The organism is Stenotrophomonas maltophilia (assembly GCF_001676385.1).
Taxonomy (GTDB): Bacteria; Pseudomonadota; Gammaproteobacteria; order Xanthomonadales; family Xanthomonadaceae; genus Stenotrophomonas; species Stenotrophomonas maltophilia_J.
Genome location: NZ_LYVJ01000018.1, coordinates 1 through 42500 on the forward strand (window position 1 = coordinate 1; position 42500 = coordinate 42500).

Annotated in this window: 38 protein-coding genes and 6 rRNA genes (1 of these 44 running past the window's edge); 17 read left to right on the forward strand and 27 right to left on the reverse strand. The window is 66.3% G+C overall.

Annotation, left to right across the window (positions count from 1 at the left end):
• The first annotated feature begins 134 nt into the window (after positions 1-134).
• From A9K58_RS18270 to A9K58_RS18285, 4 genes are all read left to right on the forward strand, one after another.
• The gene (locus tag A9K58_RS18270; protein WP_065200692.1) at positions 135-983 is read left to right on the forward strand and encodes a MurR/RpiR family transcriptional regulator; all 849 of its coding nucleotides are present in this window, start codon (positions 135-137) and stop codon (positions 981-983) included.
• 15 nt (positions 984-998) lie between these two features.
• Positions 999-1760, forward strand: a complete 762-nt coding sequence (locus tag A9K58_RS18275; RefSeq protein ID WP_065200693.1) for a L,D-transpeptidase family protein — start codon at positions 999-1001, stop codon at positions 1758-1760.
• The gene (locus A9K58_RS18280) at positions 1757-3058 is read left to right on the forward strand and encodes an APC family permease (protein ID WP_065200694.1); all 1302 of its coding nucleotides are present in this window, start codon (positions 1757-1759) and stop codon (positions 3056-3058) included. The genes A9K58_RS18275 and A9K58_RS18280 overlap by 4 nt, the downstream gene beginning before the upstream one ends.
• 111 nt (positions 3059-3169) lie before the next feature.
• Complete coding sequence (locus tag A9K58_RS18285; protein ID WP_065200695.1) at positions 3170-3511, forward strand: hypothetical protein; 342 nt, start codon at positions 3170-3172, stop codon at positions 3509-3511.
• A 55-nt stretch (positions 3512-3566) separates the two neighbouring features.
• On the opposite strand, the gene yiaA is transcribed toward A9K58_RS18285, so the two are convergent.
• Complete coding sequence (gene yiaA, locus A9K58_RS18290) at positions 3567-4019, reverse strand: inner membrane protein YiaA (protein ID WP_065200696.1); 453 nt, start codon at positions 4017-4019, stop codon at positions 3567-3569.
• A gap of 168 nt (positions 4020-4187) precedes the next feature.
• On the opposite strand from yiaA, the gene A9K58_RS18295 reads away from it, so the two are divergent.
• Entirely contained in the window at positions 4188-5354 is a 1167-nt protein-coding gene (locus A9K58_RS18295; RefSeq protein WP_065200697.1) for a PQQ-dependent sugar dehydrogenase, read from the forward strand.
• 45 nt (positions 5355-5399) lie between these two features.
• On the opposite strand, the gene A9K58_RS18300 is transcribed toward A9K58_RS18295, so the two are convergent.
• The 4 genes from A9K58_RS18300 to folB all read right to left on the reverse strand — a co-directional run bounded on the left by A9K58_RS18300 (position 5400) and on the right by folB (position 10081).
• Positions 5400-5957, reverse strand: a complete 558-nt coding sequence (locus A9K58_RS18300) for a hypothetical protein (protein WP_065200698.1) — start codon at positions 5955-5957, stop codon at positions 5400-5402.
• Between the two features lie 129 nt (positions 5958-6086).
• The gene (locus tag A9K58_RS18305) at positions 6087-8261 is read right to left on the reverse strand and encodes a glycoside hydrolase family 3 N-terminal domain-containing protein (RefSeq protein ID WP_065200699.1); all 2175 of its coding nucleotides are present in this window, start codon (positions 8259-8261) and stop codon (positions 6087-6089) included.
• Positions 8262-8389: 128 nt separating this feature from the next.
• Complete coding sequence (locus A9K58_RS18310; protein ID WP_065200700.1) at positions 8390-9661, reverse strand: mechanosensitive ion channel family protein; 1272 nt, start codon at positions 9659-9661, stop codon at positions 8390-8392.
• 66 nt (positions 9662-9727) lie between these two features.
• On the reverse strand, positions 9728-10081 hold the full coding sequence (folB, locus tag A9K58_RS18315) for a dihydroneopterin aldolase (protein WP_065200701.1): 354 nt from the start codon (positions 10079-10081) through the stop codon (positions 9728-9730).
• A gap of 791 nt (positions 10082-10872) precedes the next feature.
• On the opposite strand from folB, the gene A9K58_RS20140 reads away from it, so the two are divergent.
• A complete protein-coding gene (locus A9K58_RS20140) occupies positions 10873-11091 on the forward strand; it encodes a hypothetical protein (protein ID WP_331250486.1) in 219 nt (72 codons plus the stop codon).
• A 33-nt stretch (positions 11092-11124) separates the two neighbouring features.
• On the opposite strand, the gene tsaD is transcribed toward A9K58_RS20140, so the two are convergent.
• Positions 11125-12150, reverse strand: coding sequence for a tRNA (adenosine(37)-N6)-threonylcarbamoyltransferase complex transferase subunit TsaD (gene tsaD, locus A9K58_RS18325; protein WP_065200702.1), 1026 nt, complete (start codon positions 12148-12150; stop codon positions 11125-11127).
• A gap of 166 nt (positions 12151-12316) precedes the next feature.
• Here tsaD and rpsU point away from each other — a divergent pair, with 166 nt between their 5' ends.
• From rpsU to A9K58_RS18355, 6 genes are all read left to right on the forward strand, one after another.
• Positions 12317-12532, forward strand: coding sequence for a 30S ribosomal protein S21 (rpsU, locus tag A9K58_RS18330; RefSeq protein ID WP_002808376.1), 216 nt, complete (start codon positions 12317-12319; stop codon positions 12530-12532).
• Positions 12533-12665: 133 nt separating this feature from the next.
• The gene (locus A9K58_RS18335; RefSeq protein WP_065200703.1) at positions 12666-13109 is read left to right on the forward strand and encodes a GatB/YqeY domain-containing protein; all 444 of its coding nucleotides are present in this window, start codon (positions 12666-12668) and stop codon (positions 13107-13109) included.
• A 104-nt stretch (positions 13110-13213) separates the two neighbouring features.
• On the forward strand, positions 13214-14134 hold the full coding sequence (locus A9K58_RS18340; protein ID WP_065200704.1) for a YihY/virulence factor BrkB family protein: 921 nt from the start codon (positions 13214-13216) through the stop codon (positions 14132-14134).
• A gap of 60 nt (positions 14135-14194) precedes the next feature.
• Complete coding sequence (dnaG, locus tag A9K58_RS18345; RefSeq protein ID WP_065200705.1) at positions 14195-15934, forward strand: DNA primase; 1740 nt, start codon at positions 14195-14197, stop codon at positions 15932-15934.
• 28 nt (positions 15935-15962) lie between these two features.
• A complete protein-coding gene (locus tag A9K58_RS18350; protein ID WP_065200706.1) occupies positions 15963-16457 on the forward strand; it encodes a protein tyrosine phosphatase family protein in 495 nt (164 codons plus the stop codon).
• 25 nt (positions 16458-16482) lie between these two features.
• Positions 16483-17454, forward strand: a complete 972-nt coding sequence (locus tag A9K58_RS18355; RefSeq protein WP_065200707.1) for a bile acid:sodium symporter family protein — start codon at positions 16483-16485, stop codon at positions 17452-17454.
• Positions 17455-17537: 83 nt separating this feature from the next.
• Here the strand turns inward: A9K58_RS18355 and A9K58_RS18360 are convergent, their stop codons facing one another.
• From A9K58_RS18360 to A9K58_RS18380, 5 genes are all read right to left on the reverse strand, one after another.
• Complete coding sequence (locus A9K58_RS18360) at positions 17538-18359, reverse strand: TraB/GumN family protein (RefSeq protein ID WP_065200708.1); 822 nt, start codon at positions 18357-18359, stop codon at positions 17538-17540.
• Positions 18360-18514: 155 nt separating this feature from the next.
• Positions 18515-19408 carry a heme o synthase gene (gene cyoE, locus A9K58_RS18365; protein ID WP_065200709.1) on the reverse strand — a complete coding sequence of 298 codons (894 nt, stop codon included), beginning with the start codon at positions 19406-19408 and terminating at the stop codon, positions 18515-18517.
• Positions 19409-19412: 4 nt separating this feature from the next.
• Positions 19413-20576, reverse strand: a complete 1164-nt coding sequence (locus A9K58_RS18370) for a COX15/CtaA family protein (RefSeq protein ID WP_065200710.1) — start codon at positions 20574-20576, stop codon at positions 19413-19415.
• A gap of 10 nt (positions 20577-20586) precedes the next feature.
• The gene (locus A9K58_RS18375) at positions 20587-21156 is read right to left on the reverse strand and encodes a hypothetical protein (protein ID WP_065200711.1); all 570 of its coding nucleotides are present in this window, start codon (positions 21154-21156) and stop codon (positions 20587-20589) included.
• A gap of 108 nt (positions 21157-21264) precedes the next feature.
• Complete coding sequence (locus A9K58_RS18380; protein ID WP_065200712.1) at positions 21265-21972, reverse strand: SURF1 family protein; 708 nt, start codon at positions 21970-21972, stop codon at positions 21265-21267.
• Between the two features lie 57 nt (positions 21973-22029).
• Here A9K58_RS18380 and A9K58_RS18385 point away from each other — a divergent pair, with 57 nt between their 5' ends.
• Complete coding sequence (locus A9K58_RS18385; protein WP_049416782.1) at positions 22030-22248, forward strand: twin transmembrane helix small protein; 219 nt, start codon at positions 22030-22032, stop codon at positions 22246-22248.
• Between the two features lie 20 nt (positions 22249-22268).
• On the opposite strand, the gene A9K58_RS18390 is transcribed toward A9K58_RS18385, so the two are convergent.
• The 6 genes from A9K58_RS18390 to A9K58_RS18415 are packed head-to-tail and all read right to left on the reverse strand — an operon-like array spanning position 22269 to position 27079.
• The gene (locus tag A9K58_RS18390) at positions 22269-23144 is read right to left on the reverse strand and encodes a cytochrome c oxidase subunit 3 (protein ID WP_065200713.1); all 876 of its coding nucleotides are present in this window, start codon (positions 23142-23144) and stop codon (positions 22269-22271) included.
• A 13-nt stretch (positions 23145-23157) separates the two neighbouring features.
• A complete protein-coding gene (locus tag A9K58_RS18395; RefSeq protein ID WP_065200714.1) occupies positions 23158-23748 on the reverse strand; it encodes a cytochrome c oxidase assembly protein in 591 nt (196 codons plus the stop codon).
• Entirely contained in the window at positions 23745-23963 is a 219-nt protein-coding gene (locus A9K58_RS18400) for a hypothetical protein (protein WP_065200715.1), read from the reverse strand. The genes A9K58_RS18395 and A9K58_RS18400 overlap by 4 nt, the downstream gene beginning before the upstream one ends.
• Positions 23964-23971: 8 nt before the next feature.
• Positions 23972-25579: a cytochrome c oxidase subunit I gene (gene ctaD, locus A9K58_RS18405; protein ID WP_065200716.1), complete on the reverse strand. Its 1608-nt coding sequence runs from the start codon at positions 25577-25579 to the stop codon at positions 23972-23974.
• Between the two features lie 58 nt (positions 25580-25637).
• Positions 25638-26591, reverse strand: a complete 954-nt coding sequence (gene coxB / locus A9K58_RS18410) for a cytochrome c oxidase subunit II (protein WP_065200717.1) — start codon at positions 26589-26591, stop codon at positions 25638-25640.
• 11 nt (positions 26592-26602) lie between these two features.
• A complete protein-coding gene (locus A9K58_RS18415) occupies positions 26603-27079 on the reverse strand; it encodes a DUF2244 domain-containing protein (protein WP_065200718.1) in 477 nt (158 codons plus the stop codon).
• A 274-nt stretch (positions 27080-27353) separates the two neighbouring features.
• Here A9K58_RS18415 and putA point away from each other — a divergent pair, with 274 nt between their 5' ends.
• Positions 27354-30572 (forward strand): bifunctional proline dehydrogenase/L-glutamate gamma-semialdehyde dehydrogenase PutA, encoded by a 3219-nt coding sequence (putA, locus tag A9K58_RS18420; RefSeq protein ID WP_065200719.1) that lies wholly within the window; start codon positions 27354-27356, stop codon positions 30570-30572.
• An 88-nt stretch (positions 30573-30660) separates the two neighbouring features.
• On the opposite strand, the gene pnuC is transcribed toward putA, so the two are convergent.
• Complete coding sequence (gene pnuC / locus A9K58_RS18425) at positions 30661-31260, reverse strand: nicotinamide riboside transporter PnuC (protein ID WP_065200720.1); 600 nt, start codon at positions 31258-31260, stop codon at positions 30661-30663.
• A gap of 142 nt (positions 31261-31402) precedes the next feature.
• Positions 31403-32830 carry an outer membrane protein transport protein gene (locus A9K58_RS18430; protein WP_065200721.1) on the reverse strand — a complete coding sequence of 476 codons (1428 nt, stop codon included), beginning with the start codon at positions 32828-32830 and terminating at the stop codon, positions 31403-31405.
• Positions 32831-33058: 228 nt separating this feature from the next.
• Between A9K58_RS18430 and A9K58_RS18435 the strand changes: the two genes are divergently transcribed.
• Complete coding sequence (locus tag A9K58_RS18435; protein WP_065200722.1) at positions 33059-33751, forward strand: rhomboid family intramembrane serine protease; 693 nt, start codon at positions 33059-33061, stop codon at positions 33749-33751.
• A 74-nt stretch (positions 33752-33825) separates the two neighbouring features.
• Here the strand turns inward: A9K58_RS18435 and A9K58_RS18440 are convergent, their stop codons facing one another.
• Both A9K58_RS18440 and A9K58_RS18445 read right to left on the reverse strand, forming a co-directional pair.
• On the reverse strand, positions 33826-35295 hold the full coding sequence (locus tag A9K58_RS18440; RefSeq protein WP_065200723.1) for a S41 family peptidase: 1470 nt from the start codon (positions 35293-35295) through the stop codon (positions 33826-33828).
• A 108-nt stretch (positions 35296-35403) separates the two neighbouring features.
• Positions 35404-36702 (reverse strand): murein hydrolase activator EnvC family protein, encoded by a 1299-nt coding sequence (locus A9K58_RS18445; RefSeq protein WP_065200724.1) that lies wholly within the window; start codon positions 36700-36702, stop codon positions 35404-35406.
• Positions 36703-36797: 95 nt separating this feature from the next.
• On the opposite strand from A9K58_RS18445, the gene A9K58_RS18450 reads away from it, so the two are divergent.
• Both A9K58_RS18450 and A9K58_RS18455 read left to right on the forward strand, forming a co-directional pair.
• Positions 36798-37460: a DUF4097 family beta strand repeat-containing protein gene (locus A9K58_RS18450; protein WP_065200725.1), complete on the forward strand. Its 663-nt coding sequence runs from the start codon at positions 36798-36800 to the stop codon at positions 37458-37460.
• A gap of 87 nt (positions 37461-37547) precedes the next feature.
• Positions 37548-39257, forward strand: a complete 1710-nt coding sequence (locus A9K58_RS18455) for a M28 family metallopeptidase (protein ID WP_065200726.1) — start codon at positions 37548-37550, stop codon at positions 39255-39257.
• A 249-nt stretch (positions 39258-39506) separates the two neighbouring features.
• Here the strand turns inward: A9K58_RS18455 and rrf (A9K58_RS18460) are convergent.
• From rrf (A9K58_RS18460) to A9K58_RS18485, 6 genes are all read right to left on the reverse strand, one after another.
• Positions 39507-39621, reverse strand: a 5S ribosomal RNA gene (gene rrf, locus A9K58_RS18460).
• Positions 39622-39753: 132 nt separating this feature from the next.
• A 5S ribosomal RNA gene (rrf, locus tag A9K58_RS18465) occupies positions 39754-39868 on the reverse strand.
• 132 nt (positions 39869-40000) lie between these two features.
• A 5S ribosomal RNA gene (gene rrf, locus A9K58_RS18470) occupies positions 40001-40115 on the reverse strand.
• Positions 40116-40247: 132 nt separating this feature from the next.
• A 5S ribosomal RNA gene (rrf, locus tag A9K58_RS18475) occupies positions 40248-40362 on the reverse strand.
• A 132-nt stretch (positions 40363-40494) separates the two neighbouring features.
• Positions 40495-40609 (reverse strand): 5S ribosomal RNA (gene rrf, locus A9K58_RS18480).
• Between the two features lie 126 nt (positions 40610-40735).
• Positions 40736-42500, reverse strand: a 23S ribosomal RNA gene (locus A9K58_RS18485) (it continues 1113 nt past the right edge of the window).

The following is a 42500-nucleotide window of genomic DNA, read 5'->3' on the forward strand; positions in this document are numbered from 1 at the left end:
CCGCATGGATGCGGCGGCCAAGCCTACACGGACGTACTTGCGGCGCCCCCCGCAAACCCCACCCGCCCGACCTATTCCATGACAGGCTCTACGCGACCAACCGCAACGCTTTTGATAACCCCCGGACGCCCCGCATGCCGCCCCTGCTGAAGATCCGCGCCGAGCGTGGGCAGATGTCGGCCATCGAACGCCGCATCGCCGACTTCATCCTCGACAATGCCCACCTGCTGCGCGACTACTCGTCCCAGCAGCTGGCCAGCGCACTGGGCATCAGCCAGTCCAGCGTGGTGAAATTCAGCCAGAAGCTCGGTTTCAAGGGCTACCCGGACCTGAAGTACTCCATCGGCCAGGATGTCGCCCGCGCCGGCGCGGTCCCGCAGCAGTCACCCAGCCAGCCCGACAGCGACGACGGCTACCTGCAGCTGGGCGAGGCCCTGCGCCGCAGCAAGGCACAGGCCGAGGAAGAAACCCGCCTGGCCAACCCACGCGAAGAGATCGAACGCATCGTGCAGTTGCTCGACCGTGCACCGAAGCTGTTCGTGCATGGCCTGGGCGATGACGGCCTGTACGCCCGCGAGTTCGCCATGCGGCTGTCGCTGCTCGGCCTGCTGGTGGTCCCGCATACCGACCCGATCCTGATGCTGGCCAACCTGTCGGCGGCGCGCCCCGGCGATGCGCTGCTGGTGTTCTCCGAGTTCGGCAACCTGCCCCAGCTTTCGCAGTTGTCGCGGCAGTTCCAGGACATGGGCGGCAAGGTGGTCTCCATCACCCGCCACACCGCCAACCCGCTGCGTGCGCATGCCGATGCGGCCCTGGTGGTCTGCGCGCATGACCGCACGCCGCAGGTCGCGCAGCTGCTGTACCGTAGTGCCATGCACGCCCTGCTCGATTTCCTGTTCGTGCTGCTCTGCCACGCCAATCCGGACCGCCAGCAACACCTGGCGGTGAACCTGGAGCGGATCGACCACCTGCTGGATTCCTGACCGGAGCACCTGTTGATGAAATCGCTGGTCCGTCTCGCTACCGCTGCGCTGCTGCTTGTCGCGGCGGTGTCCGTCCACGCCGCGCCGCTGGAGGGTGCGCGCCAGCTGATCGTGGTCACCAGCGATGGCTGGGACAGCACCCAAGGCCAGCTGCAGGCCTTTGTGCGCGACGGCAAGGGCTGGCACGCGCATGGACAGGCGTTCCCGGTGGCACTGGGCCGCACCGGCAGCGCCTGGGGCCTGGGCCTGCACCCGGCGCAGGCCGATGGTCCGCAGAAGCAGGAAGGCGATGGCCGCAGCCCGGCGGGCGTGTTCGCGCTCGGCAGCGCGTTCGGCTATGCCGTCACACGGCCAGGCACGGCCATGGCCTACCAGCCGATGCTCGAAAGCAGCTATTGCATGGATGTGCCGGCGTCGCCGTTCTACAACCGCATCGTCGACGCGAAGAAGGTCGGCAGGGCAGCCGTGGAAGGCTCCACCGAGCCGATGCGGCTGGACCTGCACAACAAGGGCGACATGCGTTACCAGGAAGGGTTCGTGATCGCGCACAACCCGGACAACCAGCCCGGCAAGGGCAGCTGCATCTTCGCCCATCTGTGGCGCCAGCCCGGCGAGGCCACCGCCGGCTGCACCGCCATGCCGCAGGCACGCATGCAGGCATTGCTGGACTGGCTGCGGCCGCAGGATACGCCGCGCTTCGTGCTGCTGCCACGTGCCGAATACAAGCGACTGCAGGCGCAATGGCAGCTGCCTGCACTGAATGGAGACGGCCGTTGAGCACGCAGGACGAACCGCAGCTGCAGCGCGCGGTCAGCCGCTGGCAGATCGTCGGGCTGTCGATCAACGATGTGATCGGCAGCGGCATTTACCTGCTGCCGGCCGCCACCGTTGCCCTGCTCGGCCCCTTCAGCCTGTGGGGCGTGGTCGTGGCGGGCATCGTGGTTGCCCTGCTGGTGCTGTGCTACGCGCAGGCCGCCAGCTACTTCGACGAGCCCGGTGGCAGCTACCTCTATGCGCGCGAGGCCTTTGGCCGCTTCGCCGGGTTCGAGATCGGCTGGATGATCTGGCTGACCCGCATCAGTTCGGCGGCTGCACTCAGCAATGCACTGGCCGATGCGGTCGCGCGCTTCTGGCCGTGGGCCGGTGCCGGCCTGGGCCGCATCGCGGTGATCGTCGTGTCACTGGGTTTTCTTACCGGCGTCAACATCATCGGCGTGCGCTCGGCCGCCCGCACCGGCGTGGTGCTGGTGATCGGCAAGATGCTGCCACTGCTGCTGTTCGTGGCCATCGGCGCGTTCTATATCGACCCGCAGCTGGCCTTCTCCGGCCAGCGCCCGGATCCGCACGACCTGCAGCGCATGGGCGAGGCCGCGTTGCTGCTGCTGTATGCCTATGCCGGCTTCGAGAACATCCCGGCCGCTGCGGGCGAGTACCGCAACCCGCGCCGCGATATCCCGTTCGCGCTGATCACCATGATCATTACGGTGACCGTCATCTACGGGGCGGTGCAGGTGGTGGCACAGGGCACGCTGGCCGGCCTGGCCAGTTCGGCCACGCCGCTGGCCGATGCCGCTGCCGGCTTCGGCGGCGAAGCCCTGGCGCTGATCCTGACCATCGGCGCCACCATTTCCATCCTCGGCACCAACAGCAACACGATGATGATGGGCCCGCGCTTCCTGTTCGCGCTGGCGCGCGATGGCTACGGGCCGAAAATCCTGGCGCAGGTGCATCCGCGTTTCCACACCCCGTCCGCGTCGATCCTGTGCCAGGGGCTGATCGCGCTCGGACTGGCGTTGTCCGGTTCGTTCGTGCAACTGGCGTTGCTGTCGATGACCACGCGCCTGTTCGCCTACATGGGTACCGCCGCGGCGGTACTGGTCCTGGCCAAGCGCTACGCCGGCCGGCCGGGCGCGTTGACACTGCCCGGCGGCCCACTGATTCCGGTGCTGGCGCTGCTGCTGTGCCTGGCCCTGTTCGCCAGCGCCAGCTGGCAGAACATCGCCGCAGCGCTGGTGGCATTCGCCATTGGGGCTGTGATCTACCTGCTGCCACGCAAGGATGCCGACGCCGGGTGACGGTCAGCGCCGGGCCGTGCCCGGCGCATTGATCCGGCGATCACGCTGCCGGACCGGGCGGTTAACCGGCAGGCAGGCACCATCAGGCTTCGCCCATCACGGAGCCCTTCGATGACCGACTACCAGATCCCCGGCCGTGTGCCGGATGACGGCATGCCGCGTGATGCGATCTCCGACTACTGGCGCGAGCGTTATACCGCCGAGCCATACTACGACGACCGGTTGTTCTTCGAGGACTATGAGCCGGCCTATCGCATCGGCCACGCGGCCCGCGTGCAGGACATGATCCGCGCGTATGAAGAGATCGAGGGCGAACTGCAATCACGCTGGACCCGCGAGCGTGGCCGCAGCCGCCTGGAATGGGCGCAGGCGCGCGACGCCGTGCGCCGCGGCTGGGAAGAAGCGGTCAACCTCGACCAACGGCTGGACAAGGGCGTGCCGCGCGGCACCTGACCGAACTGGATTCCCCTGCAGAGCCGAGCGTGGGCTCGGCTCTACGCCGGGTCGATCATTCCTGTTCCGGCAGCGGCGGCACACCTGCGCTGCGCTTGCTCTCGCCACCGCCGGCAGCGATCAGGTCCCGGGTGTTCTTCTGCACCGCTACCGCGCCGAACAGCGACAACGCATAGGCCATGCCATAGAACCCCTTTTCACTCGGTGCCAGCGTGGCGTTCCACAACCCGACCAGCAGCAGCATCAACGCCGACAGCAGCGCGAACCAGCACAGTGCGTAGTACAGGCCGCTGACCGGGATGGCCTCGACGCGGTCGCGCACGCTCTTCTGCAACGAAACGGCCGCGAACAGGCCGAACAGCAGCAGGGTCAGGTAGTAGCCCTTCTCGTTGAGCTCCATCGTGGCGTTGAACAGGCCGATCAGGTAAGCGGCCGCACCCAGCAACAGCGCCACCCACGAGGCAGCAATGAAGGCGGCAGACGGCTTGGGGGGCGTGGCAGTGGTCATTGCAGATCCTTGGCAGGCAGGCGGGCACGCTTTGCCCGGGCGTGTCCACCCTAGACGATCCCGCAGCCGCCGCACAGGGGGTGCCGGACTTTCGGCCCACGACGATCACAGTCCCGGTGGTATACAAGGTACAGCCCGGCCATCCGCATCCCCGCCCTGGAGATACCCATGACCCGCATGCCCCTGCTGCTCGCTCTCGGCCTGCTGCCGATCCTCGCCACCACGTCCGCGTGCAATGCCGCCGATCCGGCCGCCGGCGGCGTCCAGGCTGCGGCACCGGCCACGACCGCCGGCCAGCGCCCATTCACCACCACCGAGGTCAGCCGCTTCGACCAGCCATGGGCAATGACGTTCCTGCCGGACGGGAACCTGCTGGTGACCGAGAAGCGGGGCAGGCTGCAGCACCTGGACCTGGCCAGCGGCCAGAAGCACGAGATCGCTGGTGTTCCCAGGGTCGCCTACGGCGGCCAGGGCGGATTCGGCGATGTGATCCTGCATCCGCAGTTCGCCCGCAACCACGCGATCTACCTCAGCTATGCCGAGGAAGGCACGCTCGATACCCGCGGTGCCGCCGTGGCCCGTGCCACGCTGGCGCTCGATGCCAATGGTGGTGGCCAGCTGAAGGATCTGAAGGTGATCTGGCGGCAGACGCCGAAAGTGGCCGGTGAAGGCCACTACGGTCACCGCCTCGCCTTCGGCCCGGACGGCAAGCTGTGGATCAGCTCCAGCGAGCGCCAGAAGTTCGATCCGGCGCAGGGCATGGGCGGCAACCTCGGCAAGATCATCCGCCTCAACGACGACGGCAGCCTGCCTGCCGACAATCCGTTCGCCTCGCAGGGCGGCGTGGCCGCGCAGGTATGGTCGCTGGGCCACCGCAACATCCTCGGCATGGCGTTCGATGCCAACGGCCGGCTGTGGGCCCACGAGATGGGGCCCGCCGGTGGCGATGAGCTGAACCTGATCCAGCGCGGTGCCAACTACGGCTACCCGATCGTCTCCAATGGCGACCACTACGATGGCCGCCCGATTCCCGACCACGACACCCGCCCGGAATTTGCCGCACCGAAGGTCACCTGGACCCCGGTGATCTCGCCCGCCGGCTTCGTGATCTACAGCGGCGCCCTGTTCCCGCAGTGGAAAGGCAGCGGCTTCATCGGTGGCCTGTCTTCGACCTCGCTGGTGCGCGTGGCGTTCGAAGGCGACAGCGCGCGCGAAGCCGAGCGCTTCAACATGGGTGAGCGCATCCGCGAAGTGGAACAGGGCCCGGATGGCGCGCTGTGGCTGCTGGAAGACGGCAGCAAGGCGCGCCTGCTGAAGCTCACGCCGAAGACCTGAGGCAGGTGCCGGCCGCAACGGCCCCGCGCGCGGGGCCGTTCGCGTTCACTGGATGGTGATGACCTTCACTTCGGTCTGCGTGCAGGCCTTGTCCAGGCACTGCCCGTTCAACCAGACCTGGCCACTGCCGATCATCACGCCCTGCTGGTTGACGAAGGCCTTGCCGAAGTCCTGTTCGGACACCGCCTTGACCACCTCCGGAGTGATGATCTTTTCGTAGTTGCGCTGGAATTCGCTTGGACCGGTGATCTTCCTGCCAGCGCCGACGTTCAAGGGGAAGCGCACTTCCTCGACCACTGCGGCGCGATCACCAGCGACCACGGCTGCCTTGAAGGCGTTGAACACCTTTTCGAACTGCGCGGCGTCGCCCAGCAGGGACTCGATGCGCGCACGCGCATCTTCCACGGGCGCTGCTTCCTCCTCCCCGGGTGCCTCCGCTGCAGGCGTGGCCGGCGCGGCGGCGGGGCCAGCGGCAGGCGTTGCCGCAGGTGCCGCCGCAGCCTCCATAGGCGGCGGCGCATCGGCCGCAGGTTCGGCCGGCGGTGCCGGCTGCGAACAGGCCGCCAGCAGCAGGGCGGGAATCAGGTGGGCCATCCGGCGCATGCGCGCACTCCATCGAAACAGGAAGCCCGATGGTAGCGCCGCCGCAGTGAGGACAACAAAAAGGGGACGGAGGGGATTAAGTCGTTAGTGGCACAAACGACTTAATCCCCTCCGTCCCCTTTTTCTCGATCAGGCCTTCAGCAGCTCGAACTGCACCGCTTCGCCGGCCGCCGAGGACGCGCACACCCACAGGTCGAACAGGCCCGGCTCGGCGCGCAGCACACCGTCGCGGCCGGTAAAGGCCAGCTGCTCGCGGCCCAGGGTGAACACCACTTCGGTCGACTCGCCCGGCTGCAGCGCCACCTTGCGGAAGTCCTTCAGCTCGCGCACCGGCCGCACCCGGCTGGCCACGCGGTCGTGGATGTACAGCTGCACGACTTCCTCGCCAGCAACGCTGCCGGTGTTGGTCAGCGTGGTGGTGATGGTCAGGGTGTCGTCCCAGCCGAGCTGGGCAGCGCTCAGCTGCGGCACGCCGTAGGCGAACGTGGTGTAGCCGATGCCGTGTCCGAACGGGTACAGCGGCTCGTTCGGAATCTCGCGCCAGCGGGCCTTGAACTCCGACATGGTCGGCAGTTCCGGGCGGCCGGTGCGTGGGTGGTTGTAGAAGTACGGCTGCTGGCCGGACACCTGCGGGAAGCTGACCGGCAGGCGGCCGGACGGGCTGTAGTCGCCGAACAGCACATCGGCCACGGCATGGCCGGTCTGCGTGCCCAGGTACCAGGTCACTGCCACGGCGTGCGCATTGCGCACTGCGCCCTGCAGTGCCAGCGCGCGGCCATTGCGCAGCAGTACCACCAGCGGCTTGCCGGTCATTGCTACCGCCTCGGCCAGCGCCTGCTGTGCCGGCGGCAGGGTGATTTCCACCCGCGACTGCGCCTCGCCGCTGTAGCGTTGCGGCTCGCCCAGCGCCAGCACCACCACGTCGGCGCGCAGCGCGGCCGCCACGGCCGCTTCGGTGCCACCCGCAATCGCGGTTTCCAGTTCGCAGCCCGGCACGATCTCCAGCAGCGACGCATCGCCGATGGCGGCACGCACGCCGGTTTCCAGATCCACGTAACGCTGCTTGTCACCGAACAGGGTCCAGCAGCCTTCGATGTTCTCGCGGTCCTGCACGAACGGGCCGATCAGCGCGATCTTCTGCCCGGTCTTCTGCAGCGGCAGCACGTTGTCGCGGTTGTTCAGCAGCACGATCGAACGGCGCGCGGCGTCGCGCGACAGTTCATCATGCGCGGCGATGTGCGACGTATCGGCTTCGCGTGCCGGGTCCAGCGAACGGTACGGGTCGTCGAACAGGCCGATGGTTTCCTTCAGCCACAGGATGCGGCGCACGCCCTCATCCAGCACTGCCATCGGCACCTCGCCGCTCTCGACCAGGCCCGGCAGGTGCTCGGCATAGAAGCCGCTCTGCATGCTCAGGTCCAGGCCGGCGGTGAACGCCTTGGCGGTGGCATCGCGGTCGTCGGCGGCATAGCCGTGCGCGACCAGCTCCATGTCGGCGGTGTAGTCGGAGATCACCACGCCCGGGAACTTCCATTCGCCGCGCAGGATATCGGTCAGCAGTTCGGCATTGGCGCTGGCCGGTACGCCGTTGATGTCGTTGAACGAGGACATCACGGTGATCGCGCCAGCGTCGAAGGCGGCCTTGAACGGCGGCAGGTGCACGTCGCGCAGGGTCTGCGGCGAGATGTCCACCATGTTGTATTCCATGCCGGCCATCACCGCGCCATAGGCGGCGAAGTGCTTCGGCGTGGCCAGCAGCGAATCGGCGGCGCGCAGGTCGCTGCCCTGGAAGCCGCGCACGCGGGCGGCGGCGAACGCACAGCCCAGCACCACGTCCTCACCGGCACCTTCGGCGCCACGGCCCCAGCGCTGGTCGCGGGCGATATCCACGGCCGGGGCGTAGGTCCAGTGCAGGCCAGCGGCCGTGGCCTCGATCGCGGTGGCGCGCGCGGTGCGCTCGGCCAGCTCCGGCTCGAAGCTGGCGGCCTCGCCCAGCGGAATCGGGAACACGGTGCGCATGCCGTGGATGACGTCGGCGGCCAGGATCACCGGGATGCCCAGGCGGCTCTCCTCGGTGGCGACCTGCTGGATACGACGGCCCAGCTCGGCGCCCACGCCATTGAACAGCGAGCCGACCTTGCCCTCGCGCACCTGCTGCAGCACCTGGTCGGCATTGCGCACGTTGGCTTCCGGGTTCACGTCCGGGGCGAACGGGCGGACCATGTCCGCGAAGACACCCAGCTGGCCGACCTTTTCCTCGACGGTCATCTGGGCAATGAGGGATTCGATGCGTTCGGAGGCCACCGGCAGTCCTTGATGAAAACGTTTACAAGCTCGGCATTCTAGCGATCCCGAGCCATTTGGCGAGAGGTTTCTTCATTCAGTTTCAGCCACCAGCGGGGTCCGTATGGCCCCGCCGGAGGCTTCGCAGCTTACTCCGACCCGGCCAACTGGCGCTGCCCGGCCATCAACATGGCATCGCTGGAGGCCTGGAACACGCGCAGGCCGAAGGCCGGCAGGATCGCCAGCAGGTGGTCGAAGATGTCCGATTGCACGGCCTCGTATTCGGCCCACGCCGTGCTGCGGGTGAAGCAGTACAGCTCCAGGGGCAGGCCCTCGGTGGTCGGCTGCAGCTGCCGCACCAGCAGGGTCATGTCGGTATGGATGCCTGGGTGGCTGCGCAGGTAGCGCTCCACATAGGCGCGGAAAGTGCCCAGGTTGGTTACCCGGCGGCTGTTCACCTCGGCCACGCCCTGCTCCCGCAGGCGCCCGTTCCACTGCCCCAGCTCCTGTTCCTTGTCGCGCAGGTAGTCGCGCAGCAGCGCGAACTGGCCGAGGAAGGCCAGGTCGCCCTCGTCCAGGAAGCCGACGCTGTGCTGGTCCAGATACAGCGCGCGCTTGATCCGGCGGCCACCGGCCTCCTGCATGCCGCGCCAGTTCTTGAACGACTCGGTCACCAGCTTCTTGGTCGGGATGGTAGTGATCGTCTTGTCGAAGTTCTGCACGGTGACGGTGTGCAGCGCGATGTCGATCACATCGCCGTCGGCATTCTGGCTGGGCATCTCGATCCAGTCGCCGATGCGCACGCGGCCATCACCGCTGATCTGCACGCTGGCCACCAGCGACAGGATGGTGTCCTGGAAGATCAGCATCAGCACTGCCGTGGCCGCGCCCAGACCGGTGACCAGCGGCCCCAGCTTGACCCCCAGCAGGGTGGCGACGATGGATAGGCCGGCGGCCACGAACACCACGATCTTGACCACCTGCAGGTAGCCCTTGATCGGCTTGTTGCGCGCATCCGGCTTGCGCTCGTACAGGGTGTTGGCCGCGTCCAGCGCGTGCGAGACGGCCAGCGCCAGGGTCAGCACCGCCCATGCGGTACACAGGCCGACGATCATCCCGACCAGGCGCTCGGGCAGGTCCGGCACCAGCACGATGCCCGAGGCGATCACCTGGCTGGGTACCACGTTCGACAGCCGCGAGATCACCCGCATCAGATGGCTGCCGCGACCGGTGTCGGCGCCCGGCAGGCGGCTGAGCAGGCGTCGCAGGCCGCGCAGCAGGATGCGCTTGGTCACCCAATTGGCCAGCCCCGCGGCGATCAGCAGGGCCGAGATCATCAACGCCAGGTAGGCGCCGGGATAGGGTTCCAGTGTGTTCTGCAGCCGTTCCAGCCACTGTACCGCCACCACCGCGTCCACCATCCGTTGTCTCCTGTCTGTTCCAGTGCATTTTCCGGTCGCCGGCGCCCGGCCGGCATCACCCGCGGGTCAGTCCCGCGTGCGTTCGATGATCACGCCCACCGCGCGCGCGCCGCGTACCGCGCCCGGCTTGCTCAGCTTCAGGCGCAGCCATTTCACCTCAAATTCGTCCAGCACGATCTGCGCGCAGCGCTCGGCCAGGGTTTCCACCAGTCCGAAGTCCGATTCGCGCACGAACTGCTCCAGGCGCTTGCTCACCGCCTTGTAGTTCAGGGTATGGGCAATGTCGTCGGTAGCCGCGGGGCGACGATTGTCGAAGCCCATTTCCAGGTCGAACACCAGGTCCTGGCGGATCCGTCGTTCCCAATCGTAGATGCCGATCAGGGCGTCGATCGTCAGCCCCTCGATGAAAACCTTGTCCATTGCGCTTACCAGCACGAATACAGGCGACCATGGTAACGGTACGGCGGTGAGCCTGCCCGGAACGGTCGGTGGACCGCCGGCATGGGGCGGCCCGGAAAAGACAAAGGGCCCTGCTAGCGGGGCCCTTTGGTACCTCTCAACGTCCCCGGGGGGAGCTGGAATCCAGCCGCGAGTCCCGGAGCACACGATGCAGACCATGACGTTCATTCCCTCCACGGTCCAGAGTCAATCGCGACAAGCTGGAGGAAGCCTTAGGCGGCACAGGAATTCTGCTGCCTGACGCGGCGGCGTTGCCCGATATCACGCCAGCGGCAGCCAGCACAGGCTGATGATCCGCCATGTGGTTCCGTATTTGATGAGAGAGCAACGAATCCTGCAGGCAGCGCTGTCACGCCCACGGTGGGCGACGTACAAACGTATCGCGGACCGGCACTCTTTGGATGCCGCCTCGCTTTACGTATGGAACATGCAGATGTGCGGCGCGCTGTTATCCCCCCTGCACGTCTGCGAAATCGTAATCCGCAACGCGGTGGCCGCGGCGCTGGCGCATGCCTTTGGGCCGCGCTGGCCCTGGCATCCTGCACTGCTGCAGCGGATGCCAGCAGATGGCGCGTTGTCGACCTTGCAGCAAATCCATGGACAGGCAGATCGTCGGATGGACCCTCCGGAGATCATCGCCAGCCTTCGCTTCGCGTTCTGGCAGCAGCTTTTCACCCGGCGCTTCGAGGGAGCCATCTGGACGCGGGGCTTGAAGATTGCGTTACCGCACGCGCCACAGACTGCTTCTCAGCGTGGTCCGCGCGAACATCCACGCAGACCTCGACCGCATCCGCCGCCTGCGCAACCACATCGCCCATCACGAGCCCATCCTCGAGCGCGACATCGGCGCCGACCTGGCCGCGATCGGGCGGCTGATCCATGCCCGTTGCCCACACACGCTGGGCTGGCTGCAGCGCCATGAGCGGGCGACGACCGTGCTGGCGGCGTCGCCGTTGGTACCGCGTCCGTAATGCGTCCGCCGGGCATGGCCCGGCGCTACTGGCTCACACCGCCGGCAGCGTCGCCATGTCCCAGCGCGGGGTCACGTCCACCTTCGGCGGACTGTGCTGGCCGGCCTGCAGGCGCAGCGCGCCGGCGAAAGCGATCATTGCGCCGTTGTCGGTGCACAGTGCCGGCCGTGGGAAGCAGGCACGGCCGCCGAGCCGCTCGGCCATCTGCTGCAGGCGTGCACGCAGGCGCTTGTTGGCGCCGACGCCGCCGGCCACCACGATCACGTTGGTGCCGGCGGCTTCCAGCGCGCGCTCGCACTTGATCGACAGGGTCTCGACCACGGCGTCTTCAAAGCCCCGGGCGATGTCGGCACGGGTCTGTTCGCTCTGGTCGCTGTCGCGCCAGGCCATCAGGACCTGGGTCTTCAGGCCGGAGAAGCTGAAATCCAGCCCGGGGCGGTCGGTCATCGGCCGCGCGAAACGGTAGGCACCCGGCGTCCCCTGCTCAGCCAGCCTGGCCAACTGGGGGCCGCCCGGGTACGGCAGGCCCATCAGCTTGGCGGTCTTGTCGAAGGCTTCGCCGGCCGCATCGTCCAGGGTCTCGCCGAGCAGGCGGTACTTGCCGATGGCGTCCACCGCCACCAGCTGGGTGTGGCCGCCTGATACCAGCAGCGCCACGAACGGGGCCTGCGGCGGGTCGTCTTCCATCAACGGGGCCAGCAGGTGGCCTTCCATATGGTGTACGCCCACCGCTGGAACCTCCAACGCCCAGGCCAGCGAGCGGGCCACGCCCGCACCGACCAGCAACGCGCCGACCAGGCCGGGGCCGGCCGTGTAGGCCACGCCGTCGATGTCGCCCACGCCCAGGCCCGCTTCGGCCAGGGTCTGGCGCACCAGCGGCAGCAGCTTGCGGACGTGATCGCGGCTGGCCAGCTCGGGCACCACGCCGCCATATTCGGCATGCAGGGCGATCTGGCTGTAGACCGCATGGGCGCGCAGGGCCGCGCTGCCGGCCACGCCGGTGTCATACACCGCCACGCCGGTCTCATCACAGGAAGATTCGATGCCGAGAACTCGCATGCCTGCTATTATGACGCCCCTGCCGTCCCCTCGGGGAACGCGCAGGTCTTGCCGCTTTCAAAGGCCGAACCCGCATTCAGGGTTGGTCGCTTGCAGTTTGTCCATTCGCCGCTATAATGTGCGGCTCGCCGGGCGTGACCCGGTTCTACTGTGTCCCGGAGATTCCATGCCCAGCGTCAAAGTCCGCGAGAACGAGCCCTTCGAGTTTGCTCTTCGCCGCTTCAAGCGCACTTGCGAAAAGGCCGGTGTGCTGGCCGAAACCCGCAAGCGCGAGTTCTACGAAAAGCCGACCCAGGAGCGCAAGCGCAAGGCCGCCGCTGCTGTGAAGCGCCAGCTGCGCCGCTCGTCGCGCGACGTCACCAAGCGTCAGCGCCTGTACTGATCGGACGCATCTTCATTGCGGCGGGCTCGTCCTGACGCGGTGAAGCCGGAGCCGGCACGCGCGAGCGTCGCCGGCTTTTTGCGTTTCCGGGTCCGGGCATCCGCCCCGCCCCACCACCACCACGAGGTTCCTCATGAGCATGAAGCAGCAGCTCACCGATGACATGAAGGCCGCCATGAAGGCGGGCGAGAAGGACAAGCTCGGCGTGATCCGCCTGATCAACGCCGCAATCAAGCAGAAGGAAGTGGACGAGCGCATCGAGCTCGACGATACCGCCGTGATCGCCGTACTCGACAAGATGGTCAAGCAGCGCAGGGATTCGGTCAGCCAGTACGAAGCTGCCAACCGCGAAGACCTGGCCGCGATCGAGCGCGCTGAAATCGCGGTGATCGAAGCCTACCTGCCGGCCAAGCTGGGCGAAGCCGAGATTGTGGCCGCCATCCAGGCCGCCATCGCCGAAACGGGCGCCTCCGGCCCGGCCGACATGGGCAAGCTGATGGGCGCACTGAAGCCCAGGCTCGCCGGCCAGGCCGACATGGGCCTGGTGTCTAAGCTGGTCAAGCAGCAGCTGGCGTAAGCCCGCATCCGGGGTCGGATCCCTTCCGCAGCGCGGAAGGGCTCTGGCCCCAGGCGTCGCGCGCTTCACCGCACCTTCGTTGGCCGCCTGCTACAACCACACCCATGGTTGAACCCGAGCCCAACGTTCCCGTGTCCCTGCACAAGTACCTCGAGCGCCTGCAGGACAGTTTTCCGATGGCAGTGGCCAAGCGCTTCATTGACGTCGACGTGCTGACCCAGGCCGCCTCCGTCTCCTTCTACGCGCTGCTGTCGATGGCTCCGCTGCTGGTACTGCTGTTGTGGCTGACCGCGTCGCTGTACCCGCCCGCCCAGCAGGCGCTGGTCGACCAGGTCAGTTCGGTGGCGGGCAGCAGTGCGGCCACCGTGGCCGAAACCGTGCTGAAGAATGCCGACAACCAGCCCGACGTCGGGTCGCTGGCGGGCCTGTGGAGCACGCTGCTGCTGTTCATCGGTGCCACCGCCGTGTTCGCCCAGCTGCAGAACGCACTGAACCGGATCTTCCACACCAGCGGCCAACGGCTGGAGGGGATCAGGGCCTGGCTGCGCAAGCGCGTGTTCTCGTTCGGCGTGGTGCTGGCCCTGGGTTTCCTGCTGATCCTGTCGATGACCGCAACCACAGTGCTGCAGGTCGCCTTCGCGCAGCTGCCGTCGATCCTGCCGGCCATCGGCTACCTCACCAGCCTGCTGCTGTACGCAATGGGTTTTGCATTCATGTACCACTACCTGCCTGATCGCCGCGTGGCCTGGCGCCAGGCTTTCATCGGCGGTGCCATCACCTCGGCGCTGTTTGCGCTGGGTCGCTATGGCATTGGCGTCTATATCGCCACCGTCGCGCCCGGCAGTGCGTATGGCTCGATGGGTGCACTGGTGATCTCGCTGGTCTGGATCTACTACGCCACCGTGGTGTTCTTCGTGGGTGCATTGATGACGGCGGTCATCGACGAACGCCTGCGCGCCCGCCACCAGCTGGCCGCAGCGGGCATCGACCCGGCCCGCCCCAGCCAGGTGCCCGGCAGGGGGTAAACTAGGGGGACTGTCCCGCTTACCCGCACGCAGCCTCGTGCTGCGTCCTTCCCGTTGCCCATGGCCCGTATCCCCGACGCCTTCATTGACGACCTGCTGGCCCGCACCGACATCGTCGAGGTGGTGGGCAGCCGCGTGCCGTTGAAACGCCAGGGCAAGGAATACGCAGCGCGCTGCCCGTTCCACGACGAGCGCTCGGCGTCGTTCACGGTTTCGCCGACCAAGCAGTTCTATCACTGCTTCGGCTGCGGTGCGCATGGCACCGCGATCAGCTTCCTGATGAACTACGACCGCCTCGAGTTCCTCGACGCGGTGGACGAGCTGGCCAAGCGCGCCGGCATGGAGGTACCGCGCAACGAGAACCCGCGCAGCCCCCAGCAGCAGGATGACAGCCGCGAGCTGTACTCGGCGCTGGAGGCCGCCACTCGCTTCTTCCAGAAGAACCTGGAAGGCAGCGACAAGGCACGCGCGTATCTCGAGAGCCGTGGGGTGGACGAAGAAAACCGCACGCGCTTCCAGATTGGCTATGCGCCCGACGGCTACAGCGGCCTGCGCGATGCGCTGGGCAAGGACGAGCGGCGCATGAAGCTGCTCGATCGTGCCGGCCTGTTCTCCAAGAACGATCGCGGCCATGTCTACGACAAGTTCCGCGACCGCGTCATGTTCCCGATCTTCGACCGCCGTGGCCGGGTGATCGCCTTCGGCGGCCGCGTGTTCGAGAAGGACGACGGCCCCAAGTACCTCAATTCGCCCGAGACCGCCCTCTTCCACAAGGGCCGCGAACTGTACGGCCTGTGGCAGGTGCGCCAGGCCAACCAGAAGATCGAGCGGTTGATCGTGGTCGAGGGCTACATGGACGTGGTCTCGCTGTTCCAGTTCGGCGTCACCCAGGCGGTGGCCACGCTGGGTACCGCCACCACGCCGGACCATGCCGAGCTGCTGTTCCGCAACGCGCCGGACGTGTTCTTCTGCTTCGACGGCGACGCCGCCGGCCGCCGCGCCGGCTGGAAGGCGCTGGAGTCGGTGCTGCCGCGCATGAAGGATGGCCGCCAGGCCTTCTTCCTGTTCCTGCCCGATGGCGAGGACCCGGACACCATCGTGCGCAAGGAAGGTGCCGAGGCATTCAATGAGCGGCTGAAGCAGGCCACGCCGCTGTCACAGTTCTTCTTCGACGAGCTCACCCGCGAAATCAACCTGGCCACGCTGGACGGCAAGGCGCGCCTGGCCGAGCGTGCCAGGCCGATGCTGGCACAGATCCCCGACGGTGCCTTCGGCGACCTGATGAAGCAGCAGCTGGCGCAGCTGACCGGCCTCGGCGGCAGCGCCCCGGCTTCACGTGCGCCGCTGCCGCAGCGGCAGCCGCAACGGACGATCCAGCCCGTCGCCAGGCGCAGCCTGGTGCGCGGCGCGATCGCCGTGCTGCTGCAGCAACCGTCGCTGGCCCTGACCCTGGGTGGCCAGCACCATTTCCAGGGCCTGCGCCTGCCGGGCGTGGAACTGCTGCTGGAACTGCTGGCGCTGGTCGAACAGCGTCCGGACATCAGCACCGGCGCCCTGCTGCAGCACTTCGACGGCCGTGAGGAACAGGCCTCGCTGCACGCACTGGCCGCGCAGACGCTGCCCGGCACCGAAGCGACCTGGACCCAGGAACTGCACGATGCGGTGGCCCAGCTGGAAAAACAGCTGTTGCAGCAACGGCTGGAGGAGTTGTTGGCAAAGCAGCGGCAGCAGGGCCTGGACGATACTGACAAGTACGAACTGCGCGAGTTGCTCAAGGCCCGCGCCGGACTGCGCCTGTAGTGGCAGAACGCTTTTCATGGAGAAGACCATGCTGCTGCGCCTGACCTGCCTGCTGTTGTTGCTGCCCCTCACCCTGCCCGCCTCCGCCGGAACTCCGCTTCCCGAAGTCCGTCCCGGCCTGCATGCCGGTGGCCAGCCCAGTGCTGGGCAGCTGCAGGCGTTGGCCGCGCAGGGGGTGCGCACGGTGATCGATCTGCGCCAGCCCGGCGAGGACCGCGGTTTCGACGAAACCGGCGTGGCCGAGTCGCTGGGCCTGCGCTACGTACGCATTCCGATAGCCGGTGCCGAGGGCCTGGACGCGGCCAACGTGCGCGCCGTGCACCGCGCATTGCAGCAGAGCGAGGGGCCGGTGCTGCTGCACTGTGCCACCGGCAACCGCGCCGGTGCGGTACTTGGCCTGGTCAACGCGCGCTATGAACATGCCAGCCCTGAGCACGCACTGCAGCTGGGCCAGCGCGCCGGCCTGAAGTCACTGGAATCGGCGACCCGGCAGCGCCTGGCCGCGCCGGTCACCTCACCCTGATTCGCTTCCCAGGAACCTGCCCACGATGACCCGCTGGTGGTCGCGCCTGCGACCGGACAACTTCACCCTTGCCCTGCTGTGCACGGTCGGCCTGGCCTCGCTGCTGCCCATGAAGGGTGCCGCGGCCATCGTCCTCGACGATGTCACCACCGTCGCCATCGCCGCGCTGTTCTTCCTGCATGGCGCGCGGCTGCCGCGCGAGTCGATCATCGGCGGCATGCTGCACTGGCGCCTGCACCTGACCATCCTGGCCTGCACTTTCCTCCTGTTCCCACTGCTGGGACTGCTGTGCAGGCCGCTGTCGGGCTGGCTGCTGACCCCGGAGCTGTATCTGGGCGTGCTGTTCCTGTGCACCCTGCCCTCCACCGTGCAGTCGTCCATCGCGTTCACCTCGATGGCGCATGGCAACGTGCCCGCGGCGGTATGCAGCGCATCGCTGTCGAGCATCCTCGGCGTGTTCCTGACCCCACTGCTGCTGACCGCGCTGGCCGGCACCTCCGGCGGCGTGCATGACCCACTGCACGCGATCGGCGGCATCATGCTGCAGCTGCTGGTGCCGTTCGTGGCCGGCCACCTGCTGCGGCCGTGGATTGCCGGCTGGGTGGAGAAGCAGCGCGCGCTGCTGCGCTACACCGACCAGGGCACGATCCTGCTGGTGGTGTATTCGGCGTTCGGCGAAGCGGTGACCGAAGGGTTGTGGAGCAAGACACCGCTGCTCTCGTTGCTGGCCGTGGCCGTGGTGGCTGCCGTGCTGCTCGGCATCGCCATGCCGCTGATCACTTTCATCGCCCGCCGGCTGCGCTTCAACCGTGAGGACGAGATCGCCATCGTGTTCTGTGGGTCGAAGAAGAGCCTGGCCACCGGCGTGCCGATCGCCAAGGTGTTGTTCGCTGGAGGCAGCCTCGGTGCCATCGTGCTGCCGGTAATGATCTATCACCAGATCCAGCTGATCGTCTGCGGCGTGATCGCGCAACGGTACGCGCGACGCAAGCCCTGACCTGACCGGAAGATCCTCCACGCGTGGCGTGGATCTACTGTAGAGCCGAGCCCATGCTCGGCTGGTCGTTGAACAGCGGATGCTCACCAGACCGAATCGCGGTCCAGCAAACGCGCCACGCTGAAGCGTGGCAACCATACCCACAGGTCGTAGCTGCGGTCGGCATCGGTATCCACTCTGGGCGATGCCCCCGCATGACCGCGCAGCGGTCGCGCTCCGCAGTGCTCAACCGCCGTACATCCCCAGCCCTCTCCACCGCGCGCTTCGATGCGGACGTTGTAAACGTCCAGATCCTTCAGCAGCGACGTCATCGGCGGGTACGCAATCATCTTCGGTTGCGTACGCATGCCATGCACGTTGCCGGTCAGCACCAGTAGCCGCCCGTTGTTCGGTAGCGCCTGCGCGCGCGCCCGTACTTCTTCGGCCATTACCCGGTCGCGTGCTCCACTGCCTGCGGTTTCGGCAGGCAACACGCGATCGAAACCGAATACCTGCACGTCGCGCCCTCGGGTACGCAGCACGCGCGCCGCTTCGATCAGGTCGAGCATGTCCTCGCTGCGACGGCCGTCATGCATGCGGCTGCGGACGTTCCAATACGTCGTGCCACGCAATGCAGCGCGCGCCTTGGCCGTGCCGGCAGAGGCCAGATAGGTCGCCAGCGCTTCGTTCTCGCCGGTCGGCAGCTCCAATGCCAACCGCACCGGTGCGCCATCGGCCGCGTAGGCCTCCATCATTTCGCGCACCAGCACCGGGACTTCACGGGTGCCATGCAGCTCTCCCAGCACGATGAGGCGATGGTCACCGGCATGCTGGCGGATCTGCGCGGCGGTGTCGTCGGCATGCGCACTGAGGGCCATGCCCAGCGCCAACAGCAGCGCGGCGGTCCAGCGGAAGATCGAATGCATCCCTGCTCCTTCCTTTTCCTGAGGTCAGGAACAGCAATGGCGACGCCGCTGGAAGAGATCAAGTGCAGAGCCGAGCCCACGCTCGGCTGCTCTTCCAATCCACCCTCAGCCGAGCACGGGCTCGGCTCTACATTGGACTGGCGCCTCGGATGAGGTCACAACCACGGCAGGATCCAGTGGTCGACCAGCAGGAAGGCAAACAGCGCCATCAGGTAGACGATGGAGTAATAGAACATCTTCATCGAGAAAAGCTCGTCCGGCGGGTCGAGCATGCGCCAGGCGTACCAGAGGAACACGGCGTTGAGCACGATCGCTCCGCCCAGGTAGAACGCACCGCTCATGCCCACCAGGTACGGCAGCAGGCAGACCAGCGCCAGCACTACCGAGTACACCAGGATCTGCTTGCGGGTGTGCACCACGCCGTGGGTGACCGGCAGCATGGGGATTTCCGCCTTGGCGTAGTCCTCGCGGCGGAAGATCGCCAGTGCCCAGAAGTGCGGCGGCGTCCAGATGAAAATGATCAGCACGAGCAGCGACGAATACGCCCAGTCCGACGGCCCCTGCATGCCGGTCACTGCAGCCCAGCCCAGCATCGGCGGCATCGCACCGGCCAAGCCGCCGATGACGATGTTCTGCGATGTCGCGCGCTTGAGGTACACGGTGTAGATCACCGCGTACCCGATCAGCGAGGCAAACGTCAGCACCGCAGTGATCAGATTCACCCACAGCACCAGGATCGCCATCGACAGCCCGATCAGCACGCCGGCGAACACCAGCACCTGCCACGGCTTGACCTTGCCCACCACCAGCGGGCGCCACGAGGTACGCGCCATCTGCGCATCGATATGCGCATCCAGCAGCTGGTTGATCGCTGCCGCGGCCGAGGCCGCCAACCAGATGCCGAGGAAGCCGAGCAGGCCGGACCGCACCTGCTCCCAGCTCGGTACGCCGGGAATGGCCAGGACCATGCCGACCAGGGCGGTGAACACGATCAGGGCGACGACCTTGGGCTTGGTCAGGTCCCAGTACTGGCGGTAGTTGGAAAACATCGAATCAGTCCGGGGCACGCAGGCGGGCCAGCAGGCTGACCAGCACGAACAACAGGGCAACGGCCACGCCGTTATGCGCCACCGCCACTCCCAGCGGCAGTGCCAGCTTCACGTTGAGGATGCCGAGGGTAACCTGCAGCACCAGCAGCGCGATCAATGCGCTGGCCCAGCCACGCATGCTCGGCAGGCGGAACAGTCGCAGGCCCAGCCACAGCAGGTAGGCGGCCACCACCACCGCGAACATGCGGTGCGCCATCTGGATGGCGATGCGCGAAGCGCCATCGAGCACGCCCCCCTCGTAGTCCACGCCGATGCCGCGCCACAGGGTGAAACCTTCGATGAAGTTGTGCTGCGGCCACCACTGGTTGGCGCAGCGCGGGAAATTGTCCAGCGAGGCGCTGCCGCCGCCGCAGGCCAGCGCGGCATAGTTGGCGCTGACCCAACCGCCCAGTGCAATCTGGGTGACCAGCACGGCCACACCGACGCGCAGCAGCCACTTCAGCTTCGGCGCCTCGGCCAGGGTGATCGGCAGGTGCGTGGCGCGCCAGGCCATCCAGGCCAGCAGCGCGAACATCAGCATGCCGCCCAGCAGGTGGCCCATCACCACGATGGGCTTGAGCAGCAGCGTTACCGTCCACATGCCCAGCAGCGCCTGGAAGATCACTACCGCTAGGGTAAGCAATGCAGCGCGCGCCAGGTCGATGTTGCTCCAGCGCAATGCGGCAATCAGCAATATCGCCTCGCCGATCAACGCCAGGGTACTGGCGATCCCATGCCAGCCCATCATGTACAGCGGTATGCCAGCCGCCACCAGCACGCAGGCGGTCACCACCGCCGTGGTGCCGAAGCGCCGCCTGCGCGTGGCCAACAGGGCCAGGGTCAGGATCTCGATGCCCAGCGCGCCGGCCAGGAAGCGGTGCACCTGCTCGCGCCAGGCCTTGTGAGTCTCCAGCGGACGGATCTCCGCAGCCGGATGGCCGACGGTCTCCTCGATATGCTGCGGCCAGGTGGCGCGACCGTAGCAGGTCGGCCAATCCGGGCAGCTCAGGCCGGCATCGGACAGGCGGACGAAGGCGCCGAACATGATCGTGCTTGCGGTCATGATCATGGCGAACCACGCCAGGCGGTGGAAATTGCGGGGCAGCGCCGGACGCACGGAAAGGCTCATCAAACGGGACTCACTTCAGTTTCAGCAACGTGGCCATGTCCTTGCGCAGGCCGCCGAGGTCGGAGCCCGGGGCATGGCGCATGATCACGAAGCCGTTCGGATCGATCACGTAGACCGGCAGTCCCGCCGGGTCATCGACGCCCGGCAGGGCCGCGCGTAGAACGGGCGACGGAGCCAGCGGCCGCAACGCGGGCAGCGAGGCAATCGACGCCGGTGGCGTACCCAGCCACAGGATCTCCACATTATCGGCGTTATGGCCGAACAGCTGCCACACCTTGCCCAGTCCCTGCGACAAAGTGACGCACTGCGCGTCACAGGCGCCGGCCGGGGCGACCAGCAGGCGCCAGGTCCGTGCCTCGGGATTCCACGGGTAGGGCTCGCCGCTGGCCAACGTCGGCGCCTGCTGGCGCAGATCCACCGGGGGTTCCAGCAGTTGGCCCGCATTGCGGTGCGCGGCCGGCTGCCATCCGGAGAAGCGCAGCACGGCAGCCAGCGCCATCGCCCCGAAGAACACGGCAAACAGCAGCACCAGGGTGCGGCGGCCGGAGCCGCGCGCCTGCGGGGACATGGCAGTGTTCATGCGGGACATTTTCTCATGGTTGGGTAACGGATGCCGGGGCGCTCTGGTAGCCCCCGATCTTGGCCGGGGGAAACGGTGCCGACCCAGGCCGGCACCCACCGGACCGGATCAACGACGCCTCCTGCGCCACTCCAGCAGCAACGCCACCACCAGCACGGTCAGCGCCAGCCCGAACCACTGCACGGCGTAGCCCAGATGGCGCTGCGGCGGCAGCGTGTTCGGCAGCAGGTCCAGATCGCGTTCGTCGCCGAACGGCAGCGCCGGGTCCAGCCGCAGCACGCGTTCAGGCAATGCCGGCAAGCCAAGCGCTTTGGCCAGGCCCTCGGCGGGCAACCGGCTGGCCAGCCAGCGCCCAGCCTCACCGGTGGCAGAAAACGCCGGCCCCAGCGCCAGACCCGCCGACGGCGGCGGCGCCAGCAAACCGCGCACTGCCACCGGCGACGGTGGCGCAGGCACGTCCGGCAGGGTGCGGTCCGGCGGCAGCGCTCGCCAACCAAGGTCGACCAGCAGCACGCTGCCTTCGTCACTGCGGAATGGGCGGTAGATCTTCACCCCGGCGCGCCCGTGCCGGGTCTGGTTGTCCAGCAGCACCACGCCGGGCAGGAAACGGCCGTGGTCGGCCACGCCGTGCAACGCGCCCGGTGCCGCCAGGGCCTGAACCAGCGGTAGTGCCTGGGCCACAGCGGGGCCCTGCGCATCCAACATTGCCTGTTTGGCATGCATGCGCTGCAGCTGCCACATCCCCAATGCGCTGAAAGCGGCCATCGCCAGCAGTGCCAGCACCCATCCGAGCAGGCGCGTGTGCTGGCGCATCATGACAAGTCCGCGCAAACGCGATCAGATAGGCACATCCATCCTGCCCTCGAGCCGCGCATGAGTGATTCGCTGAAGACCCTGCTGGTAATCGCGTTTCTGATCGTCATCGTCTGGAATCTGGGCGCCGGCCTGTACTACCTGCTGGTCGACCGCGGCCAGACCAAGCGCACGGTCAACGCCCTGACCCGCCGCATCGCGGTGTCGGTGGCGTTGATCGTACTGGTGATCGTGAGCATCTACATGGGCTGGATCAAGCCGCACGGCGTCGGCGGCTGAGGCCGCCGGCGCATGCGTGATCAAAGCACGTAGACGAACAGGAACAGCATCAGCCACACCACGTCGACGAAGTGCCAGTACCACGCGGCGGCTTCGAAACCGAAATGGTTGTCGCGGGTGAAGTGCCCCTTGGCCGAACGCAGCCACATCACGATCAGCATGATCGTGCCCAGCAGCACGTGCGCGCCATGGAAACCGGTCAGCATGAAGAACGTCGAACCGTAGATACCCGAGCCCAGCGTCAGGTTCAGCTCCTTGTAGGCGTGGATGTACTCCTCCGCCTGCAGGGTCAGGAAGCCGAGGCCGAGCAGCACGGTCAGGCCCAGCCAGATGAGCAGCTGGCGGCGGTTGCCGGCCTTCAGTGCATGGTGGGCGATCGTCAGGGTCACGCCGGAGGTCAGCAGGATCAGGGTGTTGACCAGCGGCAGCCCCCAGGCCGGGATGGTCTGGAACGCGCCACCGATCGCCGCCGGGCCATTGGTCGGCCATCCGGCCGAATAGCCCTGCCAGAGCAGCTCGTTGGTCATTACGCCGCGGCCTTCACCGCTGAGCCACGACAGGCCCAGGTTGCGGGTGTAGAACAGCGCGCCGAAGAAGGCCCCGAAGAACATCACTTCGGAAAAGATGAACCAGACCATGCCCATCCGGAACGAACCATCGACCTGACGGTTGTAGTGGCCCGCCTGCGACTCGCGCACCACATCGCTGAACCACCAGAACAGGGTCAGCACCAGCATCGCGATGCCGAGGTAGAACGTCCAGCGTCCCCAGCTGGCGTCGTTGAGCCAGCTGGCGACGCCGACCATGGTCACCATCATCGCGATGGAGCCCACGAACGGCCATTTGCTCTGGGCCGGAACAAAGTACACGTTGGCGTCGGTCGGCGTCTGGGCCATGTCGGTATCCGGGTCAGGGTGCGGCGTGCGCGCCTTCCGAGGCAGCGGCCGGGGCCAGCCGATCGGACAACGCGTCGTTGCGGTAGAAGGTGTAGGACAGGGTGATCGTCTTGATTTCCGGTGGCAGGTCCGGATCGACGATGAAGCGCACCGGCATGTCGCGCTTCTCGCCAGCCTGCAGCGTCTGCGCGGTGAAACAGAAGCACTCGGTCTTGCTGAAGAAGCCCGATGCACGCGCCGGCGCCACCGAAGGCACCGCGCTGCCGACAATGGCCTGCTGGCTGTCGTTGCGGGCGAAGTACAGCGCCTCGTTGAGTTCGCCCGGCACCACGTCCATGGTCAACTGCTCGGGATGGAACGACCACGGCAGGCGCGAATTGACGCCACCGTCGAACTCCACCCGCACGGTGCGCTTGCCGGCCGCAGCACCCGCGCTGGCTTCGTCCCCGGGGCCGCGCTCCAGGCGCACGCCGAACACCTTCTCGCAGGCGATGCGGTACAGCGGTACCAGCGAAAACGTCAGCAGGAACACCGCCACCGCCACGCCGATCAGGCGCGGCAGCCCTGAACTGGGTGACGGCGTGCTGGCCGGCACCTTGCTCATCGGCCGATCACCCCACTGAGGATGAAACCGACGTAGACCAGTACGGCGATGGCGCCGACCCACATCGCCGTGCGCTTCGCACGCTGGCGCTGCTGCTCGATGCCGTTTTCCGGGGCGTCGCCCGGGCTGTTGTAGAGCCGAGCCATGCTCGGCTGCTCCACGCCAGCCGAGCATGGCTCGGCTCTACAGGTCTGCAGCGGGCTCTCGTTATGCATGCCCCACCTCAATGCGTGATGTCGTCATGGGCCAGATCCCCCGGACGGATGGTCGGCGGCGTGGTGAAAGTATGTGCCGGCGCCGGCGACGGCAGGGTCCATTCCAGGCCGCGCGCGCCCTCCCAGCTGCGCGCTTCGGCCTTCTCGCCATTGCGCAGCGAGGACAGCAGGATCGCAGCCATCATGAACGGAGTAACGAACATGCCGAACGCACCGATCGAGCTGATCAGGTTCCAGTCGGCGAAGGCCACGCTGTAATCGGGAATGCGGCGCGGCATGCCGGCCAGACCGAGGAAGTGCTGCGGGAAGAACAGCAGGTTGACGAACACGATCGACCACCAGAAGTGCACCTTGGCCCACTTCTCGCTGTACATGCGCCCGGTCCACTTCGGCCACCAGTAGTACACCGCGGCGATCAGCGCGAACACCGCGCCGGTCACCAGCACGTAGTGGAAGTGAGCGACCACGAAGTAGGTGTCGTGGTACTGGAAGTCGGCAACCACGATGGCCAGCATCAGGCCGGAGAAGCCACCGATGGTGAACAGGATGACGAAGGCCACCGACCACAGCATGGGTGCCTCGAACGTCAGCGAGCCGCGCCACATGGTGCTGACCCAGTTGAACACCTTCACGCCGGTCGGGATCGAGATCAGCATGGTGGCGAACATGAAGTAGATCTCGCCGCCCAGCGGCATGCCCACGGTGAACATGTGGTGGGCCCAGACGATGAACGACAGGAACGCGATCGCTGCGGTGGCGTACACCATCGCCTGGTAGCCGAACAGCGGCTTGCGGCTGAAGGTCGGGATGATCTCGCTGACCACGCCGAAGGCGGGCAGGATCATGATGTAGACCTCGGGGTGCCCAAAGAACCAGAAGATGTGCTGGTACATCACCGGGTCACCGCCACCGGCGGCGTTGAAGAAGCTGGTGCCGAAGAACTTGTCGGTCAGCAGCATGGTCACCGCACCGGCCAGCACCGGCATCACAGCGATCAGCAGGAAGGCGGTGATCAGCCAGGCCCAGCAGAAGATCGGCATCTTCAGCAGGTCGATACCCGGCGCGCGCATGTTGAGCACGGTGGCGATGATGTTGATCGCGCCCATGATCGAACTGATGCCGGCCACGTGGATGGCGAACACGCTGAAGGCGACGTTGTAGCCACCCTGCAGCGACAGCGGCGGATACAGCGTCCAGCCACCGGCCGGTGCGCCACCGGGCAGGAACAGGGTCAGCAGCAGCAGGCTGAAGGCCACCGGCAGCAGCCAGAACGACCAGTTGTTCATGCGCGGCAGCGCCATGTCCGGCGCGCCGATCTGCAGCGGGATCATCCAGTTGGCCAGGCCGACGAAGGCCGGCATCACGCCACCGAAGATCATCACCAGCGCATGCACGGTGGTCATCTGGTTGAAGAACTCGGGCTTGACGAACTGCAGGCCGGGCTGTGCCAGCTCGGCGCGGATCACCACGCTCATCGCCGCGCCGATGATGAACATGATGAAGCTGAAACCCAGGTACAGCGTGCCGATGTCCTTGTGGTTGGTCGAGAAGAACCAACGTTCGAAGAAACTCTGGTGGTGATGGTGATCGTCGTGCCCAACTGCCGAGTGCGCCATTGCAAAACACCTCTCAGAATCGGTTGTCACACGGCCGCGAACGGCCGCGGGCTTTACATCACGCGCCGCTGGCCGCGGTGGCAGGCGCGCTTCCGGCGTCGGCGGCAGCCGGTGCCGCCGGTGCCTCGCCCGTCGGTGCCGCCGGCTCGGCAGGTGCCGCCGGAGCTGCCGGCTCGGCCGGCGGTGCCGGCTTGCGCTGCGCCAGCCACTGCTTGAATTCCTCCTTGGACACCGCCTCGACCACGATCGGCATGAAGCCGTGGTCCTTGCCGCACAGCTCGGCACACTGGCCGCGGTAGACACCGGGCTGCTCGATGCGCGTCCAGGCCTCGTTGATGAAGCCGGGAATGGCGTCCTGCTTCCAGCCCAGCGCCGGCACCCACCAGGCGTGGATCACGTCGTCGGAGGTGATGACGAAGCGCACCTTGGTATCGACCGGCAGCACCAGCCGGTTGTCCACGTCCAGCAGGTAGTGCGGATGGCTCTCACGGGTCGGCACGACGCCGCTCTGCCGCACGCGGTCGGACTCACGGTCCAGGCGGCTGGTGAAGGCCACGTTCTCGCCGAGGTACTCGTATTTCCACATCCACTGGTAGCCGGTGACCTTCACCGTCATCTCGGCATCGCGGGTGTCGTACATCTTGATCAGGTTGGCGGTGGCCGGCCAGGCCATCACGATCAGGATGATCACCGGGATCACCGTCCAGATCACCTCGGCCTTGGTGTTGTGGCTGAAGGTGGCGGCGACCGCGCCCTTGGATTTGCGGAACTTGAAGATGGCATAGGCCATCGCCCCGAACACGATGACACCGATCACCGTGCAGATGATCAACGACAGGTTGTTCGATTCCCAGGCCAGGCGCGAGGTCTGGGTCACCCCCTTGCCCATGTTCAGCTGCCATGGCTTGGGATCGGCCGCCTGGGCCCAGGCCAACGCCGGAACCAGTCCCCCGGCCACCATCGCGGCGACCGCTGCAACGCACTTCGTACCCCACCTGCTGCTTTGCTTCATTGCCTAGACCCTTAGCGTCGTCGGTTGCCGCCATCGCTGGCGGCGAGCAAGCTTTCAAGTGTCTCTGCGAGCGTCTGGCGTTCGGCCGGCGCGAGGAAACTCCCCACCTCCACCTGCCGGCCGCTGGATGCCAGCCGGACCCTCTCATCGTCGGTGAGCAGGCGCACCCAGTGGGGATGGGCCCGGAACACCGGCGATCCACCGGCTACGGGGATGACCTCCACGTACGCCGGCACTACCCGGATCTCCTCCTGCCGTTCACCGCTGCGCCACAAGGCACGCAGCGCCGCCGCCAGCACCAGGCTGTACAGCAGCGCGAACAGGGGGGCGAATGCATTGCCGGCCACCCACCCGAGGGCGGATACCAGCCACATCGCTCCCGACAACGCAGCGAACAACAGGACGAACTGCCGGGCATCGAGCGCCCGTGGGGGACGCAGCCGCAGCTGCGTACCTGACCCATCCGGAGCTGGAAGCACCTCGATCATGTCGCAACCGCGTTCCTGCCGCGGGAAACGCCTCGATGGTAGCCCCGCCCTCTCGCCGGTAGCAAGGGTGCATTCACACTTTTTCCGATGCTGCAATACAGCATGAGGTCGGCGGCGCAAATGACGAATTCAGCACAAACTCCAATGAGCCTGCTGAACAGGCTGAATCCACCGCAGCTACGGGCTATGAGCGCTTCACGAAGGGGACTTCAGGGCACTTCCGGAACCCGCAAAAATGATTAAAATCGCCAAGTTTTCCACTGGCCGGACCGGCATGAACGCACCCTCCTCCTCCCCTGCCGCCAGCGACGCACTGCGTCCGGGCGCGCTGCTGTCGCCGGAACTGCCGGCGCCCCCCAACCCGTTCCGCCAGGCCATCACGGATGCCTGGCTGAAGGACGAGGCCAGCCACGTGCGCGAACTGCTGGCGCAGGCCCGCCTGCCCGCCGAGGAGCAGGCCAGGGTGCAGGCGCTGGCCGCCGATCTGGTCGGCCGCGTGCGCGTGCGTGCCAAGGACCAGGGCGCGATCGAAGCCTTCATGCGCCAGTACGACCTGGGCAGCGAGGAAGGCGTACTGCTGATGTGCGTGGCCGAGGCGCTGCTGCGCATTCCGGACCAGGACACCGCCGACAAGCTGATCCGCGACAAGCTGGCCGATGCCGACTGGGAAAAGCACCTGGGCGGCAGCGACTCTGTGCTGGTCAATGCCTCCACCTGGGGCCTGATGCTGACCGGCAAGCTGGTGCAGATCAACGATGCCACCCGCGCCGATGCGCCGGGTGCATTCAAGCGGCTGGTTGGCCGCGTCGGTGAGCCGGTGGTGCGCCTGGCCGTGCGCCAGGCGATGAAGATCATGGGCCACCAGTTCGTCATGGGGCGCACCATCAGCGAAGCGCTGGCGCGCTCGCACAAGGGCGACAACGCGGACTATCGCTATTCCTTCGACATGCTGGGCGAAGGCGCGCTGACCATGAAGGACGCGCTGCGCTACCTGGAAGACTACCGTCGTGCGATCCATGCCATCGGCGGCGATCACAAGGCACGCGGCGGCCGTCCGGATGGCGACGTCAACAATGCGCCGGGCATCTCCATCAAGCTGTCGGCGCTGTACCCGCGTTACGAGCACGCCAAGCGCGAGCGCGTGCTGAAGGACCTGGTGCCGGGCGTACTGGAGCTGGCGCAGCTGGCCAGGAGCTATGGCATCGGCTGCACCGTCGACGCCGAAGAATCCGACCGCCTGGAACTGTCGCTGGACATCATCGAGCAGGTGTTCTCCGACGCCTCGCTGTCCGGCTGGGATGGCTTCGGCGTGGTCGTGCAGGCTTACCAGAAGCGCACCCCGTACACGATCGACCACCTGGCCGACATGGCACGCCGCGCCGGTCGCCGCCTGCAGGTGCGCCTGGTCAAGGGCGCCTACTGGGATGCCGAGATCAAGCGCGCGCAGATCGAAGGCTATCCGGGCTACCCGGTGTTCACCCGCAAGCAGAACACCGACGTGTCCTACCTGGCGTGCGCCAAGCGGCTGTTCACCCATGCCGACGCGATCTACCCGATGTTCGCCACGCACAACGCGCATACGATCGCCGCCGTGCGCAGCATCGCCAACGGCGGCGTGTACGAGCACCAGAAGCTGCACGGCATGGGCGACGACCTGTATGCCGAAGTGGTGCCGGCCGATCGCCTCGGCCTGCCGTGCCGCGTGTACGCCCCGGTTGGTTCGCATGAAGACCTGCTGCCGTACCTGGTGCGCCGCCTGCTGGAAAACGGCGCCAACTCCAGCTTCGTCAACCGCATCACCGACGAGCGCGTGCCGATCGCCGACCTGATCCGCGATCCGGTCGAGATGGTCGCCTCGTTCGAATCGATTCCGCATCCCAAGATCCCGCTGCCGGTTGACCTGCTGCGCAGCCAGAACCACGACAGGAAGAACTCCATGGGCGCCAACCTCGCCAACGACAACGAACTGCGCGCCCTGGCCGAGCAGATCAACGCCGCCGTGAAGCCGTGGCAGGCTGCCCCGCTGGTGCCGGGCGCCAACCCGGCCGGCGCCGCGCTGCCGGTGACCAACCCGGCCGACACCCGCGAGGTCGTCGGCCAGTGGCTGGCCGCCGATGCCGCCACCGTGCAGAAGGCCCTGGCCAATGCCGTGGCCGCGCAGCCTGCCTGGAACCGCACCCCGGCCGCCAGCCGCGCCGCCATCCTCGAGCACGCCGCCGACCAGCTGGAGGCGCGCATGCCGGAGTTCATGGCACTGTGCGTGAAGGAAGCCGGCAAGAGCCTGCCCGACAGCGTCGCCGAAGTGCGCGAGGCGGTGGACTTCCTGCGTTACTACGCCAAGCAGGCGCGCGAGCAGTTCAGCCACGCCGAGAAGCTGCCGAGTCCAACCGGTGAATCCAATGAGCTGCAGCTGCACGGCCGCGGCGTGTTCGTCTGCATCAGCCCGTGGAACTTCCCGCTGGCGATCTTCCTGGGCCAGGTTGCCGCCGCACTCGCCGCCGGCAACAGCGTCATCGCCAAGCCGGCCGAGCAGACCAACCTGATCGGCTACTACGCAGTGAAGCTGCTGCACGACGCCGGCGTGCCGGCCGAAGTGGTGCAGTTCCTGCCGGGCGATGGCGCCACCGTCGGCGCCGCGCTGACCGCTGACCCGCGCGTGGCCGGCGTGGCCTTCACCGGCTCCACCGACACCGCCCGTGCGATCAACCGCGCGATGGCCGCCCGTGACGCCGCCATCGGCGTGCTGATCGCCGAGACCGGTGGCCAGAATGCCTTCATCGCCGACTCCTCGGCGCTGCCGGAGCAGCTGGTCAAGGACGCGATCGGTTCGGCCTTCACCTCGGCCGGCCAGCGTTGCTCGGCCGCGCGCGTGCTGTTCGTGCAGGACGACATCGCCGACAAGGTGATGACCATGCTGGCCGGTGCGATGAAGGAACTGAAGGTCGGCAACCCGGGCCTGCTGTCCACCGACGTCGGCCCGGTGATCGACGCCGATGCGCTGAAGATCCTGCAGGACCACGCCGAGCGCATGGACCGCGAAGCACGCCTTATCGCCGCCGCCGAGCTGTCCGCCGAAACGGCGCACGGCACCTTCTTCGCGCCGCGCGCATACGAACTGAAGGATCTGGGCCAGCTGCAGAAGGAAGTCTTCGGGCCGGTCCTGCACGTGATCCGCTGGAAGGGCGACCAGCTCGACGCGGTGATCGACCAGATCAACGCCACCGGCTACGGCCTGACCCTGGGCGTGCATTCGCGCATCGACGAGACCGTGGACCGCATCAGCAACGGCGTCCACGTCGGCAACGTCTACGTCAACCGAAACCAGATCGGTGCGGTGGTCGGCGTGCAGCCGTTCGGCGGCCAGGGCCTGTCCGGCACCGGCCCGAAGGCCGGCGGCCCGCACTACCTGCTGCGCTTTGCCACCGAGAAGACGGTGACGGTGAACACCACCGCCGCCGGCGGCAACGCCTCGCTGCTGACCCTGGGCGATTGATCGCCCACCTGATGCAGTGAACGAAAAACCCCGCGAACGCGGGGTTTTTTGTGCTTTGCTTCCTGTAGAGCCGAGCCCACGCTCGGCTCTACAGGGATTCAGGTGCCGTCGTGGCCTCGGCCCGCATCAGATTGCGCCAGTGCCGGAGGGCGACCAGTGCGTTGATCCAGAAACCGATGTAAAGGATCGAGGTCAGGTGCAGCCCGCGGCTGTAGTACAGCGGCACCGCCACGGTGTTCACCAGCAGCCACACCCACCACGACTCCAGCTTGCGCCGCATCATCAGGATCTGCGCGATCACGCTCAGCACCAGCACCGCCGAATCGATGTAGGGCGCATAGGCATTGGTCAGCCGGGTCAGCATCCAGCCGTAGCCGAAGGTGGCCACCACCGCCAGCGGTGCCAGCCAGGTCCAGGCACGTGGTCGCAATGAAGTAATCGGCAGCGGCGCGCCGTGGTCACCACGCAGCCACTGCCACCAGCCCAGCACGCTGATGGCGATGAAGAAGAACTGCAGCACCATGTCCGCGTACAGGTGCGATCGTTCGAACACGGCGGCGAACAGCGCGCAACCGACAATGCCCAACCACCAGGTGTGCACGTTGTTGCGGCCGGCCAGCAGGATCGAGCCGGCGACGGCGATGTTGGCGGCCAGCTCCAGCTGGAAGTTCGGGTCGGACAGGTTCATGGCGCTATTGTGGTGGATCCGCGCCGTGGATGCCTGCACTCTTCGGCGGTCCCGCGCCAGGCGTGGACGGCATGCTCCCCCACAAAGAGAAGGCCCCGCTTGCGCGGGGCCTCCTTCGTACTGTTTCGGGCAATTGCCTTGATCAGAACTTGTACTGCATCGAAGCGGCCAGCACGTCGCCGCTGACCTTGTACTTGCCGGTCACGGTGTTGGCCGTGGCCGAGGTCGAGGTGATGTTCGGATCCTTGGTGAACAGGTGGGTGTAGCCCACGGTGTACTCCAGCTTGTCCGACGCCGCATAGCTCAGGCCCAGCGACAGCCACTTGCGGGTGGTGTCCGGCACGCGCACGTCGCGGTGGGCGTCGGTGGTCGGGGTCTGGTCGTAGGCAAGGCCGCCACGCAGGGTCAGCTTGTCGTTCACGCGGAAATCGGTACCGATCGACGCGAAGGTGGTGTCGCGGTAGTGGAACGGCAGCACGCTGTCCGGCTGGTTGGAGTCAAAATCGACGGTGACCTGGTCGAACTTGCTCCACGCCGTGCGCGTGACTTCGGCCATGATCTGCCACTGGTCGTTGACGCGATGGGTGAAGCCAAGCGTGGCACTGGCCGGCAGGGTGATGGTGGCGCGGCCGTTGCTGTCGATGAAGGTGCCCGGGGCGGCAGTGGCCAGGAAGGCGGCCGCATTCTGCGGAATGGTGAAGTCCGCCTTGCCGTCGGTGATCTTGTGCTCGACCTTCGAGCGGTAGCTGAAGGCGATGTTGGTGCCTTCCACCGGGGTGACGGTCATGCCCAGGGTGTAGCCGACCGACACTTCGTCGCCCTTGATGCGCAGGTAGCCATCGGCAGTACCCGGGGCGAAGCCCTGCTGGGCCATGGCCACGGCAGCCTGGCGCGAGGCAGCAGCGGCCTGCGCAGCGGTGCCGCCGGCAGCCAGGACGCGCGCCGCAGCCGTGCGCTGGGCGCTGGCGTTGATCGCGGTGCCGGTGTCCACGGCGCTGCTCAGATCGACGTCCAGGCGCTCGGCGAACACCGAGGCACCGAACGACAGGTACGGGTTGACGTCATAGGAGAACGCCACGCCCAGGTCGATCGCCTGCAGTTCGGTCTTGAGGCCGTTGTAGCGGCCGACCCAGTCACGGTCATATTCGGTCTTGAAGCCGAAGGGAACGGTCAGCGACGCACCGAAATGCATGTTCTCGTTCTCACCGAACGGAACATGGAAGTAAGCGGCCGGAACCGGGGCGATCATGCCGGCGTCGCCGCCGTTGCCGCCGGAAATCGGTGCGCCGTTGCCATACTGGCCCTGGCCGCGGAACTTGGCACCGAAGCTGATGGCGCTGACGTCACCCTGGACCAGGGTGCCGTCGAGCAGGCGCATGGACGCCGGGTTGGTAGCGATGACCGAGGCATCGCCTTCGGTCGAGGTGGAGCCGGCGAACGCGCGGCCCAGGCCCTTGGCACTGTTTTCCTTCAGCTGGAAGGCGGCGGCATTGGCATCGGCGGCGGCCAGCGCACCGGCAACGCCGACGGCCAGCAGGGTCAGTCGGGCAATGGTGGAAGCGGTCTGCATCGTAGTTCTCTCTCTCCGGTAAGCGGTGATGGTGCTCTGAGTGCGCCTGCGCCCGGCGGGCCCTGGGGCCCTTCGGAGCGCGCCGGATTCCCCTCCCGACATACGACGCCGTATGCGAGTATTACCCAGAGCCGTTAATGAAACAATAACAGCGCAGGCGGTTTTTCCGCCTCGAATGCTGAACAGGACAGTGCCCCCTGGCGGGCCTTGCACGCTAGGCTAGTACCCATGTTCGTCTCCCTCCCATCGCGCAGGAAAGCCGCCGTGCGTTGGGCCACACCCGTGCTGTTTGCGGCACTGTGGCTGGCCTTCCTCTGGTCGATCTCGCGTCCGGATGATGCCCGTGGCAGCCTCTGGCTGGACTGGGGTGCCCTGTCCACCGGCCTCACCCACCCGCTGGACTGGTGGGCGACCCTGCAGGACGGCAGCGTGCTGCGCCTGTTCACCGCCCTGTTCCTGCACGCGGACTGGTCGCACCTGCTGGGCAACCTGGTGTTCCTGCTGATCTTCGGCCTGCCCGCCGAGCGGGTGCTGGGACCGTGGCGGCTGCTGCTGTTGTTCCTGGTCGGCGGTGCGGTGTCCAACCTGGTGGCGATCTACACCATGGGCAGCCCGGACCAGATCATCATCGGCGCCAGCGGCGCGGTGTCGGCGTTGATCGGTGCCTACCTGGCCCTGTTCCCCGGCGCACGGCTGGGCGTGGTGATCCCGCTCGGCCTGTTCCTGGAATTCGTGCGCGCACCGGCCTATCTGTTGATCGGCGTCTGGGCGGCACTTCAGGTGGTGTTCGCCCACATCGGCCCCAGCTTCGGCATGGTGGCCTGGTGGGCGCACATCGGCGGCTTCGTGTTCGGCGTGGTGTACGGGGTCTACGTGCGCGCGGCGATCGCGCGACGGTTACGCAAACGGCACGGGTTCTGACCATAGCGCCGTGCCGGCCACTGGCCGGCACCCTTCTTTCGCTGGCCGGCGCCGGGCACCGCCCGGCGCTGCGGTCAGGGCTTGGCCGGGGCGGGCCTGGCGCCAGGCGCGTCCTCCGCCTTCGGTTCGGCCCTGGGTTCGGCCCTGGGTTCGGCCTTCGCTTCCGGTGCCGCGGCCTTGGCAGCCTTCGCGGCCTTGGCCGCATCCGCCTTGGCCGCTTCGGCCTTCAAGCGTGCCGCCACCGAGCCCGGACTCTTCAGCTCGGCCAACGCGTCGTTGATCGGGCCGTCGCCCGGCAGCACCGCACCGGCGTGGTAGCCCTCGGTGCCTTCATCGTCGCCACGCAGATGGCCCGGCAGGGTCGCTTCGCTGTAGTCGCTCAGGCTGGCCGGCAGCATCTCGTCCTCCGGCCGCTCGGCGGGCTTGAGTTCAACCTCCGGCACGATGCCGGTGGCCTGGATCGACTTGCCACTGGGCGTGTAGTAACGCGCAGTGGTCAGCTTCACCGAATCGCCGTTGTCCAGCGGCAGCACAGTCTGCACTGACCCCTTGCCGAAGGTGCGGCTGCCGACCACGCGCGCGCGCTTGTTGTCGCGCAGCGCACCGGCCAGCACTTCCGAAGCACTTGCCGACCCGGCATCGACCAGTACCACCACCGGCGCGCCCTTCAGCAGGTCACCCGGGGTTGCGTCGAAACGGGCATCGCTGATGCTGATGCGGCCACGGGTACTGACGATGTTGCCTTTGTCGAGCAGATCGTCGGCCACCTGCACGGCGGCAGTCAGCAGGCCGCCCGGGTTGCTGCGCAGATCCAGCACCAGGCCCTTGAGCTGGCCACCCGACTGCTTCTGCAGCTGCTGCACGTGCTTCTGGAAGTCGGAACCGGTGTCGGCCTGGAAGGTGCTCAGGCGGATGTAGCCATAGCCCGGTTCCAGCAGGCGGCTGCGCACACTGGTCACGCGGATGGTCTGGCGGGTGAGGCTGACATCGAACGGCTTGGGCTTGCCTTCGCGCACGATGGTCAGCACCACCCTGCTGCCGGCCGGCCCGCGCAGCGGCTCGCTGGCATCGATCGCACTGATCGGCTTGCCGTCGATGGCGATGATCAGGTCACCCGCGAGGATGCCGGCCTTGGCCGCCGGCGTGTCGTCGATCGGCGCGATCACCTTCATGCTGGCGTTGTCCGGCTGCTGCTGCAGCTCCACGCCGATGCCCTCGTAGGCGCCATTGGCCTGCTCGTCGAAGGCCTGCGCGTCTTCCTTGTTGAAGTACGTGCTGTGCGGATCGAGGTCGAGCAGCAGGCCACGCACGGCCGACTGCATCAGCTTCTTGTCATCGACCGGGTCGACATAAGCGGCACGCACCGCGTTGTACACAGCCACGAAGCGGCGGATGTCCTCCAGCGGCACCTTCGAGGTCACCGCCTCCTCACTGCTCGCCGCCTGCCCGCCGGTTGCCTGGCTTGGGGCGGGCGCAGTCTGCTGCGCCCAGGACAGCGCCGGCAACAGGGCCAGCAAGAGGGTGGCGGTACGGGCTGCGCGCATGGATCACTCCTGTCGACGTTGGCATCGTGCCCAAGGCACATGCACCGATTATGCGCGAAGCACAGCTAAATTCCCGTTGAATCCAACCTGCACGCGGCGATGCCGGATTCAGCGCCGCTGCAGCCAGCTGTCCGGGTTGACCGGCTGTCCACCACGGCGCAGCTCGAAGTACAGCGCGGTGACACCCTGCCCACCGGAATTGCCGACCTTGGCCACTGCATCACCGCGGCTGACGCGGGCACCTGCATCCTTCAGCAGGGTGTCGTTATGCGCGTACAGGCTCATGTAGCCGTTGCCGTGATCGACGATCAGGATCATCCCGTAGCCGGTCATCCAGTCGGAGAACACCACGGTACCGTCGGCCACCGCAGTGACGGTGCTGCCGGCCGGCGCGCCGATCAGCACGCCGCTGCTGGTGCGGCCGTCGGGCAGTTTGCCGCCATAGCGCGCCAGCAGGTTGCCGGACAACGGCCAGCCCAGCCCTCCGACCTTCGGCGCCGGCGCCGAGGCGACTGCCGGCGGCACCTTGGTGGGCGGCGCAGGCCGCCCCTCGGCTGCGGCCTGGCGTGCAGCACGTTCGGCCGCGGCCTTCTCGGCGGCCGCACGGCGGGCGGCCGCGCGACGCTCGGCTTCGGCACGGGCGGCGGCCGCGCGCAGGTTGGCCAGCAGCGTTTCCAGCGCCCTGGCGTCCTGGCCCAATGCCTGTTCCTTCTCGCGCCGGTCCTTGAAGCGCTCGTCCAGCGCCGCGACGGTCTGCGCACGCTCGCGGCGATCGGCCGCCAGTGTGGCGGCCTGTTGCTTCTGGGTACGCTGGGTACCTTCCAGCGCCTGCCGGTGCGCGGCGATCTGCGCCTGCAACGCTTCCAGCTCTTTCAGGTCAGCCGTCAGCGTGGCGATGCGCTGCGCACGCTCGCGCTGCAGGTAGCGGTGATAGGCCAGGGCCCGATTGGCATCGGCCACCGTGTCCTGGGACAGCAGCAGCTTCAACGGTGCGTGGTTGCCCAGTTGATAGGCCGCCCGCAACAACCCGGCCAGCTCGCGATGCTGTTGTGCCAGGTTGGCCTGGAGGCTGCTGCGACGCTGCTCGGCCTCGGCCAGTGCCTGGTTCTGCTCACGCAGTGCCGCTTCAGTCTGCGCCAGCGCACGGCCGCTGCGGGCCACCTTCTCATCAGCCTCGCGCAGCTGCTGCGAAGCCTGGCCGCGTTGTCCTTCGATCTGCCTGCGCTCCTGCGCCACGCCCTTCAGTTCACTGCGCAGCTTCTGCAGCTTGCGCTCCGTCTCGCGGGTGGTCTGCGCGGTACCCGGTACTGGCAGTGCCAGCGCCACCGCCAGCCCCAACAGCAGGCAACGCCCGCCGCGGAGGACAGCGATGTGATGTCGGCGTGATGGGAAGGCGTTGTGGCGCAAGGGCTTTCCAGTGACTTCAGGCAGTTGCAGGGGATACCGGGGAATGGTGACATCTCCGCACGCGGCCTGCCAGCCGCACATCCATCGAGGTCCTCATGAACGTTCTTTCCATTCCGCTGCTGTTGGGCGTACTGCTGGTCACCGGGCCGGTGGCCGCGCAGGAAGATGTCAGCAAGGTCAATGGCAGCATCAGCGCCGAACCCGGCCAGCGCTACGGCAAACTGGACACCGTCAACGGTGGCATCCGTGTCGGCGAAGGTGTCGAGACCGGCAGCATCGACACCGTCAACGGCGGGGTCAAGGTTGCCGACCGTGCGCGTACCGGCAGGATCGAGACTGTCAACGGCAGCGTACGCCTGGGCCGGGAGGTCATCGCACGCGGCAGTATCAGCACGGTCAATGGCAGCATCTTCACTGACCGCGGCAGCCAGATCGAAGGCGGCGTGGAAACCGTCAATGGTGGCATCGGCCTGGTCGAGAGCCGTGTCAGCAAGGACGTCGAAACCGTCAACGGCGACATCACCGTTGGCATCGGCTCGCAGGTCGCTGGAGGTCTGCAGGTCCGCAAGCCGAACTTCAGCGTCTCGCTGACCGCCAGCCGCAAGCCGCGCGTGATCATCGGGCCGAACGCCGTGGTCAACGGCCCCCTGCAGTTCGAACGCGAGGTGGTGCTGTACGTGCACCGCAGCGCTCGCATCGGACCCGTGTCCGGCGCAGACCCGATCCCGTTCGACACCGAAACCGCTCCGGCGGACTGAGCGCCACCGTACCCGCAGGTTCGGTGATACTCGCTGCTACCGGCCGCACACCCGGTGCGGTCGCCCTTTGTTTTCCAGGAATCGACGATGCCCCGCAAACTCCTCCTGTGCCTGGCCGCTGCGGCCGCGCTCAGTGCCTGCAAAGGCGAAGATACCCCGGCGCCCGCGCCGGTCACCGACACTGCTGCCGCAAAGCCGTCGGTCCATCCGTTCTCGCCGGAGATCAATGCCGGGGACTTCGCCGAGATGGTCAAGACCCTGGCCTCGGATGAGTTCGAGGGCCGCGCCCCGGGCAGCAAGGGCGAAGAACTGACCGTCAACTACATCCGCGACCAGATGCAGCGCATCGGACTGCAGCCCGGCAACGGCGACAGCTGGTTCCAGGACGTGCCGATGACCGAGACCACGGCTGATGAGTCGACCGTGCTGAAGATCACCCAGGGGGGCAAGACCACCGAACTGAAGTTCGGCACCGACATGGTGGTGGGAACCCGCACGGGCCAGGCCGAAGTGAAGATCGACGCCAGCGACCTGGTGTTCGTCGGCTACGGCGTCGATGCGCCGGAGCAGAACTGGAACGACTATGCCGGCCAGGACTGGAAGGGCAAGACCGTCGTCATGTTCGTCAATGATCCGGGATTCCACGTCGATGACCAGGCGCTGTTCGATGGCAAGCGCATGACCTACTACGGGCGCTGGACCTACAAGTTCGAGGAAGCCGCGCGCAAGGGCGCGGCCGCCGCGCTGATCGTGCACGACACTGCCGGCGCCTCCTATGGCTGGGATGTGGTGAAGAACTCCTGGGCCGGCCCGCAGTACGACCTTCCGGCCAAGGATGACCCGGAGGTCCGCATCCCGGTACAGGGTTGGCTCAGTGCTGCCGCCGCCAAGGCGCTGTTCGCCGGTGCCGGCCTGGACCTCGCCCAGGCCTACAAGGATGCCAGCAAGCGCGGTTTCAAGCCGGTGCCGCTGAAGGCCACCGCGGCGGTCGATCTCAAGAGCCGGATCGCACAGAAGCAGTCGCGCAACGTGGTCGGCGTACTGCCGGGCAGCAAGCGCGCCGACGAGGCCGTGCTGTACATGGCGCACTGGGACCATCTGGGCAAGCACGAGGGCGAGACCGGCGACAACATCTACAACGGCGCCGTCGACAATGCGACCGGCGTGGCCGGCATTCTCGAGGTGGCCGAGGCCATGGCCCACCAGGATCCGAAGCCGGAGCGTTCGGTAGTGTTCCTGGCGGTGACCCTGGAAGAATCCGGCCTGCTGGGCTCGAAGTACTACGTCGCCCACCCGACCTTCCCGCTGGACAAGATCGCCGGCGTGATCAACATCGATGCGATGTCGGTGGCGGGCCGCGCCAGGGACGTGACCGTCACCGGCTTCGGCAGCTCCGAGCTGGAGGACATCCTCAAGCCCTTGGCCGCCGCCCAGGACCGTACCCTGCATGGGGAAACGTCGGTGCAGAGCGGCTTCTACTTCCGTTCCGACCACTTCAACTTCGCCAAGGCCGGCGTGCCGGCGCTGTATGCCGATGGCGGCGAAGACCTGCGTGACGGCGGCGTGGAAGCCGGCCGCAAGGCTGCGGCCGACTATGGCGCCAACCGCTACCATGGCCCGAAGGACGAGTTCGATGCGGCCAACTGGAAGCTGGACGGCACCGTCGAGGACCTGCAGCTGATGTACGGCGTGGGCAAGGAACTGGCCGGTGGCGACCGTTGGCCGAACTGGTACGCCGGCAATCCATTCAAGGCGGCCCGCGACGCGATGATGAAGGACAAGGCCCCGGCCAAGTAGCGTCGAGCCATGCTCGACTGAACGTCGTCTGGAGCAGAGCGGCGCCCCACGGGGCGCCGCTTTTTTTGTCGGTAGCCGCCAACCTTGGCGGGCGCCGTGGTTCTGCGCGGAGGGCATCCACGCATGCCGTGGATCCCCACCGGGACGATGCAGGGTCATGCAATTGCCGGCCAGCGGCCGGCACGACCCGCATTTTCCTGCGTACAAAGAAAAACCCCGCTGCGCAAGCAGCGGGGTTTTGGGTGTAAACCCTGGCGATGACCTACTCTCGCATGGCTTGAGCCACACTACCATCGGCGCAGCTGCGTTTCACTTCCGAGTTCGGGATGGGATCGGGTGGTTCCACAGCGCTGATTTCACCAGGGAGACGGTTGCAGCGGCGCTTGCAGCGCCAGCTTCGCGATCCTGCCCTTGCGGCGGAAGATACCCGGATTGCGGTGCCTTCACTTAATAAGAAAAACCCCGCTGCGCAAGCAGCGGGGTTTTGGGTGTAAAACCCTGGCGATGACCTACTCTCGCATGGCTTGAGCCACACTACCATCGGCGCAGCTGCGTTTCACTTCCGAGTTCGGGATGGGATCGGGTGGTTCCACAGCGCTGATTTCACCAGGGAGACGGTTGCAGCGGCGCTTGCAGCGCCAGCTTCGCGATCCTGCCCTTGCGGCGGAAGATACCCGGATTGCGGTGCCTTCACTTAATAAGAAAAACCCCGCTGCGCAAGCAGCGGGGTTTTGGGTGTAAAACCCTGGCGATGACCTACTCTCGCATGGCTTGAGCCACACTACCATCGGCGCAGCTGCGTTTCACTTCCGAGTTCGGGATGGGATCGGGTGGTTCCACAGCGCTGATTTCACCAGGGAGACGGTTGCAGCGGCGCTTGCAGCGCCAGCTTCGCGATCCTGCCCTTGCGGCGGAAGATACCCGGATTGCGGTGCCTTCACTTAATAAGAAAAACCCCGCTGCGCAAGCAGCGGGGTTTTGGGTGTAAAACCCTGGCGATGACCTACTCTCGCATGGCTTGAGCCACACTACCATCGGCGCAGCTGCGTTTCACTTCCGAGTTCGGGATGGGATCGGGTGGTTCCACAGCGCTGATTTCACCAGGGAGACGGTTGCAGCGGCGCTTGCAGCGCCAGCTTCGCGATCCTGCCCTTGCGGCGGAAGATACCCGGATTGCGGTGCCTTCACTTAATAAGAAAAACCCCGCTGCGCAAGCAGCGGGGTTTTGGGTGTAAAACCCTGGCGATGACCTACTCTCGCATGGCTTGAGCCACACTACCATCGGCGCAGCTGCGTTTCACTTCCGAGTTCGGGATGGGATCGGGTGGTTCCACAGCGCTGATTTCACCAGGGAGGCTTTTGGAGAGTCGCACTCGTCCCTGTGGGACAAGGCGCCAGCCTCGCATAGTTCTTGTGACGTAGCGTGCACCTGGATGCTCTTACGACGTTGTCGTAAAGCCAAGGCAACTTGAGGTTATATGGTCAAGCCGCACGGATCATTAGTATCAGTTAGCTCAATACATTGCTGTACTTACACACCTGACCTATCAACCACGTAGTCTACATGGTTCCTTCAGGGGGCTTGTGCCCCGGGAGATCTCATCTTGAGGCGCGCTTCCCGCTTAGATGCTTTCAGCGGTTATCGCTTCCGAACATAGCTACCCGGCAATGCCACTGGCGTGACAACCGGAACACCAGAGGTTCGTCCACTCCGGTCCTCTCGTACTAGGAGCAGCCCCTCTCAAATCTCCAACGCCCATGGCAGATAGGGACCGAACTGTCTCACGACGTTCTGAACCCAGCTCGCGTACCACTTTAAATGGCGAACAGCCATACCCTTGGGACCGACTACAGCCCCAGGATGTGATGAGCCGACATCGAGGTGCCAAACACCGCCGTCGATATGAACTCTTGGGCGGTATCAGCCTGTTATCCCCGGAGTACCTTTTATCCGTTGAGCGATGGCCCTTCCATACAGAACCACCGGATCACTAAGTCCTAGTTTCCTACCTGCTTGATCCGTCGATCTTGCAGTCAAGCACGCTTATGCCTTTGCACACAGTGCGCGATGTCCGACCGCGCTGAGCGTACCTTCGAGCTCCTCCGTTACTCTTTAGGAGGAGACCGCCCCAGTCAAACTACCCACCATACACGGTCCCCGACCCAGATAATGGGCCCAGGTTAGAACGTCAAGCACGACAGGGTGGTATTTCAAGGATGGCTCCACTGCAGCTGGCGCCACAGTTTCATAGCCTCCCACCTATCCTACACAGACGAACTCAACGTTCAGTGTAAAGCTATAGTAAAGGTTCACGGGGTCTTTCCGTCTTGCCACGGGAACGCTGCATCTTCACAGCGATTTCAATTTCACTGAGTCTCGGGTGGAGACAGCGCCGCTGTCGTTACGCCATTCGTGCAGGTCGGAACTTACCCGACAAGGAATTTCGCTACCTTAGGACCGTTATAGTTACGGCCGCCGTTTACTGGGGCTTCGATCAAGAGCTTCGCCTTGCGGCTGACCCCATCAATTAACCTTCCAGCACCGGGCAGGCGTCACACCCTATACGTCCACTTTCGTGTTTGCAGAGTGCTGTGTTTTTGATAAACAGTCGCAGCGGCCTGGTTACTGCGACCCTCCTCAGCTGTAGCTCGCACGAGCCACCAAAGAGGGTGCACCTTCTCCCGAAGTTACGGTGCCATGTTGCCTAGTTCCTTCACCCGAGTTCTCTCAAGCGCCTGAGAATTCTCATCCTACCCACCTGTGTCGGTTTACGGTACGGTCTGCGTAAGCTGAAGCTTAGGAGCTTTTCCTGGAAGCGTGGTATCAGTGACTTCGCCATAAAGGCTCGTCTCGGTGCTCGGTCTTAAAGGATCCCGGATTTGCCAAAGATCCAAACCTACCGCCTTTCCCCAGGACAACCAACGCCTGGTACACCTAACCTTCTCCGTCCCTCCATCGCACTTACGCGAGGTGCAGGAATATTAACCTGCTTCCCATCGACTACGACTTTCGTCCTCGCCTTAGGGGCCGACTCACCCTGCGCCGATTAACGTTGCGCAAGGAAACCTTGGGCTTTCGGCGTGCGGGTTTTTCACCCGCATTATCGTTACTCATGTCAGCATTCGCACTTCCGATACCTCCAGCGGACTTCTCAATCCACCTTCGCAGGCTTACGGAACGCTCCTCTACCGCGCATACAAAGTATGCACCCCAAGCTTCGGTTCAGTGCTTAGCCCCGTTAA

Bases quoted from the DNA above. Each gene is read 5' to 3' on its own strand.
- A9K58_RS18270 (WP_065200692.1), top strand. From the start codon at position 135: ATGCCGCCCCTGCTGAAGATCCGCGCCGAGCGTGGGCAGATGTCGGCC.
- A9K58_RS18275 (WP_065200693.1), top strand. From the start codon at position 999: ATGAAATCGCTGGTCCGTCTCGCTACCGCTGCGCTGCTGCTTGTCGCG.
- A9K58_RS18285 (WP_065200695.1), top strand. From the start codon at position 3,170: ATGACCGACTACCAGATCCCCGGCCGTGTGCCGGATGACGGCATGCCG.
- yiaA (WP_065200696.1), bottom strand. From the start codon at position 4,019: ATGACCACTGCCACGCCCCCCAAGCCGTCTGCCGCCTTCATTGCTGCC.
- A9K58_RS18295 (WP_065200697.1), top strand. From the start codon at position 4,188: ATGACCCGCATGCCCCTGCTGCTCGCTCTCGGCCTGCTGCCGATCCTC.
- A9K58_RS18300 (WP_065200698.1), bottom strand. From the start codon at position 5,957: ATGCGCCGGATGGCCCACCTGATTCCCGCCCTGCTGCTGGCGGCCTGT.
- A9K58_RS18310 (WP_065200700.1), bottom strand. From the start codon at position 9,661: ATGGTGGACGCGGTGGTGGCGGTACAGTGGCTGGAACGGCTGCAGAAC.
- folB (WP_065200701.1), bottom strand. From the start codon at position 10,081: ATGGACAAGGTTTTCATCGAGGGGCTGACGATCGACGCCCTGATCGGC.
- tsaD (WP_065200702.1), bottom strand. From the start codon at position 12,150: ATGCGAGTTCTCGGCATCGAATCTTCCTGTGATGAGACCGGCGTGGCG.
- rpsU (WP_002808376.1), top strand. From the start codon at position 12,317: ATGCCCAGCGTCAAAGTCCGCGAGAACGAGCCCTTCGAGTTTGCTCTT.
- A9K58_RS18335 (WP_065200703.1), top strand. From the start codon at position 12,666: ATGAGCATGAAGCAGCAGCTCACCGATGACATGAAGGCCGCCATGAAG.
- A9K58_RS18340 (WP_065200704.1), top strand. From the start codon at position 13,214: ATGGTTGAACCCGAGCCCAACGTTCCCGTGTCCCTGCACAAGTACCTC.
- dnaG (WP_065200705.1), top strand. From the start codon at position 14,195: ATGGCCCGTATCCCCGACGCCTTCATTGACGACCTGCTGGCCCGCACC.
- A9K58_RS18350 (WP_065200706.1), top strand. From the start codon at position 15,963: ATGCTGCTGCGCCTGACCTGCCTGCTGTTGTTGCTGCCCCTCACCCTG.
- A9K58_RS18355 (WP_065200707.1), top strand. From the start codon at position 16,483: ATGACCCGCTGGTGGTCGCGCCTGCGACCGGACAACTTCACCCTTGCC.
- A9K58_RS18360 (WP_065200708.1), bottom strand. From the start codon at position 18,359: ATGCATTCGATCTTCCGCTGGACCGCCGCGCTGCTGTTGGCGCTGGGC.
- cyoE (WP_065200709.1), bottom strand. From the start codon at position 19,408: ATGTTTTCCAACTACCGCCAGTACTGGGACCTGACCAAGCCCAAGGTC.
- A9K58_RS18370 (WP_065200710.1), bottom strand. From the start codon at position 20,576: ATGAGCCTTTCCGTGCGTCCGGCGCTGCCCCGCAATTTCCACCGCCTG.
- A9K58_RS18375 (WP_065200711.1), bottom strand. From the start codon at position 21,156: ATGAACACTGCCATGTCCCCGCAGGCGCGCGGCTCCGGCCGCCGCACC.
- A9K58_RS18380 (WP_065200712.1), bottom strand. From the start codon at position 21,972: ATGATGCGCCAGCACACGCGCCTGCTCGGATGGGTGCTGGCACTGCTG.
- A9K58_RS18385 (WP_049416782.1), top strand. From the start codon at position 22,030: ATGAGTGATTCGCTGAAGACCCTGCTGGTAATCGCGTTTCTGATCGTC.
- A9K58_RS18390 (WP_065200713.1), bottom strand. From the start codon at position 23,144: ATGGCCCAGACGCCGACCGACGCCAACGTGTACTTTGTTCCGGCCCAG.
- A9K58_RS18395 (WP_065200714.1), bottom strand. From the start codon at position 23,748: ATGAGCAAGGTGCCGGCCAGCACGCCGTCACCCAGTTCAGGGCTGCCG.
- A9K58_RS18400 (WP_065200715.1), bottom strand. From the start codon at position 23,963: ATGCATAACGAGAGCCCGCTGCAGACCTGTAGAGCCGAGCCATGCTCG.
- ctaD (WP_065200716.1), bottom strand. From the start codon at position 25,579: ATGGCGCACTCGGCAGTTGGGCACGACGATCACCATCACCACCAGAGT.
- coxB (WP_065200717.1), bottom strand. From the start codon at position 26,591: ATGAAGCAAAGCAGCAGGTGGGGTACGAAGTGCGTTGCAGCGGTCGCC.
- A9K58_RS18415 (WP_065200718.1), bottom strand. From the start codon at position 27,079: ATGATCGAGGTGCTTCCAGCTCCGGATGGGTCAGGTACGCAGCTGCGG.
- putA (WP_065200719.1), top strand. From the start codon at position 27,354: ATGAACGCACCCTCCTCCTCCCCTGCCGCCAGCGACGCACTGCGTCCG.
- pnuC (WP_065200720.1), bottom strand. From the start codon at position 31,260: ATGAACCTGTCCGACCCGAACTTCCAGCTGGAGCTGGCCGCCAACATC.
- A9K58_RS18430 (WP_065200721.1), bottom strand. From the start codon at position 32,830: ATGCAGACCGCTTCCACCATTGCCCGACTGACCCTGCTGGCCGTCGGC.
- A9K58_RS18435 (WP_065200722.1), top strand. From the start codon at position 33,059: ATGTTCGTCTCCCTCCCATCGCGCAGGAAAGCCGCCGTGCGTTGGGCC.
- A9K58_RS18440 (WP_065200723.1), bottom strand. From the start codon at position 35,295: ATGCGCGCAGCCCGTACCGCCACCCTCTTGCTGGCCCTGTTGCCGGCG.
- A9K58_RS18450 (WP_065200725.1), top strand. From the start codon at position 36,798: ATGAACGTTCTTTCCATTCCGCTGCTGTTGGGCGTACTGCTGGTCACC.
- A9K58_RS18455 (WP_065200726.1), top strand. From the start codon at position 37,548: ATGCCCCGCAAACTCCTCCTGTGCCTGGCCGCTGCGGCCGCGCTCAGT.